Source organism: Vibrio sp. TRT 17S01 (assembly GCF_050113695.1).
Taxonomy (GTDB): domain Bacteria; phylum Pseudomonadota; class Gammaproteobacteria; order Enterobacterales; family Vibrionaceae; genus Vibrio.
In genome coordinates this window covers 57,672-115,342 of the sequence record NZ_JBNJOG010000009.1, presented here as the reverse complement: position 1 = coordinate 115,342, position 57,671 = coordinate 57,672, and the positions used below count along the sequence as shown (strand labels likewise).

The following is a 57,671-nucleotide window of genomic DNA, read 5'->3' as shown; positions in this document are numbered from 1 at the left end:
ACCGCAAGAAGCAATGCTGTCACTAAGGACAGCATTGCAAGAGAAGCACGTTTAAACACATTTAACATGACTTTCTCCACGATTAACTTTTCGTCGCATCGTAAGACAGGTCTTCACCATCAGTCCAACCTGCCCCTTTCGCACCACGCTCTACAACACGTTGACGGAAAATGTCGGAGACTTTTTCTGCATCACCGGCAAGCAATGCTTTGGTTGAACACAATGACGCACACATCGGTAGTTTGCCTTCAGCAATACGGTTTGCGCCGTACTTCTTACGCTCGTCTTCAGAGCCAGCTTCTGTCTCAGGACCGCCAGCACAAAAAGTACATTTGTCCATCTTGCCACGCTCGCCAAAAGCGGCTTGCTTAGGAAACTGAGGCGCCCCAAATGGACACGCAAATAAGCAATATCCGCAACCGATACAAAGATCTTTATTGTGCAGTACAATGCCATCTTCTGTGTGTTCAAAACAGTCCGCAGGACACACTGCCATACAAGGAGCATCAGTACAGTGCATACAAGCTACTGAGATTGAGTTTTCACCCGGCTCGCCATCGTTGAGTGTTACAACACGACGGCGCTGAATACCCCATTCAAGCGCATCGTCGTTTTCGTTTTTACATGCAGTGACACAACCATTACATTCGATGCAGCGTTTGGTGTCACAAAGGAATTTCATTCTAGCCATTTCGGGACTCCTTACGCTTTGCGAATGTTACATAGGGTGACTTTAGTTTCCTGCATTTGTGTCACAGGGTCGTAACCGTAAGTCGTTGCAATGTTGGCAGATTCACCAATCACGTATGGGTCCGTGCCTTCTGGGTATTTATCGCGCAACTCTTCACCTTGGAATTTGCCGCCAAAGTGGAAAGGAATAAATGCCAGACCCGGTTTCACGCGGCGAGTGACCATCGCTTTGACATGAATACGGCCTTTTTCAGCGCCTTCAACCCAAACCATATCACCATCTTTGAAACCAAGATCGTTGGCATCTTTCGGGTTCACTTCTACGAACATCTCTTGTTGTAGCTCAGCAAGCCATGGGTTTGAGCGAGTTTCCTCACCACCACCTTCGTATTCAACCAATCGACCGGATGTCAGGATAATTGGGTACTCACCTGACTTATCTTGATCCTGAATTGATTTGTACATGGTCGGTAGACGGTAAATAGATTCGCTATCGTCCCAAGTTGGGTAATCTGCAACGAGGTCACGACGCGGTGTGTATAGAGGTTCACGGTGCAGTGGAACGCGGTCTGGGAATGTCCAAACAACAGCACGCGCTTTCGCATTACCAAAAGGAATACAACCGTGTGCAATGGCAACACGCTGGATACCACCAGACACATCGGTCTTCCAGTTCTTACCTTCTGCTGCTTGTTTTTCTTCTGCTGTTAAGTCGTCCCACCAACCAAGGTGTTTCAACAGTTTATCGCTGAATTCTGGGTAACCGTCTTCCAGTTCACACCCTTCTGAATAACTGTCTTCAGCAAGAAGGTTCTTCCCTTCGTATTCCACACCAAAACGCGCACGGAAGTTACCGCCACCTTCAGCAACAGGTTTAGATGTGTCGTAAAGGATATGAGTACCAGGGTGTTTCATCTCTGGCGTGCCCCAACATGGCCACGGCAAACCGTAGGTCTCACCATGAGCTGGGCCACCTTCGGCTTCAAGTGACGTCTTGTGGAAGGTATGCCAGTTTTGTTGGTGATCTTTCAAACGTTCTGGGCTTTGGCCAGTGTAACCAATGGTCCACATTCCTTTATTGAACTCACGTGTGATGTCTTCAATATGTGGTTGGTTATTTTCAACTTTCACGTTCTTGAACAGTTGGTCTGCGAAACCGAGTTTCTTGGTCAGAAGATACATGATCTCGTGATCTGGTTTCGACTCGAATAATGGTTGAACAACTTGATCACGCCATTGAATGGAACGGTTAGAAGCTGTCACACTGCCGTATGTTTCAAACTGAGTGGTTGCAGGAAGCAGATAAACGCCATCGGTACGGTCATTCATCACTGCAGCCACGGTAGGATATGGATCGACGATCACCATCATATCCAGCTTTTGCATCGCTTTTTTCATTTCTACGCCACGAGTCTGCGAGTTAACCGCATGACCCCAGTAGAACATAGCGCGAATATTGTCGTTTTGTTCGATGTTGTCTTTGTTTTCAAGCACACCATCGACCCAACGCGATACTGGAATACCCATGTTGTTCATTGGCAATTTGCCACGATATTTGTTTTGGTCGAATCGGTTTTTCACCCAGTCATAATCTAGATCCCAAACACCAGACCAATGTTTCCACGCCCCTTCAGAAAGACCATAGTAGCCCGGAAGTGTGTGAGACAATACGCCAAGGTCCGTTGCACCTTGTACATTATCGTGACCACGGAAGATGTTTGCACCGCCGCCTGATTTACCCATGTTGCCAAGCGCAAGTTCAAGAACACAGTACGCACGTGTGTTGTTGTTACCCGTTGTATGTTGAGTACCACCCATACACCAAACAACGCAGCCCGGACGGTTCTCAGAAAGCAGTTTTGCCGTTTGATAAACGTCGGCTTCACTTACGCCAGTAACTCGTTCGACTTCTGCGGGTGTCCATTTAGCTACTTCAGCGCGAATTTCATCCATACCGAATACACGTTGGCGGATGAACTCTTTATCTTCCCAGTTATTTTTAAATACGTGCCATAGGATGCCCCAGATGAAAGCAACATCAGAGCCTGGACGCAGAGAAACATAATGATCTGATTTAGCCGCGGTACGAGTACGGCGTGGATCTGCAACAACGATTTTACAGCTATTTTTCTCTTTAGCGATCAAGATATGCTGCATGGCAACTGGGTGTGCTTCTGCTGGGTTAGAACCGATGAATAAGATCGATTTACAGTTATGCATATCATTGAATGAGTTTGTCATCGCACCATAGCCCCAAGTGTTTGCAACACCAGCTACCGTGGTTGAGTGACAAATACGAGCTTGGTGGTCAACGTTATTTGTTCCCCATAACGATGCCATTTTACGGAACATGTACGCTTGTTCGTTGTTGTGCTTTGCACTACCCAACCAGTAAACAGAATCTGGCCCAGATTCCTTACGAATATCTAGGACTTTGTTTCCGATCTCTTCAATGGCTTGATCCCAGCTCAGTTTCTTCCACTTACCGTTTTCAAGCTTCATTGGATATTTTAGACGGCGTTCACCATGACCATGTTCACGTAATGCCGCGCCTTTGGCACAGTGGCCACCAGCATTAAATGGGTGATCAAATGCAGGCTCTTGACCAGTCCAAACCCCGTTTTGGACCTCAGCATAGATACCACAACCTACTGAACAGTGAGAACAGATCGTTCTTTTTACTTCTGTCTTAGCTTGAGGATCAACAGATTTAGCTTCTGCCTTTTTGATCATTCCCGGCGTAAACAAGCATGCCCCAGCAAAGGCACCACCAGCAGCAAGCGAGCTGTTCTTCATAAATGCGCGACGCGAGACTCCTAACTGGTTCTGCTCTTTGCTCACCGTATCGGAGCGTTTCATTAGTTTCATGGTTCGCTCCTTATAGAGTGTCGTAGTAATCGCGAATGTGTTGAGTTTCGCGGTAACCTGTCTTCTTTACGTCTTTTTCAACAGAAACAGTTTCTGAAGCGGATGCCACTTTTGTTGTTCCAGCGACAACGGCACCAGCAACTGCGGCCGTAGCTAAGCCTTTCAGGATATCCCTGCGGCTGTTGTTTATATCTTTATTATCTTTCATCGTTGCTTCCTTACCTTTTAAGGTAGTGTTTGGAGGCTAAAGCCTCTCTTATCGACGTGTTCGCTATTCCGATTGCTCGTATTCGGTTACGTTTTTCACATCAATTTTCAAAGTTGATTTACTGCTTTTCGTATTTTCGCTAAAACGGACTTGCTCTTGAGCCATAAATGCCGTCAGAAGCTCAGCTACCGCTTTATAAAACACTGCATTTTCTGCTTGTTGGATTTGGTTACTTAATGATCCAAACCAAGGGGCAATGTGTTTGTTGAAGAAGCTTTGTTGATGTGATGCATCTTCGGTGCTTAACAGCGCCATCACTTCACACAAAGCCGAGATGTGATCTTCCGGCTCTTTGACATTCTCTTCACGTTCAAAACCAAGCATAGATAGGTCGGTACGAAGTTCTGCCAATGGCTTTTCCATTAATGAACCCGTGCGATGCCATGATGCAAAAGGTACAACCTCCCCACGGCCAACACCGATAAACAGTGCATGAAACTCATCGTCGAGCGCTTCTCCATCTGTCGAATCCGCCGCATGTTTCACCTTTTGCCACGCCAGTTGCATCTCACTCGCTGACGACTCAACTTCAATATTGGCAAGAAAACTCAACAATTCTGTTGATGGAACCTGACGGAATAACGACGACAGCATTAAATAGATTTGGGCGCGTAAGGTTTGATCTTGTTGTGTATCCACGCGTAGCTCCTAGTATTTCAACTGTTGAAGTGGGTTTTCGGCCATCGATTCAAACATGTCGACAACTCGGCAGTCTTCACACATCGCAATACGATTGATGGCGGCTTGATCAGTAAAATGAGAGTGACCGCGTAACTTGTTTTGGAGCATATCTATCATCGATTGCGGTGCAAATGGTTTATGACAGCGAATGCATTCTGCGGCTTTTTCTTCATGGATAGTGATTGCCGATTGACGAGTTGCGCTGTCCCAATTCATGCGAGGTGTCAGAGAAAGTGCTTGTTCTGGACAAGCCTTTTCACACAATCCACATTGAACGCAGTCTTGTTCAATAAACTTAAGTGAAGGTATCACTCCGTCGGTGTGAAGCGCGCGTGTTGGGCATACAGCAACACAGCTCATGCATAACGTACAATCTTTACTGCTGCAGTTAATGCTTCCAAAAGGGGCATTTACTGGCATTGAAACGATGTTATCGACAGGAATTCGAGATTTGGCTAATGCATCTAGCGCCGTGAACAGACGTTGACGTTTAGTGCCTTGCAACTCACCTAAAGCGAGATCGAACGACTCTGTGCACAAGGTCGGAGGACCTTCTCTTAAGGACTCCAAGTAAAGTACATCAATGCACTCTTTAGTGATGCCCAATTGTGACAATAGCTCTTGAGCGGTTGCCACTTCATTATTCAATATTCTTTGAATCGTCTCAGGCATGTAACGGCTGGCTGCAAAAAGCACTTGCGTAGCACCATTAACTAAAGCTGCAAACCAAGTGTCTGGCCCAACAGATGGTAGCTCTTCAACCACAACCGGAATGACGTTGTCTGGTAGTGCTTTCAGTGCCATAACATTGTAGGTTTCATGGCGAGCACTACAGATCAGAACAATAGGATCCTGACCTCCCGCTTTTTCATAATTCGCGAGTGTGCGCTCAATGAACTTTTGCGTTTCTTGTGGGTTGGGCAAAGCGTAATGTATTGCTTCTGTTGGACACGTAGTCGCACAGGTCCCCACCCCTTGGCATAAATACGGATTTATCTCGATTCGATGACCGGTTTTGTCACTACCTTCACTTGAAAGTGCACCAGCGGGACAGGCATCAACACAGCGTTCACAACCTTTAACTCCGCGAGAACTGTGTGCACAGAGTTCGGTGTTCAAACGAAAGAACTTTGGTTTATCAAAGGTTCCCATTAGGGTTGGAATTTCTTCAAGTGCTTCAGCAAGCTTTGGATAACCTCGCCCAACTGGGTAGTAGCCTGGGACAGGAACTTCTTCGGTCATACAACTGCTGAGGCAAAGATCGAGCACCACATCAAAACAGTCATGGTTGATGGCTACTTTTGCAAGATTAGTTGTCACGCCTTGGTTTTCAGTCAAAACTTCGAAGGTACCGAGAAAACCAGAAACCTGAACACGACTCGCGAAATAAAGCTCTTTATGTTGGCCTTTCTCACCATCAGTAGACAGTAAAGTGATGCTGTTCATTTGCTCAAGTTGCTGGGCTGCGCTTTCGATAATTGCAGTTGGACCAATAATGAGTGTATTTCCACCACTTTCGTAACTTACTGTCGGCGGGATCAAATTAGTCAGTTCAACCGTATTTTCAAACGCATATAACCGCGCTTTACCGTTACTAGACTCTGATTGTTGTAGTAATTGTTTTAGCATTGCTCTGTTCCATGTCGAACTCGAACGATAGAATTGGCTTTTACATAGCAAATGCCGTGCCTGATTTTTTTGATTATTAAATCAATAAGTTAAGATTAATTTGTCTAGTTCTGATACAGAAAAAAGCCGTATGCGACATTTTGTCGCATACGGCTTATTGATGATTCGGTCAAAATGTACCTATTCTTTGTGTGGTATATTTTGTCCCACATTAATTTCTGATTCTGCTGTATCAGAAAGATGGTTTTCTTCAATGCAGTCGTCCGGCTGAGCTTTCAGTTCAGGCGATTTGTCTTCCTCATTTACTTGCGGCTCCTGCTCAGACTGATCGTTTACCCATTCTCTGAGTTTTTCGGCGACATCACTTGATAGACTCTTGACGGCTTTATAGTCATGATCGTAGTCATTAAGCGCATCCACTTCGGAAAATTCACCACTTAAAAACAATTTACGTAAAGCTGCCTTCTTTACGGCCGTTTCTGCTCCAGCTGCTAATAAAGAACTTACGCTGACGACATCGTCTTCTGACTCTTGCTTAGCATCGGTTATGTCCGCATGCGCCTCTGCAACCGGTTCAACAACGGGCTCTTGTGAAGGCTCAATTTGCTCTTCTTCCGCTTGATCCGTTTGCTGAAGTTTTCTTTGAGACCAACGGCTTAAAAAATTAGTTGCCACTCGAACGCCCCGCCCCGCGACGCTTCTTACGTCGCTGTTCTAATAACTCCCCATGACGCCCGATAAACGCCTCCATCCATGCCTGTATTGGTAATGGCATGTCATTGGATAATACGAGATAGTCTCCATCCATATATTGAGCAGCAACGCTTTGCGAAGCGGTTAATGACACAATTTTAGGTACACTGTCTGTGTCCATATTATCTAGGATCAGGAATAGTTTGGGCTGTTGGGAACTTAAATTAAAGCGATAATCCGTACGCTCATCTTTATGAAGTTCAAGCGACGTAACAGATTCTGATACCATTTCTGGTTTGAGGTTAAACCCTTTTAGTTGCCACTGACTGGTTAACCAAATGCCGGTAGAAATTTCGTGCTCGACTAACTCACACTCAATATCCCAAACCGTTTCGTTCTTTTCTAATTGTTTTGTTATTGGCGCTTCACTTGACATAACTCACCTAACTCTTCATTTGTTGCTGACGTTTATAAGCAATTACTGTACCTTCTTGTGAAAAGTCTCAGTAAGCCATACCTTCCTCAGAATCGAAACCACGGCAAAAGTTCAATCGAATTTAAGTAGAGTGTTTAATTTAAGATACTGTGCGAATCAGGAATGGTAATTGCTTTGATCATGTTTCACCTCTAAGAAAATAATAAATAGGATTCCCCGTGGCGAAACCAAAAATTCTCAAAACCAGTGAAAATCCACTTCAAACCATCGAAGTGGAAGTCTTCGATGAATACGGAGAAAAGCTGACTAAACAAATCGCTTGCGAGCGCCCTCTTACAGTCATGCTTAATTGGAAGGAAGTGGTAACGCTAATGACGTTGGGGTCGCGACCAGAATCGTTAGTTTTAGGTTACTTAAAAAACCAGAGCTTTCTATCGGATCCTGAGGCTCTTGAATCTGTCATCATCGACTGGGAAACGCACACTGCCGCTGTTATCACTCAAGAAAATACGGAGCACCTAGAAGGTGCGCTGAAAAAGAAAACGGTCACTTCTGGCTGTGGTCAGGGCACCATGTACGGGAATGTGATGAAGCAACTCGAGAACTATCAGGTGCCTCAAGTTCCGCTCAAACAGTCAGAAATCTATGCCGCATTGGAAGCTCTGACCCATTATAACGACACGTACAAGAAAGCTGGAGCAGTTCATGGCTGCGCGGTGTGCCAAGGTGATCAAGTACTTTCATTTGTTGAAGATGTTGGTCGTCACAATGCCGTAGATACGTTAGCGGGAGAAATGTGGTTAAACGGTGAATCTGGTGAAGATAAGATCTTCTATACTACGGGTCGTTTAACGTCAGAAATGGTGATTAAAGTGGCTCAGATGGGAATTCCAGTGCTACTTTCTCGTTCTGGTGTAACTCAAATGGGATTAGATCTAGCTCAAAAATTTGGCATAACGACGATCGCTCGTGCAAAAGGTCTGCGTTTTCAGATCTTTACCGGAGCAGATAAAGTTGAATTTGATGTTAAAGGGCATTTAAAAGAAGAATAATCTCTCTGTATAACTTGAAAAGCCCCTCTCTAGTGCTATTAGTTTTATAACTGCTGTAATAAAAATGTAACAAAGTACTAAAAAGCAGTCATTACAACGTTCATTGCTAGGGAGGTGTTTAATGACACCATCACCAAAAGAGTCTCGGCTATCATTTGCGCTAACTATTCGCGCGAAACTCACGCTAATCACATTAATGCTGTTGGTAGGAATCGGATGCTATGCCGCATTTCAACAGGTTAGCTTTAACACACTCAATCGTCTCGATATCGCCGCAACAGAAAACCTGTTGAGTGAAGTCGATCTCCTTACACTGCGGCGCCATGAAAAAGACTTCTTAGCACGCAAAGACGCCAAATATGTTGAGCGGTTTGATAAAACCTCAGAGCAACTTCTGGTTCGAGTGTCACAGCTCAATACACTAGTAAGTGAATTTGATCCATCTATTGGGCAGCAAGTCGATCAAGTCATCCAAACCGTGAAAGATTATCAAATCCAATTTCATCAATTGGTCAGTTCTGTTAATCAAATTGGTCAGAGCGGCCAGTCGGGTTTAACACAAGATCTCGAGCTGACACGTGAGTCATTAAGAGAACAAGTCTCTTACCTCAATGATAGTGATTTAACCAAAGCCCTCTTCTCTCTTTACACATATGACAACCTCTATCTTGCTACCCCAAGTGAGAGCGCCTTTCTTGACGTACAAAATGCACTGAGAACCTTGCTGTTAATCTCTGAATCCTATCCACTCGTTGATTCTGCAGTACAAAATTATCAGCAGGCGATTACGAAACTGGCTGACGCCAAAACAACCTTTGGTTTAACACCACAACAAGGGCTGCGTGGTGCGCTTCGCAATAATGTTCATCAAACTGAAGAAATCATCCATATCTTACAGCAAGACATAGAAGCATTGATTAATTCCAAAACAACCAGTGTGAAGCAACAGCTCTATGCGTTTGGAGCGTGCATCGCACTCCTAGTTTCACTGCTGTTGATCTTAATTGGGCGAAATATCGCTAACCGCATCGGCGCAATCAATATGCTGATGGACAAAATTGCCAGAGGTGAAGGCGATCTAACGGTACGGATGAATGCTAAAGGCAACGATGAACTGGTACAACTCTCTAATTCGTTTGATCTCTTCATTAGTTCGCTACACGGCAATATTAAAGATCTGGCTAAGGTGATGAACGTACTCAGCGAAAACTCATGCAGTTCTGAAAAAGCGGCCATGCAAAGCATGAAGAATGCAGAACAGCAAAAAATGGAATCGGAATCTGTAGCAACAGCCGTGAACGAGTTGGTTATGACCAGTAACGAGATCACCGCCAATATTGAGCATGCTGCGGAAAATGCAAAACGGGTAAAACTAGAAGCAGAACGTGGGCGTACATTAACTCATGAAGCAGGGCAAAGTATTCAAACACTAACGAGCAATATTGAAAGTTCACAAGAGCTTGTCTCTGAATTAGAAACATGCAGTCGTGATATTCATTCAGTGATCACCTCCATCCAAGGCATTGCTGAACAGACTAACCTACTGGCATTGAACGCGGCGATCGAGGCAGCTCGAGCTGGCGATAATGGTCGAGGTTTTGCAGTTGTTGCTGATGAAGTACGTCAGTTGTCTTTGATGACGAATACATCAACTCATGAAATTGAGACCACTATTAACGGCCTTACGACAGGTGTTCAAAAAACGGTGTCACTGATGCAAAGCAGTCTTGAGCAGGCTCATCACTCTAACGAGCAAACAGAGAATGTAGTTGGAGCGATAGATAAGATTGTTGATCAAATATCTGAAATGTTTGATATGAATGCGCAAATAGCAACCGCGTCTGAAGAACAATCAATGGTGTCTGCAGAAATAGACAGAAATATTACTCAGATAGCGGAGTTAGCGGGCGATACGCATCAAATTGTAACTGGTTCGGTGAGGTGTAGTGAACAAGTATCTGACGTGAGCCACAAGCTTGAAGCAATTGTGGCTCAGTTTAAATATTAGAAGAGTGGGCTGATTAACCTTCTATACCGCGTGAACGTAGGAACTCTGAGTATGTGCCTTTGAAATCATGGATCTTACCATCTTTTATTTCGAGGATACGTGTAGCAAGTGAGTCTACAAATACACGGTCGTGTGATACGAAGAACAACGTACCTTTGTATTGCTCAAGTGCCGTGTTTAAAGATTCGATCGACTCCATGTCCATGTGGTTAGTTGGTTCATCCATTAGCAGCATGTTTGGCTTGTGCATCATTAGCTTACCAAGCAGCATACGACCTTGCTCACCACCAGACAGAACTTTCACGGATTTCTTAATGTCGTCTTGACCAAACAGCATACGACCTAAGAAGCTGCGAACCACTTGCTCATCATCACCTTCTTGACGCCATTGCCCCATCCAATCTGTTAGATTCATATCTTCTTCAAATTCATGAGCGTGGTCTTGCGCGTAGTAACCGATGTTTGCGTTCTCAGACCATTTGAATTCACCGGTACGTGGTTCTAGTACACCAGCAAGTGTGTTTAGTAGGGTTGTCTTACCCACCCCGTTCTCACCGATGATGGCGACGCGCTCACCCACTTCAAAAATTGCATTGAAGTTTGCAAACAGGTCTTCTTCAAAACCTTGACTTAGGTTTTCTACAGTTAGAGCGTTACGGAATAGCTCTTTAGATTGTTCAAAACGAATGAATGGGTTTTGGCGACTAGACGCTTTAACTTCGTCGAGTTTGATTTTGTCGATTTGCTTAGCACGAGATGTTGCTTGTTTTGCTTTCGAGGCGTTTGCAGAGAAACGCGCAACGAACGTTTGAAGTTCCGCGATCTGTGCTTTCTTCTTCGCGTTGTCATTCAGTAGACGCTCACGAGCTTGAGAAGCCGCTGTCATGTATTCATCGTAGTTACCTGGGTAAACACGCAGCTCACCGTAGTCCAAGTCAGCCATGTGGGTACATACTGAGTTCAGGAAGTGGCGGTCGTGCGAAATGATGATCATTGTGCAGTTACGTGCGTTTAGCGTGTCTTCCAACCAACGAATAGTGTCCATATCCAAGTTGTTGGTCGGTTCGTCAAGAAGCATAACGTCTGGGTCTGCGAATAGAACCTGCGCTAGAAGCACACGAAGTTTCCAACCCGGTGCAACCTCACTCATCAAGCCGAAGTGTTGCTCCATTGGAATACCCACAGCAAGAAGAAGCTCACCCGCTTTCGCTTCTGCCATGTAACCGTCCATTTCCGCGAACTGCACTTCTAGGTCAGCTACCTTCATACCATCTTCTTCGCTCATTTCAGCAAGTGAGTAGATGCGGTCACGCTCTTGCTTCACTTCCCATAGCTCTTTATGACCCATGATAACGGTATCGATGACAGTGAATTCTTCGTACGCAAACTGGTCCTGATTTAGCTTAGCAACGCGCTCGTTTGGATCGTAGCTTACGTTACCGCTTGTTTGTTCAAGTTCACCGCTCAGGATTTTCATAAAGGTTGATTTACCACAACCGTTAGCCCCGATTAAGCCATAGCGGTTACCTTCGCCAAACTTAACTGAGATGTTTTCAAATAGCGGCTTAGCGCCAAATTGTTGAGTAATATTCGCTGTGGAAATCAAAACCTTTACCTTAGCAATTCAAGTTTATTAGGAAAAACCGCGCAACGTTACTGGCTATGCACGTTAACTGCAAGTGTTGTTTTTATTTATTCGCATCTTCCGCCTTGTTCAAGTGGAAGATTTCGCAATTGAGCAACGGGAGTTAACCATACTTTTCTTGAATATTGTTATTGATAAGCAATACAATTTAATCATGACACTTCACTGACACTTGGATCAAAACTGAGATTAAAGTGTTTCGTCCTTAAAATGGTCATGCTGAACTCGATTTCAGATTCAAACCGACTAAACTCACTCTAACCTACTAAGTTAAAAGAGAATTTTATGCGTTTTGCATTGCGCTTATTGTTATTGACTGGTGTTTTATTGTCTGGCTTTGCTCAGGCAGAATGGAAGTATGAATTCACACCAACACCACAAGTCGATGCAGTGGCAGAAGAAATTGCCTCCGAAATAAATAAAATCCCAGAGCCACTGTTTATGACAGAGCGGGATCACCGAAAAATTCGACAGCTACTGACTGCGGTGATCAATGAGCAGAAAAAGCAGACGACGGTATTTAAGGCACACTTAGAAAAATACCGTGAATCAAATGTAGAAAATGACTGGTTTGAAACAGAGAGTAGCTACTTAACGCTAAATAGTTTGGGCCAGAGCAAACAGCATTTGCTTGAACTTGCCGAGCAACCCGTTCGAGATAAACTGACCGGTTTTGGCCCCTATGGGGTTACGCAGTTTAAGCAAGAATGGAATCAAACCAAACTCAATGCTCAATACCTATTGCACTTTCAGCTGCGTAGCTTCCGTGCATTAATTAATGACATCTTGATCTCGCCGATTCCTGTGGTTTGGGCTGCTCTTAAAGTGTTGTTTATCTACTTTGGCTTGGCTTGGTGGCTTGCAAACAGTAAACGCCTTATTGAAGTTTTTCGCCAAACGCAGTTAGAAAGTAAAACGAATCCACCTTTATGGGTTCGCTTAGTTTGGTATTTCAGCCGAGCACATCGCGCCATCGCATTCTTAATTGCAATTACGTTGTCGCTACGCGTGTTATCAAACATCCCTAGCTTGCAGCATCTTATTTACTTGGAGATCTTTACTTGGTGGGTATTGGGTGGCTCGATTGCAATCAGCTTCCTTCTTGAGTTTGCGCACCGAAACAGTAGAACCTCTTCAGAGGAAGTGATTGCGCTTCGCCTTGCGACCATTCGTCGATATGTATGGAGTGCTATCGTCGCTGGTGTGATTTTGCAAATATCAATGCGCACACTTGGTAAGACAACCATTTATTACTGGATCTACAATGCGTTGTATTTCTGGTTTGTTTTGGTCACGCTATCTGTGCTTAAGCTATGGCGTAAGAAAGTCTTTGATACGGCAATGAAGATCACCGATCGTCCAGTTTGGGTCAATTGGGCAATTGCCAAAAAAGACACTTTCCTCCTCAACTTACCAGCGACAGCACTAGCAATAGTTTGGCTCACTGTTCACAGTTTTAAGCACCAAATTGTTGCCCTACTGTCGAATTACGCGCTCTTTAGTCAGGCACTGGCGTACCTATTCCGAATTGAGGTTGCGAAACAAACCAGCATCAACAACGGCCAAAATCACCTAGTGCGTGTTCGGGGTGACGATGCTTTTCAGTACGTGTTACCGGGTACTAAAGAAAGCACGCTTGTTGATTATGCAAGTGATGAAATACAGCAATTGTCTAAGTATTTGATGACAGACAGCCCAGCTATTTGTGTGGTTTCAGGTGAACGTGGTGTGGGGACAACTACCCTACTGCACACACTACTTAGTAAGGTGCGAAACGCAAAACCTCTTTACCTTAATTGTCAACATGGCGGTTATGGCGAGCTGCTGGCTGAATTGGCATCTCAACTTGGCTTGAGCGAAGAATCGAGTGAGATTCAAATTCTGGCTCACCTAAGAAAAAGTGAGACCTCTTACTTAATGGCAGTCGACAATGCTCAGCGTTTAGTAAAACCGATGGTGGGTGGTTTGTCTGATTTGATTCGTTTGACCAATTTATTGCGTCGCTCTAAGAAAAATCATCGTGTGGTGATTGCAATCGAGAAAGCGAGTTGGCGTTTTATCGACCGTGCTCGTGGTGAAAGATTGCTATTCGATCTCGTGAGCTTTTTACCTCGTTGGAATGAAAAACTTATCCGTGAACTGCTTGATAGTCGTATTAACCAAAACGAAGAACATAGAATTTCATTTGATGGTTTAGTGGTTCCAAAGCAATGGGATCATGAAGACATCACAGAAGAAGAACGCGCTAAGCAAGGCTTCTACCGAATTCTTTGGCATTATTCTGATGGTAACCCAACCGTTGCACTGCGTTTTTTCCGCCTCTCGTTACGTCGAGATAAAGAAGCACAACAAGTTTATGTTCGCTTGTTTCATGCACCAGAATCTCAAGAGCTTGAAAAAATGCCAAAACCGATGCTTGCGGTCTTACGTTCAATCGTTCAACTCGAAATTGCGTCGCCAGAAGAACTGTCTGAATGCACACAGTTAAGTATTGCAGAAGTAATTGGTACCCTACGCTACTTCCAAAGCCGCGGTTACATCGAATGGAGTGAAGATAAGGCACGAGTCAGTGATCACTGGTTCCGCCACATTACAAATGTTCTAGATCGTCAGCATTTATTGGTGAAGTAAAGATGAAAAAACTGATTATATTACTCTTGTCTGTGATGGTCGCTTTGCCGGCGTTGGCTTCCGAAGATGTGGCTAATGTCGAAAACATCACGCAGATCGCCAGTCTTATCCGTTGGAGTGGCGTTTTCTTCTCCGCCATCATCATTGCGGCAACGTGGTTGTTATTGAAGTTCATTAACTCACTGGTTGAAAGCTTTGGTAGCCAATTTGCACAGTATCGAATGTTGCTGCAAAAGCTACAGTCTTTCTTGCAGTTCTTTATCTATATGACCGCCGGTATGCTGGTCTTTATGATGAGTTTTCGGGTCAACGACCAAATCCTAACCCTAATAGGTGGTACCCTTGCGGTCTCTGTTGGTTTTGCTCTGAAAGACCTTGCGGCATCGTTTATCGCAGGTATGACCGTAATGGTAGATCGTCCCTTTCAAGTAGGTGACCGTGTCACGTTTGAGGGTAATTATGGGGATATTATTGCTATTGGTTTGCGCTCTGTTCGCATGCGTACACTCACTGATGACATCATCACCATTCCAAACAACAAATTCCTTAATGAAGTTACCGTAAGCGGCAACTATGGTGCATTGGATATGCAGGTGGTGATTCCGTTTTATGTTGGGATGGATGAAGATATCACGCTTGCTCGTGATTTGATCCAAGAAGCTGCCTCTTCTAGCCGCTATATCCACCTACCGAAGCCTGTGACTGTTTTAGTAAAGCAGACCATCACGGATAACTACCTTGCTATTCAATTAACATGTAAGGCTTACGTGGTGGATACTGCGTACGAGAAGCTGTTTGAAACCGACATTACCCTTCGAGTAATGAAAGAGTTTAAGAAGCACGGTATTAACCCACCTAAGATTGCGGTGCATGCTGGATAATCAAAAGGCCTCCCAAATGGAGGCCTTTTTTACAACGTTATGTTACTTAGCTGCTTGTTTAGTTGCGCAATTATTTAGTTGAAACCAACACATCTAATTCCGCTTTCTTAGGTAAATAAATACTAAAGCGACTGCCTTTTCCGAGCTCAGACTCCGCGACCAACTCGCCGCCAGTTTGGCTAAGCAAACTTTGAGAAACAGAAAGCCCTAGTCCAGTTCCTTCACGCTTTGTCGTATAAAATGGAGAGAAGATACGGCTTAAGTTCTCTGGCTTGATACCGCAACCTTCATCTTCTACGTGGATTACAGTACCTTTTTCTAGGCCATCTTCTACCCAGTCTTCACTGCGAATTGTAAGTCTGCCAGCCCCTTGCATTGCATGGATTCCATTCATTTGTAGGTTAACTAAAATTTGCAGAAGATGGTGGCGATTAAATTCAACGGGCGTATGGGCGTTAAGCTCAGAAACAAACTCGATGTTGCGTCTCTTTGCTCCTGTTTTGACCAAGGTAATACTTTCTTCGATGATTGGGTTAACGTGTTGCCAGGTGACTTCATCTTGCACGCCACCTTGGCGGCTATATTGTAAAAGGCTTCGGGTAATATTCCGGATACGGTCAATCTGGGCCAAAATTGCGTGGATTTCATCTTTCACTCGAGAAGAATCGTCCCCTAATTCGAATTCCATTAACTCCACGTTACCTAGGATCACTGCAGTTGGGTTATTGATTTCATGAGCGATACCTGCTGTTAACTCACCTAGCGCCGCGAGTTTTTCGTTCACAACCAACTTATCTCGAGTTTGGTTGAGTAGCTGAATATGCAGCTCCAGTTCTGCAGTTTTTTCTTCTAAACTCGCAGTACGATGCTTCACTTTTTGTTCTAGCTCTTCAGCCGCATACTTCAGCTCGTTTTTTCGTTGCCGCAATAAATCCAACATGTTGTCGAACTGTCTCGCTAGTTGGGCCAACTCGTGTTTTTCGTCTAGGCCAAGTGGACCAATACGCGTTTCTTTACCTAACTGGATCATTTTGACGACGCGGTAGATGTGCTCAATTGGATTAAACAAGTCACGTGAGCCACGATAAACCATCACACCTGAAACCAATAAGAGAACCAAGGTGGTGATACTGATCTCAACGATGTTTGTCAAATACGCTTTAAGGAATGGCCACATTAAATAACCGGTATACAGCATGCCAATGACATTATCGTATTGATCACGAATTGGTTGATATGCCGTGATATACCAAGCGTCATAAACATAGGCTCGGTTGACCCACTCTTTGCCCTCACCTAAAACCGCACGATTGACTTCGCTCGACACACGGGTACCGATCGCTCGGCCAAGTCGCCCTTCACTGTCTAGCGGTACGTTCGTACTGACGCGAAGATCATCAAGAAAAAGTGTCAATGTACCGATTGGACGCAAGCTATCTTGCGTTGATGGATAGATGAGGTCTCGGATCTGATCTACAAGCACAGTGCTGTTATTTAGCAACAATCCGCCATCGAGAAAGCCGATGAGCTCATGCTCATCATTTCGAACCGGAATGACAGTGCGACTAATCAATCCACGACCTTCCACACGATTACTATTCAAAATTGGAATTTGGGCTTTTTTTGCCAGTTCAGCATCCAACCTATTGAGGTCATTTGGATCAAGTACATCAAAAAATGATTCTTTATGGGTTAGATCCATAAACCTGAATTTTTCTTCAATGGTATCGACACGATGAAACTTTAGAAAATCAAGTTTGTAATGATGCTTCTGTTCAGAAACCCAAGCGATAAATTCTGGATTGATCTTATCCGACTTCACTCTTACCCGAAAATCATAAGACTGAGAGAATGCCTGCACATGATTAGCTTGTTTTTGCTGCAAAAGTTCAATGCTGTTATTTGCTACGCCAAGACGTTCAGACACATCGATCAATGCACTTTGCCAAGTGTAATGAACAGACCAATATATCGTGATACCAATCAGCGCAAGTAAAGTCAGAAAGATGGGAGCGGATGTCAAAAACAACAACCGATAACGCACCATGGTTTTAAATCGGTAACGCCATTTACGTATCAATCCCTTTTCAGTCGGCATGATCCGACTCCTCTGAATCCCACTCTTTGTATTTACGTTCTAACGTTTTTCGTGCGACACCAAGATCACGAGCTGCCGCTGACTTATTACCATCATGGTGTTCGACAAGTTGTTGAATGTGCGATTTTTCAACTTCTTTTAACGTCCAGCTGTTTGGATAACCATCACCAAAGTCTTTTCTATTTCCTTCCGGTAAATCCGGCAGTTGGGCTCCGCTTGAAACCGTCATTGAAATGTGTGCTGGTGGAATATCGCCTTGTAGTTCACGCCAATAATGAGCCGGCGGTTTACCCAATAAAATACAGCGCTCAATTAAGTTCTTTAACTCTCGAATATTACCCGGCCAATCGTAATCATTCATTGCCACAATATCTTCATGTGCCCATTTTAAATCGGGCATTCCCAACTCTTTGGTGAGCATTCGGGTGAAAAATGGCACCAGTTCAATTAAGTCATTTTTACGTTCTCGAAGTGGTGAAACATCTATCTTCAATACGTTGAGACGATAGAACAGATCCTCACGGAAGTTTCCTTTTTCCACCTCTTCTTTCAAGTTACGGTTGGTCGCTGCTACTACACGTACATCAATACTGATCTCTTTTTCACTACCTACAGGTCGGATCGTGCGTTGCTCCAACACTCTTAGTAATGATGATTGCATTGCTAGAGGCATCTCACCGATTTCATCTAAAAATAAGGTGCCACCATTTGCGACTCGAAAAAGGCCTTCGCGATTTTTCTTGGCGCCAGTAAACGCCCCTGAGGTATGACCAAATAATTCACTTTCCAATAGCTCTGGAGCAATGGCGCCACAGTTAAGTGGTACGAATGGCCCACTTCTCTGGCTCGCTTCATGCACACCACGAGCCACCAATTCCTTGCCTGTTCCAGATTCACCTTCAATAAGAACGGACGCTCTTGAAGGCGCAAATTGGTTGATCATTAATTTGAGCTGTTTTGTTTTCTCTGAGCCACCGACAATTTCGGTGGTGATATGGCGTTCGAAGTCATGTTTTAACGCATATTGATGGCGCTCATTCAAACGCTTATCCATGCATCGTTGAACGGCTTGCAACATCTGCTCGAGATTGAAAGGCTTTAAGATGAAGTCTGTAGCGCCCAGCTTCAATGCTGAGATCGCAGTTTCTAAGTCTGCGTATCCGGTCATAAAAATAACGTCAGCACGCTTGTCTTCGTCATTAAACGCTTCTTCCCACTCGATACCTGAGCGTCCCGGCAAATTGATATCGAGAATAATCAAGTCATAGTGATTTTTGATGCGTAGGATTTCAGCGTCTTCGATACTTCCAGCGCTATCGACTTTCGAGAACCATTTGCTGAGCGCTTTTTTTAAAATAGCTTGCATGCCAGCTTCATCGTCAACAATTAGGACAGAAAAAGCCTGAAATTGATTTTGTTTCGCGGAGTCAAAGGTTGGAGACATACTGTTCAATCATTATTTGTTATATATGGGACAGAGTGTACCAAGAATCTAGGGATTACTCTGGATTAAGTTGAGACATTTTGTCCCCCGTCAAGTGTTGAGTTCGTAACTTATTGATTTAACAGTTTAAAGATAACTGAAAAACTTGGCACTTTGCTTGCTATGTATTCATCCGGATTTATAAAGCTCGGATTATTACGAGCTAACATGATAAAAATGGAACCATCGCATTATGAAATCAATGACTTTAACGTTGGCCACTGCGTCACTGGCTTTAATCAGTTACTCCGCAAGTTCTGCAGAAGGTAATGAACACATTCGTTTAGCCACCACAACCAGCACTTATCATTCCGGATTACTTGACTACCTACTGCCTAAGTTTGAGCAAGACACGGGATATAAAGTGGATGTCATTGCAGCTGGTACCGGTAAGTCATTAAAAATGGGTGAAAACGGTGACGTTGATCTAGTGATGACACACGCTCCTAAAGCTGAAGCAACCTTTGTTCATAATGGCTACGGCGTATTGCCTCGTAAACTGATGTACAATGACTTTGTTATTGTAGGCCCTGATTCTGATCCGGCTAAAATTGCGAACCAAAAAGATGTTGCGACAGTATTCAAGAATATCGCGAACAGTAACGTGACGTTTGTGTCGCGTGGGGATGATTCTGGAACGCACAAGAAAGAAAAAGGCATTTGGGAACAAAGCAAAATTGAAGCGAATTTCGGTGGCTACCGTAGCGTCGGTCAAGGTATGGGCCCAACATTGAATATGGCGTCAGAAATGCAAGGCTACACCATGACGGACCGAGGCACTTGGTTAGCGTACAATAATAAATTAGATTTAAAGATCCTATTCCAAGGCGACAAACAGCTATTCAACCCTTATCAAGTAATTCTTGTTAACCCTGAACGCTACCCAACAATTAATTATCAAGGCGCTAAAGTCTTTAGCGACTGGCTAGTTAATCCGAAGGGGCAAAAATTGATCAATGAGTTCAAGTTGAATGGCAAACAATTGTTTGTTGCCAATGCAAATGAGAAATAACACTCTATGAGCCTTTGGCAAACAACACTTGAAGCACTCACGCTATTGGTGAGTTTTGATAATGAGCTATGGGAGATCGTTGCGGTCTCCTTTAGCGTCTCTTTGTCTGCCATTTCAGTAGTGCTGCTTCCGGCTGTTTTATTTTCCTTCACCCTTGCCTACACCGAATTTAAAGGGAAATGGTTATTGCTGTCACTGGTAAATACCCTTCAAGCAATTCCCACGGTAGTGATTGGCCTGTTGCTCTACATGTTATTGTCCCGTTCTGGCCCATTAGGTGATTGGCAAATGCTGTTTACCCAAAAGGCGATGATCTTAGGCCAAATGCTTGTTGCTTTTCCGGTTTTGGTGTCGATGATGCACGGTGCACTACAATCAAGCGATCGCCGTGCGGTGGAAACCGCAATCACATTGGGCGTTTCAATGCCACGCGTTGCGTTAACCATGATTTGGGAAACCCGGTTCCCCTTACTTGCCGCAACGATCGCTGCTTTTTCGCGCATAGTGACCGAAGTGGGTTGTTCAATGATGGTTGGCGGTAACATTATGGGAGTCACCCGAAACATTCCGACCGCAATCGCAATGGAGAGCCACAAAGGCGCTTTCGCCCAAGGTGTTGCTCTTGGCATTGTGTTGCTCACGTTGGCACTTCTATTGAATTTTTTCCTTACCAGCATGCGTGGTAAAGGTTACTTGAGAGCGTAAGGCGTGTTTTATGACAATTAAAATTTCAGCACAACAACTGTCGATGCGTTTTAAAGAACGAGTATTGTTCCATATTCCGGAGCTTTCTATTGGCCCAAATGACGCTATCTATCTAAAAGGTGACAATGGCGTTGGCAAAACTACGTTGCTCAAGATTCTTTCTGGCTTATTAAAGCCATCAACAGGCAAAGTCGTCGCACCTTCAGACACTCTGATCCAACGCCTTTTTTCTAAAGGTGGACGTAAAGATGTCGTGTATCTACACCAGTCCCCTTACCTCTTTGATGGTAGCGTTTATCAAAATGTGGTTTACGGCATTCGTTATCAAACTGATTCTGCAAAAGACAAGCGAGCTCAAGTTATTACCGCGTTGCGAATGGTAGGGTTAGAAACACTGGCAGATGAACATATCTCAGTGCTTTCTGGTGGTGAGAAACAACGTGTAGCGATGGCTCGAGCTTGGATACTTAAACCTTCTATCTTATTGATGGATGAACCAAGCGCTTCATTGGATCAAGAATCGATTCAACGACTGGTTATCATGGCTAAAGATTTACTCGCTAGAGGCTCAAGTATCGTAATCACGAGTCATCAGAAAAATGCGCTTACCGATTTATGCCACAAACAATGGTGGATAAAAGATATGACTTTGGTAGAGTCTCCGCTGTTACAAATCATAAGCGATAAAAAAGAGAACACGTATGCTACTTCCAACGCAAACTAGTTGGGTTATTTTGGCTGGCGGGCAAGCCAGCAGAATGGGCGGTAAAGATAAAGGTTTGATTGAACTAAACAACACCCCGCTTATTGAACATGTCTTAGCAAAACTGTCTCCTCAAACAGAGAATATTCTGATCAATGCCAATCGAAATCAGGAATTGTACCAACAATATGCTCCGGTCTTTTCTGACGAGTTTCGTGACTACCCGGGGCCATTAGGTGGCATCCATGCTGGATTGCTCAACGCTTCGACCGACTGGGTTGGCTTTGTTCCTTGCGATAGCCCGCAGATAAGTAACAACCTAGTCTCTCGATTTTGTGAACAGGTAAAGCCTAATAGTGATATCTTGGTTGCTCATGATGGTGAATATCAACAGCCGGTCTTCACCTTATATCACAAACGTGTGCTCCCAAAACTCGAAGCATTTCTTAAGCGTGGTGATAGAAAGATCATTTTGCTCTATAAAGAATGTGTAACGAGTTACGTTGACTTCAGTGACACCCCTGAGTGTTTTGTTAATTTAAACACGCCAGAAGAACTCGCCCAATTTGGAACATTAGAAGTATGAAACACATCATCAACCTCCCAATTCTCGGCTTCGCCGCTTATTCTGGTACCGGAAAAACCACCCTGTTGGAAGCCTTGTTACCGAAGCTAACAGCTGCTGGCCTACGCATTGGTATGTTAAAGCATGCTCACCATAATTTTGATGTTGATAAACCGGGCAAAGATAGTCACCGTCTTAGAAAAGCTGGTGCATCTCAAATGCTGATTTCTTCACGAAATCGCTACGCTTTAATGACTGAAACACCTGAATCAGAATCTGAGTTCGAATATTTGTTGAGCCGATTTGATGCTTCTAAGCTGGACGTTATCCTTGTCGAAGGCTGTAAAAACATCGCCTTCCCTAAAATTGAATTACACCGCGATGCTGTTGGGAAACCATGGCTTTACCCGAATGATGAGAATATCATCGCGATCGCAGCCGATTCACATGTCGCAGATTCTTCATTGCCTCAACTGCACATTAACGATCTGGATGAAATCTCAACTTTCGTTCAGCAATACGTGAAGAACTTTGCTCAACCAGAAGCTAGTGTTAAGCCTGAAAGCGCTTGTTGCGACACCTTATCCCCTGCATTTTTATCTGTATCTCAAGGCCAACAGAAAATTCTTTCTCTCGTGGATTCAGTGGTTGAACTTGAATCGGTGAGTACAGAGCACCTGTACAATCGTGTATTGGCAACGGATATTCACTCTCCTGTTAATGTGCCTCAATATACCAATTCAGCGATGGATGGGTATGCAATACGAGGTGATGACGTAGAACGAAATGAATATCAGGTAGTTGCTGAAGTGCTCGCCGGACATGCATACGATCAACCTTTACAGAAAGGCCAAGCCGTTAAAATTATGACGGGCGCGCCAACGCCTGAATTTGCAGACACGGTTATTATGAGAGAGCAATCCTCGCAAAATGGTGACATTGTCACCTTTGGCGAGGCATCGATTAAAGTAGGTCAAAATGTTCGCCAAGCTGGCGAAGATCTCGCTTTGGGTCAATCGGTATTTTCTTCTGGGTGCCGCCTTTCTTCACCAGAGATGGGGATGCTGGCTTCTCTTGGCTTTGGTGATGTTGAAGTTTATCGTCAACTGAAAGTAGCGGTATTCTCGACAGGAGATGAAGTTCAAGCACCTGGTTGTGAACAAAAACCGAACTCGATTTATGACTCCAACCGATTCACCATTATTGGATTACTTGAAAAGCTAGGATGCGAGATCCTTGATTTTGGTATCTTAGAAGATAATGAAGAATTGATGGTGAAAGCGCTTGAGGATGCGTCTACTCAAGCTGATGTCGTGATCACTTCCGGCGGCGTTTCTGTGGGTGACGCTGACTACATTAAGCTTGCGTTGGATCGCTTAGGACAAATTGATTTCTGGCGTATCAATATGCGCCCAGGAAGGCCCCTAGCCTTTGGTCAGATCAATGGTAAACCTTTCTTTGGGCTACCGGGCAATCCGGTTGCAGTTATGGTTTCCTTTATTAACTTTGTCGAACCAGCACTTCGAAAAATGCAAGGTGAAACAAACTGGAAGCCGTTAAAGGTCAATGCCGTTGCCGAAGAAAATCTACGCTCAAGACAGGGGCGTACCGAATTTAGCCGGGGTATCTATCAGCTCGATAATATGGGTCGATTAACAGTAAAAACGACGGGTAAACAAGGTTCAGGCATCTTGCGTTCGATGAGTGAAGCGAACTGCTTGATTGAAATATCTCCTGAAGTCGACACAGTAAAAGTGGGCGAAAGCGTGACAATTATCCCACTTCAAGGCAGAATCTAACCCGATTGAGGATTACTATGGCCAGCACCTCAATGCTGGCCTTTTTTATTACAGTGAGAATTATGGCTCGTACGATTATTTATACCTACAAAGGTGTTGAGAAGACCCTAACTTTTTCTTACCAACAGTTTCGTAATATCCACGAAGCCGTTGCGGATGCAGAAGGCATCGATATTAGTGATTTTCTAAAGATGGAACAGCAGATCGAAGCCATTTCGGATACAAAAGCGGTTCGAAATTATCGTGACAACCATTTCAACAAACTGGGTTTCGGTAAGATCACGTTACAACAAAAAGAAAACCGTGGCGTTGGTAAAAAATAGACGCTAAGAAACGCAAAAAGGGCTTGCTGAATGCAAGCCCTTTTTATTGTCGGTACGATGCAATCTTAGTCTTTAATATTTAAGAATGCAGCGCCACGAACACCACCAGAATCACCGTGTTTTGCTTTAACGATCTTTGGCGCTTTCGCGACAGAAAGCAGATGTTTTGGAATGCGTTTTGGCATTTCTTCGTAGATAAGTTCGAAGTTAGATAAACCACCACCAAGCACAACAACGTGTGGATCATTCGCAGTGAAGATGTTCGCAAAGCAAATGGCTAACAACTCCATGAAACGTTCGACATGCTCAACCGCTTTAGCTTCCCCTTCTGCATTAGCTTTGATGATATCAATCGCTTTCTTCTTTTCGCCGTAGTAATGCTCGTACAGCAACTCAAAACCACGACCTGAGAGGTAATTATCAATACAGCCTTTGTTGCTACAACCACAATCCAGTAATGGCGCGTTTTCGCCCAAATGGAACCACGCATCGATAGGTAGGCGCATGTGACCAAGCTCACCAGCAACGTTGTTACGACCTGAGAAAACTTTACCTTCATAAACCAAGCCGCCACCAAAGCCAGTACCCAAAATCAGGCCCATGACAGATTGTTCGTCTTTTAGCTCATCATCCCACGCTTCAGAAAGTGCAAAGCAGTTGGCATCATTTTCAATTTTAACGCGACGGCCAATTTTTGCTTCTAGGTCTGCACGTAGTGGCTTTCCTTTTGCTGCAGGTACGTTTACGGTCAGTACTGTCGCATCATCCGCATCTTCCATACCTGGTAGACCAAGGCCAATTGTGCCTTCACACCCAAACTCTTGATCGTACTTAGCAACCAGTCCTGCGATTGTTTCTAACAGCTGTGGATAGTCTTCTGTTGGTGTTGGTACACGCTCTGTTGCTACACGCTCCAGTTTTTCGTTAAACGCACCAAATTCAATTTTGGTACCACCAACATCAAAGCCGTAATACATGCCTACTCTCCCGGAAAATTATTCAATAAATTTCAAATCCTAATCTAGTAGGCATTATCCATATTGAACTGTCTACAATCCGTGACATAACACAGATTTATCTCGTATTTAGTGCTAAGTGGTTAAGTCGCCAGCAATCTTTGCTTGATTGTTAGAAGGAGTTCGCGTTTTCTCTCGCTGCGAGATAGCGATTTAGGGCTGGTTTGGTCAAATCAGGTTTTATGCGAGTTTTACTCAATAAATAGCTTTCCCGAAAAGTTTCAAACCACAGTTCTAATGTTGAAGCTGCATGAGCCTCTCCTAATTGTTTAAGTACCAAAGAAGCCACTTCTGCGGTAGATAAGTGATTTTCGTTTTCTGACTTACGCATCATGTATTGTGATATTGATTGTGGCGTGATCGAAATCACCGGTAGAGATGCCAAATAGGCTGACTTTCTGTAAATACGTCTTGCTTCTCGCCAACTGCCATCCAATAAAATCAATAGAGGTTTTCGCCCTTGCTCAACCGTGATGGGGTTGTGAGTCAGCAATCTTTGCTTGTCATCTATGTAGTCTTCAGGAAAAACCAGCATCGGTGCGTAATTCTCATTAGTCAATAAGCTCAGCATATCCGCATTTGGTTCAGTACGGCTCCACTGATAAACGTAACTCTCTTTCACCACATCGGCGATTAGTCTACCGGTATTACTTGGTTTGAAGACCTCGTTCTCGGAAACAATCAACATAACAGCCACACTGGTTTCAATATCTGGCTGGATGGAGCATAAACAGTGTTCTAATGAAACCTGACAGTAACCACACCTTTCAACTTTGCAGCCTCGTGCATTAAATGGTTTGGTTGAAAGTGATAAACGGTGTTGGTAAAGATGGTGGAAAGCGTGGATTCTCATAACACTACTTAATGGCTGGAAAACGAACGCGATTGTACTTACAGTGGCTAGAGTTGCAACAGCGAACGGTATTAAAAGATGCAAAACCCTGAACTCATAAGGTTAAGCTTTTTTCTCGCGCTATTTTTTCTTTGTGCTATTTGGGAATGGTGCTGCCCAAGAAAGCAACTTACACAAAGTAAAATGAATCGCTGGCTAAATAACATGGGACTTGTCGGCTTAAACTCTCTATGTTTGACGCTGCTGATGCCACTGTTAGCGTTCGAGGCGGCAAGTAATGCCAGCCAAAACCAACTTGGGTTATTTAACTATGTAGTGCTTCCACTATGGCTTGAAGTTGTGTTGGCGGTTGTCTTACTGGACTTTGCCATTTATCTACAGCACCTTGTTTTTCATCGGGTTCCAATATTATGGCGTCTCCACCGCATGCACCATGCAGACCAGGATATCGATGTGACAACGGGAACTCGTTTTCATCCGATAGAAATCCTTATCTCGATGTGGATCAAAATTGGTTTGGTGGTTGCGCTTGGGATTTCCCCTCTTGCTGTGGTGATATTTGAAATTGTGCTTAACGGTAGTGCGATGTTTAATCACAGTAATGCGAAGCTTTCAGTTAAAGTAGATAGAGTATTGAGAACGGTAGTCGTAACACCTGACATGCATCGAGTCCACCACTCTGTCATTACGCGTGAGACACATTCGAACTTTGGCTTTTTCTTATCAGTTTGGGACCGATGGCTTGGCACTTATATTGCTCAACCAAAAGAAGGCCATAAGAAAGTGAAAATCGGCATTCCTCTTTTTCAAACAGCACGCGAGCAATGGCTCGACAAAATGCTAACTCAACCGTTTCGTAATCAATAATCATGAAGATCATTAATAGATTTGAAATTTTATGTATTTGATCTTTATGGTCTTTGTCGCATCTATCAGAAACTATGTATCAAAACGGAAACGAAGTTAAAAGCGTGAGCTCGGCACATGACACTATACGAATATCACATTATGGTTAACGACTACTTGAGTAATTATTATTTGTCATAAAAGCTTGGGTTCGAAAATAAAAATTAAATAGCTTGATAAGCACAGACTGCCAGTTAGATGAAGAAAAATAGATTGAGAATTACCTGCCTTTTTTTATTAGGCACGCTTGCCGGTTGTAGCAGTATTAGCTCAGATGAGCAGGCAAATACGAAAAGTCCTGAGGAAATGCTCGCTCATTTCCAGCAGGCAAGATCACCTTTACCCCAAGATCAAAGCATAACCAGTAGCTTTCTTCACTTTTTTAAAGGTTGGGAAGGTGTTCCTTACCGCTTCGGGGGAGAAAACAAACGCGGCATTGACTGCTCTGCGTTCGTTCAGCAAGCCTATCGTGAAACGATGAACATGTCTTTACCAAGGACGACCTACTCTCAAGTGAAAGTCGGTAAACAACTAAATTACGATAATGTGAGAAGTGGCGATTTGGTTTTTTTCAGAACATCACGCACAGATCGCCATGTCGGAGTTTATCTCGGCGATAAGCAGTTTATGCACGTGTCTACATCGAAAGGAGTGATAATTTCTAGGTTGGACAACCCATACTGGGCTTCAAAATTCTGGCAGTTTAGGCGGGTAATGATGCACCCGCCTCTCGCTGATTAATCGTATTTCGCGACTGCAGTATCAAATAGATTTTTAACTAAAGCGATATATTCATCTAAGAAAACGATTTGTTCATTCGTAGCGGGCTTACCCCATACGCCCGCTAGCACTTCCCCCAAATCCTCAACAACAGAATCCGCTTCTTTCAGCAATTGAAAACGCACGCTGGAGTGCAGTTCCGGATTTTGTTCAAAAATTGCCATGATGTTACTGGCTACCATATCCGTAACTACGTCTTCGACACTTTCTTTACCTGTGTCGCTATCGTCCGCTGCAAACACATCAAGATTGAAAGCTAAATGCTCAATAAGTGCAAGATAGCCATCTGTTTCTACAACCACAGTACCTCTCCATCGAAATTCTGGTTCTTTATTATTACGTCTTCATTAATACTAAGACATATAAAGAAGTTTTCACAAGCAAAGCGAAACGAGTTGTTGTGAATTTCGCCTGTTCGCCACAAATTTGAGTATTTAATGTCCAATATATCAGTTAAACAAATCGTTTGAGGTAAGCAAGATCAACCTTCATGCTTTTTTCTTAGAAAATTGGCGCCGGACCTATTCAATCACGAGCAACTTTTCGTCAATTACTTGAAATCTTTGCACTATACTCCAGAAATCTCTAAATACTTGTCCTACACTAAACACTGTGTCGATTACGGTGACAGGGTGAACTATGTGGCAAGCTATCTCTAAGCAGCTTTCAGAAACACTAATGTTTTCATTCGATATTACTGAGAAGGTCAAGGTACATGGCGGTGATATAAGCAACTGCTATATGATCAGTGATGGCGAGCAACGTTATTTTATCAAGATTAATGAGCGCGACTTTATTTCACGATTTGAAGCTGAAGCCGAGTGCATTAAAGCGTTAAGAAAAAGCTCAACCGTATCCCTTCCCGAACTTGTTCATGTGGGCAAGTCTAAAGAACATTCATTTCTTATTCTCAACTACCTTCCAACAAAGCCAATGGATGATCCAAAACAAAGCTATTTATTTGGTCAACAGTTGGCAAACCTGCATGCTTGGGGTGAGCAGAAAGAGTATGGTTTCGACTTTGATAACTATCTCGGTTCCACACTTCAACCTAATAAGTGGGACAAGAAATGGTCACGCTTTTTTGCAGAGCAGCGTATTGGCTGGCAACTGCAACTGATGCGAGAGAAAGGTATTGAGCTGGTTGATATCAGCGACTTCACGCGCTTAGTTCAAGATCGCTTACAATCGCACACTCCCCGCCCTTCACTGCTTCATGGCGATCTATGGAATGGCAATGTCGCTTGTTCTGCTTTTGGCCCCATTTGTTATGATCCAGCCAGTTATTGGGGAGATAGAGAGTGTGATATTGCGATGACTGAACTATTTCAAGGTTTTCTTCCTGAATTCTACCAAGGCTACCAAAGTATCTTGCCACTAGATTCGAGCTATGAAGAAAGAAAGGACATTTATAATCTTTACCATGTCTTAAACCACTACAATTTGTTTGGTGGGCATTATCTTGATATGGCAGAACGTGCAGTGAATAAGATTTTGACGATTTGAAACGTCTTAAAAGTTAGAGTGTGTTTGTTTTTTATTCATCTTATTTATACTTTGTTTCATATTAAAAACGGGCTTAATAAGAAGCCCGTTTTTTTATGTTTACAGTCAAACTTTATACTTAATTCACAACCATTAGTAACTTCGCAATTTATGATTGAAGTATCTCATCAAGGACGTAAGGAGAGAGATATGCGAAATTACACAGAGAAAATGGTGACTTGCCCACATTGTGGACATTCTATTGGGATCACTCTCGACGCCTCAAACGGTAGCCAAGAGTTTTATGATGATTGCCCTGCTTGCTGTAACGCTATTCATCTTAATATGACGGTCAATGAGCAGATGGATTCCATTGAACTTTATATCGATGCAGATGATGAACAAATCTTCTAACGTCCATGTTTGCAGTTATTAAAGCGCGTCCTAGTGACGCGCTTTTTTTCATTCTGGTTGCCTTGCGGCCAATACACGCTCAACAGTATCTACAATCGCTTGAGTTTGAGGATCAAATTCAACGTTAATCAAATCACCAATAGCACGTTTACCAAATAAGGTTCGTTGCAATGTTTCTGGAATCAAGTGAACGTTGAAGCGGTTACCTTTTACTTCTCCAATCGTTAGTGAGCAACCATCTAAGCCGATATACCCTTTGGCAAGCACGTACTTGATGGCTTCCTGAGGAACTTCAAACCAAATCGTACGGTTATTCGGAGAATCAATCATATCGACAATAGTCGAGACTAAACTAATATGGCCAGACATGCTGTGCCCGCCAATTTCGTCACCAAACTTGGCCGCACGCTCGATGTTAATATGCTCTCCAACCTGTAAAGCACCAAGGTTAGTCAGCTTGAGCGTTTCTTGCATTAAGTCAAAGTTTACCAAGTCTCCGTCAATGTGCGTTACGGTTAAGCAGCAACCATTGTGAGCGACTGAAGCCCCAATTTCTAATCCACTTCGCATGGTGTTGTTGAGCCTGATAGTATGCGTTTGAAAGCGCTCTTTCTTATTGATTGCGACCAATTCTGCTGTGCCTTGTACTATTCCCGTAAACATTCTGTTTTTTCCATCATTAAGTCATGGCACTTAGTGTGACATTTCTTTATCATGCGCGACAACATCAGTTAGTTAAAACTTCGTTTTCACCCTGTGTTTTCTATCCTTTTACGCTTCACTTTCTGGAGTACAACGTGCATCGTTATAAAAAAGAAGCTTCTCAGCTGATAAAACTCGCCACCCCGGTACTTATCGCATCGGTGGCGCAAACTGGTATGGGGTTTGTAGATACTGTCATGGCCGGTGGTGTTAGTGCGACTGACATGGCTGCGGTTTCTATTGCCGCGAGCATTTGGCTACCTTCCATCTTATTTGGTGTTGGACTATTAATGGCATTAGTTCCTGTTGTTGCGCAGCTGAATGGCGCTGGTCGACAACATAAAATTCCATTTCAAATTCAGCAAGGTGCCGCACTAGCACTGGTGATTTCTTTACCAACCATTGCCGTATTATTCCAAACGAAAACAATCCTTGGCTTAATGGATGTAGAAGTTCTGATGGCCGAAAAAACCATTGGTTATATGCACGCAGTGATGTTTGCGGTACCTGCATTTTTGTTGTTTCAAACCTTACGTAGTTTCACCGACGGTATGTCACTAACCCAACCAGCAATGGTGATTGGGTTCATCGGTTTAATGATCAATATTCCACTTAACTGGATCTTTGTTTACGGCAAGTTTGGCGCACCTGCTTTGGGTGGTGTGGGTTGTGGCGTTGCTACGGCAATTGTTTACTGGCTAATGTTTTTTATGCTGCTCTTTTATGTGCTCACCTCAAAGCGCTTGGCACATATCAAAGTCTTTGGACAATTCCATCGCCCCGAATTAAAAGCACAAATCAAACTGTTTAAGCTTGGCTTCCCAGTAGCTGCTGCTCTGTTCTTCGAAGTCACCTTATTTGCAGTCGTCGCTCTTCTCGTTGCACCACTTGGTTCATTGGTCGTTGCAGCACACCAAGTTGCTATCAACTTCTCATCTTTGGTGTTTATGTTACCGATGAGTGTGGGTGCGGCTGCAAGTATCCGCGTTGGCCATCGTCTTGGAGAAAACAATGTTGATGGTGCAAGAGTGGCTTCTCGAGTCGCTCTTATGGTTGCATTAGCAATGTCACTATGTACCGCCCTGCTTACTGTTCTCTTCCGTGAACAAGTTTCTTATTTGTATACAGACAACCGAGCCGTGATTGAATTAGCGATGCAATTATTATTGCTAGCGGCAGTCTATCAATGTACAGATGCGATTCAGGTGGTTGCCGCTGGTGCGCTTCGTGGCTACAAGGATATGTCCGCGATTTTTAATCGTACTTTCATTGCATATTGGATTTTAGGTTTACCTTGCGGCTACATTCTCGGTATGACGGATTGGATTGTAGAACCGATGGGTGCTCATGGTTTCTGGTATGGCTTTATCATTGGTTTATCATCTGCCGCGATCATGCTTGGCTTACGTTTAAGATGGATGCATCGTCAACCCGATGAAGCTCAACTTGCTCTAGCGAGTTTAAAATAACCAAGATGAAAGGCCAGCAAACTGCTGGCCTTTCATCTTCTTTCATTATGTAAGATAAATTTTTCACTTCAGTTAGAAATATCTCTTCGTTGGTGTTATTCCGGCCGTTCTCGTAGATAACGAGCAAATTTTGGTATGCCATTTTGAGTGTATCCATTGTATCGAAAGGTGATGGTACTACCCAATGGTGGTGGGTTTTGCCGTTGGATGTCAGTAAAACCACTGCCAATGTAAAACTCAAGGCCTGAGTCCAACCTTACTAACAATGCCCCCATCATTCCTTTGTATTTACCCATACCGACTTTATGCCCAATCACCGTCGCTTCCGCATCCTGATGTTTCTTTAGTTTTAATAGATCACTACTTCTCCCCGCTTGATATCGGCTCGTGATCTTTCTTAACATCAACCCTTCTCCTTTTGCACCATCAACACTATCTAAATGGGAAAAGAGTTCTTTTTCTGAAACGATCGGCGTGTGTTCAATGTACTTGATATGGTCAGAATCCGCTTTACTCACAAAGTGGATCAAGTTGTAGTAGCGTTTTTGATAGTCTCCCGCAGCGCCGGGCATATCAAACAGCATGAAATCAATTTTCTTCCAAGAAGCATCCACCGGTTTTTGATCTAGTACGGTTTGTTGCACTAAGTGAAAGTTACCGCGGCCAGCCCATAGCTCCCCTTCTAGGGGATGCTGTGGTAAGGGTTCGACAAACCATTTTGGTGCCATGATGGGTTTACCGCCGCGCGTGACGAGTTGAGATCCCGTCCATATTGCACGAATACCGTCCAGTTTTTCACTTTTCCAATATTCGGTGACGGCCACTCCCTCTTGATACGTTTTTGCTTTAGCAATAAACGGAGGGAGTAAATCATCGTGAGGTGAATGTGCTTGAGTAACACTTGCAGCCATCATACTGGCTGCGATAAGAGAAAGACGTAACTGCATATAAAATCCATTTCATAGGCTTGCAATTACATTACGTTCACAAATAAGACAGATTCAATAGTTAGACATAACCAATTCGACCTAAATCTTAAAGTACACAGATTTCTTTAACATGGTATTAGTGCTGAAATATCACGCTGTCATTAGCGACTCGATGACGCTCACTGTAAATACCGTCTTGAGCGCGAACACCGCAGCTAATGATCATGCAAATCTGATCACTGCGCTTTAACCCGAGTAACTTCTTAGCTCGTTTCGAATCAAACCCTTCCATCGGGCATGTGTCGTAGCCTTTTTCGCGCATTGCGTACATAAATGTCATCGCTGCTAGGGAAACGCTCTTGTGCAGGCATACACGTAGATCTTGTCTACGCACTTCACGAAACATGGGTTTCTTGCGCCCAGCCCATGCGGAAAACAGTTGTCGCATACGACCAAATATGCCCAGTGCATCATTTCTATATACGAAAGGAATTAACTTTTCATAGTATTTCAGCGCACGTTTCGCTGTTGCATCTTCTCGTCCCGTAAAAGCATTACGAATAATGGATGCATTGTAATTTGCGCGCTGCTTCCAATTATGTGGCGTCGCGACAAATACAACGAGCTCATTTGCCGTTTTCGCTGCATTTTGTCCCATGCATATGTCGGCCAACGCTGTTCTTTTCTCTTCACTGATCACTCGATGGAACTCCCACATCTGCATATTACTGCTATTCGGGCTCAGCGTTGCTAGCTCAAGTGCTTGTGCGACGTGCTCATGGTTAAACTCTGCATTGGAATCGTATTTACGTACAGAACGTCTTTCGTGAACCAGCTGTTCAAAAGAAAAAAATGATGTCATTGAGTTTCCGTTATTTGACTAACTTAAGTGGATTGTTATCGGGGAAATACCGAAGGGAGAACAGTATACTACTGTGACAGCTTCGCTGGGTAACAAGTTTAAGAAACGCCTGCTTATTCATCTTCTTGGCTACAAACTGACTTGATTGGTGCTCTTGCACAAAAACTTCCCTAACCAACCCAGTTTCGCATGACAGTGAATTTAAGTAATTGCGTCGCTGCTCACCACTCAAGCTTTGCGTTCCGGCACCATCTTGAACGTATAGAGTAATTCCTGCTTGCCTTATTTCTTTAGTCCACTTGCGAATGACATCAGGGTCGTTATTGGCGGCAAGATAAAGCGTGACCATCAAAGGCATCGGGTATTTTTCTACTTGCTGCGCTAATACATTGGTAATTAAGTCACGTTGCTGCTGCGTGACAAAGTCATAGTCGCTCAGTTCAAGTGGTAGGTATAAGCCGTTAATTTTAGGCTGATGCTGCTCTATCCACGGCTTCCAACGTTGGTAACTCTTTTCTAATTCTTCAAAATAACGTGTTAAGTATTGCTGTTGCTGCTCAACATTAGCGTGGATCCGCTTAAAATAATTTGGGTCGGAATATAGCCCAAGCCATAACTGGATATCATTGTCGACCAATGTTTCTAGATTTTGAGCTAACCAACCGGATGGACCGCCGAAAGTTTCATCGCCATATTGGGTCCATTGGACCACAACCTGACTGAGTTCGTAGCGCTCCATTGTTTTTGCGATAGAGACCCAGTCTTGTTGTTTCAGCGTTTTATCTTGATTTAAAGGTTGGTAGAAAGCCCCGGAAGGGCTTTCTGAGTGCTGATTACACCCACTTAAAATGAAGATGAGAAACGAACAAGATAGGAGTCGCCATGTCCTTCTAACGTATTGCTTTCGTTGATATGTTGCCACTCTAACCCCACTTCCGATACGACCGAGTACCCATCGTACGCACTATTAAACCATTCCCAAGTCCAAGAGACCCCTAATCCCAACCGTTTGTCTTTATCCGGTGAGTCGGAACTCTTAATCGAGCTCCACTGAGCAAAGCCATATGGGGTGACGCGTTGGCGGTGATTTTCAGATATTTTAAAAGTCTCACCGAGATTGTAACGGGCAAAGAGAAAGTAGTCTTTCTCTTCATCGATATATTGGGTCGCATCAACATATAAAGAATTGTACAGCCACATGTCTCGATCAGGTTGCCATGCTTTGCTCCAGTCATCTTTAGAAAAAACGTCGGCGCTAAAGCGAACATAAGCACTTGTATCGAAATCACCGTCGTCATTCCATACATCTTGTATAACACCAGCCTTAAGGTAGTAACTCCAATTCTTGATTGGTTGAAGCTGCATACCAATATCTATCTCGCTGTTAAACCATGACTGGTCTTGCTCCAACAAACCGCTATGCAGCGCCGTTGCAGAAAAAGCTAATCCTGGAACCCATGGTTGATCAAAATAATATTTTGCTTCTTCCATGACAAAGTAGTTACCTGTTTGACCAGTGTAGCCAAGAGCGACTCTGCCTGAGCTGTCACCAGCCCAACCTGAGATAGCAAACCGCCACCCCTGTTCCACATCTCGATGAGCACGTTGTAAGTAGTCTTTTTGCGCGATATCTTTCTCGGTTTCGGGTCTTGCGTTAAGTTCATCAATACCGGCTTCATATAATGTTAACGCTTTAACTCGCTGACCATTATCTGCTGATAAACGCGCGTATTCACTCATAAGATTCACGTCATCACGATAAGCTGGAAACTCATGGGCTTTTTCTAAAAGTTGTACCGCCAGCGTTGGATGAGAATGTGATAATAGGTAACCCAATTGAGCACTGATATGGCCGCTGTTATCACTCTTGATAACATCATTGACGTAAGTTGGCAGCTGAGTTGGTTCAGTTTCTAGGTAATAGTTTGCAACTTCTGTCGCGATCTCACCGGATTGTGACTGCGCCAAAGCACGTTGATACCGGTTACTTAGAAGTTCCGAATTATCTAACTGTTCAGCAATTTTAACACCCAACAGCCACCATTGCGCGTTATCAGAATTAATTCCTGCGTCTTGCCATACTTGATTGGCTTTTTGATACTGACCCGATTGATAAAGAGAATCAGTATATAAGTAGTAATCGTAACTGCTTAAATTATCAGCTAATTGCCAATGAGATTGTGCTTTAATGTGTTGCTGTCCTTGCGCATACCATGTTGCAAGTTGCAAGTTGCAAGTGCTCGGCATTTGATATGGTTTCCTGATCTGCTACAGCCTGTTCGTACATTGACGCCGCAACTAATGGACTACTCTCTCCATAGCAATGTGCTTCAGCTTTTCGGCTGAATGCGTGAGTCGCAAGTTGTGGCTCCAGTACGCTGCATGCATCCGCTTGTTGCCAAATGGCAGCGTTGATTTGTGCTTTCTTAGCCAAATGCATATTGAGTCGAGCAATGTCGTTCGGTTGAAATAGCTCTGGCCTTTGCAATACAGCTTCTGCTGTACGGTTGAGCAGCTGTTTATTAGCAAAAAAACGTTGCGGCGTATTGTGCATACCGACATTCAATTGCTCTGCCAATTCTGATGCTTGCTTCTCTTCATCAACTATTGCTTGTTGCAGCAGATACGTAGAACGATCTAAGTATTTGATTTTCTTTGTATGATGATAAACATCAAAATAAGCCTTAGATGCATTAAAATCATCCCCTAGATGACGATAAGCATTCGCAAGCTCAAGCCTTTGAGTAGTGTTCGTAGGCTCGGCAAACAGTTCACTCACACCTTGCCAATTACCCTTTTCTTTATAGTGATTGGCTAGAATTTGTCTACGCTGACTCTCAAGGCGCGGTGTTTTAAATCGAGCCGCTTGCAAATTTCGATATGCGCCTAACGATTCAGCCATGATTAACCATGACGATGAGTTTAAATTAGGATTGCATGAGGAAAATTGTTTGACTGCCACCTCGCGCTTACCTGAATCAGCCAACGTGATGACCTCTTTCAAGCAGTCGTTCATGACCACTCGCTCTTTTTCTAATCTGCTTAGCTGAAGCTCATTAAAACTATTGAGGTAATCGAATGTATGTTGTTGCTCTGAATTAAGTTCTGAACGCTTGGCCAGTTCTTCAAGAGCTGACTTTGCAGCAACTAACTTATTTTCATAGATTAAATGACTAATGTAAGCCGTTTGAACGTCCTCATAGAGTGCTTTACCTTGCTTATCTTTGGTTAACGCAAGTGCCTTGTCATATTGGCCTAAGTCCAAGTACATATAAGATAAGAAGCGCAAATCTTGCTCTGTCTCTAACTGCTTCGCTCTAAAACCTTTCAGTATGGAAATCGCTTGTGGGAACTGCTTACTCTCGTATGACGCGTAAGCTTCGAAGCGTAAAGCGTCGATTGATTTATAACGTATCGGCTGAGAGATACTCCATTGCAATGCATCCCCTTTCCCTTTGACACGTTCAATCGTATAAACGTGATTCATAAACCAACGTTTAATTTGTTCTTCAGTCATTCCTTTGGTCAGGATACTCACTTCATGAGGACTATACAGTTCCGCAGCTTGAGATTCTTTTTGACGAAGTTCGAGTAAAAGATCGCCTCGTTCAGCCGCAGGGATCTGTTTTAACAGTGCTTCAAGTTCACTAGTGGGCTTGTTCGCTAGCAAACTCAGCGTGTAAGCGTATTTAATAAAAGGAACATGATCAGGCACAATGGCCATCGCCTGCTCAATTTCATCTAATGCTTGGAGATATTGTTTATTTTGCTCACGCTCAAACGCTTTATCGACATAGGGGTAGACACGAAAGTGTTGAAAGTTGGATAAATCAGCATAAATATCATTCGGTGTCGCTGCATGAACGTCCATCACCGGATGGATCATAAGCAGAGCAAGCAAATATTTGACTCGTGTGTTCATGTTAATTCAATTCCGGTTGTTTGATGCATGTTTCTACAAGTTGTTCCAATGGCATTTGTTGCTCTTTTTGTAACATCAATGCTTGTTCTAAGGCGTCACTAGTTACATACCCTCTTTCAACCAGAAATTGCCCTAAACTTACGTCATCCTCTGTTTCAAATGCCAAAATAGCCTGATTTAATACAGCGGGTTCAATTAAGCGTGCTGACAATAAACAAGAACCAAGTTGTGATTGGCTAGCAAAATACTGGTCGTATAATCTGGCCCACTGCTCAGGAGAAAAAACATTACGCTCAAACTCCGCTTTCAATGCTATTTTGGGATTGAGCAGCTTTCTATCCAAATACCAATAGCGTAGACCTAATGTCACCGAACCGTTGGTTGTGATCACCCACTTTACAGGGCATTTGATGCGTCTTTTGATTGCTGCATGAGCCACCGGGCTAAGCGCGGATTCTTTGCCTAACACAAGTGTTTCACTTTCCATTGCAATAGGAAGCACTGAATATTTCAAAGCCAGTTTCTTTGGCAAAAGACTAACGGTATGACCATCCAATGAAAACGGATCACTTGCTAAAAATTCCGCATCACATTGGTTGGCTATCGCACGGCTTAATTGCTCGTTAGTAATAAGTCCAGATGTGACTAAATGCATGCCAAGGAGCCGATATTTAGGACAGTTAACCACAGCATCATTCAATGTTTTTTCATCTATCCATCCCTTCTCCACTAAAATTTGCCCTAATGGTTTCTTTCGTACCTCTGTGGATACTGAAGGAAAGTCGTGAGTAGTTTTATCCCATGCAACACGACGAGGATCACCTTGTTGAATGACTTGACGAAGAGCACGCAGGTTAGCGGAAAAGTTAATAATGTTGCCCCAGAAGAGACGAAGAATCGATAACGCTCCTTCTAAGTAACCATAATATTGGCTGACAAAATAAAATCGTTGCGTCAGTCGATTCATTAGCAAGAAAAAATTAAGCGTTAACAGAGCCTTTGTGGTTGGGTCTTCTGAGATTATTGACATAAAACGATAGCTGTCTTCCACAAACAAGCTATATAAAGACAATGCAACCAGTTGGATCAGCAACAGCATTGCAATAAAACCAACCGTGTTATTAATAAGTCCACGACGGTCTCGCCACAAGAAATAGTTCACTTTCCAGTCTTTGGTCCACTTGTGGTTCTTCATTCCCTGAAACACGATACCAATGATCCAGCGGCTTTTCTGTCTTACTGCTGTTGAGTATGTTGTAGGGAAATATTCTCTTACACAAACCACGCTACCTTCACGCAAAGAGACACCTAGCGCTTCCTCTTTCAGCGTTATTTGTTCTTTATCGATAACAGGAAAACGAACGAAAATTTCGTTCATTCCCCATTGTTTCAAGCGAAAACCAATATCGTAATCTTCTGTCAAGGATTGCACATCAAATGGAAGGCCATCACCTTCAACCAGAAGGCGCAAAACGGCACGGCGGCTGAAACAGGTACCCACGCCGGCGCTGGGAACTTGACCTGCTATCGCTTCACGTACAACAACATCTTTACCATGCAACTCGGCAAACTCGTCAGCATAGTGTGCTGGCGTCATTTGATACCATTTTCGGGTATATGGATAAACTGGAAGTTGGATCAGATCTTTGGCAGGAAGTAAGTAGTTGAATAAACGTAGCTCCATTGACGAAAGAACATCTTCGGAGTCATGGAGAATAAAGCCGGAAAATTCGACCTTCGCTTTTTTTTCAAACTCGATAATAGAAGCAATGATGTTATTTAAACAATCCGCTTTGCTCGTTGGCCCTGGACGTGCGCAAACCACTTTATGGACGTTGGGATACCTTGCACAAACTTTTTCTACATCGGCTTGGGTTTCAGGATCATTTGGATAGGTACCGACGAAGACTTGATAGTTTTCGTAATCAAGACGAGAAGCAGCCAGCTCAGCCATTTTGCCGATAACACCATGCTCTTGCCAAGCAGGAACCATGATCGCTAACGGTTGCTCTGTTTTACCATATAGGTCTGCCGCTTGTTTACGGTCGTATTTTTTATAAACCGTATTTCTTCGCCAAAACCGTCTACACCAATAGTAAATATCGATAATGAGGTCATCAAGGCCGCAAATAGCTAATGCAACCATGATGACAAACAGCACATACTTTAAGCCAAATAAGTAAACAACAAATATATCGAAAACGCTCATTGATTGCCCGCTAGTCTAGTTTAATCACCCAACAACAGCACTAAAACCAAGCATCCATTGCTTATAAGCATGAGTGATTACACATTGACAACGCTTTCAACACATCTTGTTGAATCTTTTTGACCCAACGGTATGTCAACTTACTTCACTCAATCATATTTCCATGTAAACTTAGGTTGAATCACCTTATCGTTGATCTAATTACATGAAACGTAAGTTTAGCCACTTCTAAAGAAGCGTCACATTCTGTGATATACACCCAAAGATTACAAGTAATTTTGTGTTTATGTCACAAATTAGAATTAAATTATAATTTGAATCCATATATCAGCATTATTCATAACCACCAACACTGCATCATCAAGCATGATAAAAACCAATTTCATTAGAACATTAGTTTAGCAGTAGCTTTATTTGCTCTACGATTCTGCTTGAAGATTGACCATCGCCATATGGGTTTATGGCTTGAGGATCATTCCCTTCATCCAAGAGCGCTAATGCTGAATTTAAAATTCGATTTACATCCGTCGCACCCGCAAGTTGAGATAGCCCCATATTCACAGCTTCTGGCCGTTCAGTCGTTTCACGTAAAACAACCACTTTAGTTCCAAAGGTTGGAGCTTCCTCCTGAATACCGCCAGAGTCGGTCAATACTAACCTCGCTTGAGCCAGTGTTTGTTGAAGCTCCATATAATCCAATGGCTCTACTACTTTGATCGCTAGGCAATCTTTGACATTTGATAGTACGGCCTCTTTAACCACTGGATTCGGGTGTGTGGCTAGTACAAATTCCAATTCCGGTTTCTGTGCACTTAACGCTTTAATTGCTGAGCAAATCGTAGGGATCGACGCCCAGTTCTCGCGACGATGAGCGGTCACAAGTACTGTGTTAGTCTCTTGTTTGATGATCTTTCCGCTATCAAGTAAATACTGCTGCGCATCAACCGCGGTATTTCCAGTAACCAAAATATGTTCGTGTGGTATCCCTTCACGCAACAGTGCATCTCGTGCCGCTTTTGTAGGCGCGAAGTGCAAGTTCGCTATTTGAGCGACCAAGGTACGATTAGATTCTTCAGGGAAAGGATGTTGCATATTGCCCGAACGCAGTCCTGCTTCTACATGCCCAATAAAAGGCACTTGATTGTAAAAAGCGGTCAACGCACCTGCTAATGTAGAACTTGTATCTCCATGGACCAACACACAATCAAACTTCTTGGCTTGTATGACAGATTCAATATTTTTCATCAAACCAGCCAGCAAATTCGTTAAACCATTCCCTTCAGGTCGAGAAAAAACGTAGTCAGGAGCGATTCCAAATACATCAAATGTTTGTTCTGCCAACGTGTCATGTTGACCTGTGTGACACCATTCAATGGAATACCCTTGAGCTTTAAACTCTTTATAAACTGGCGCCATCTTAATAATTTCTGGACGAGTGCCAGTAACAATCAGTACATCTTTAGCCATTAGCTTTCCTTTTAAAGAATATTATTCTATAAAGACAATTCTTGTGTGCTGGTCTAGGACATAAATACTGTGACAGTGAAAGTTATAATACAAGACCCTGTTTATAAGTTTATTGATTAAACACTCACCATCTCATTAACAATAGCAATAAAATTCAATCAATTAAGATTAAGACTCGCCTTCATTTTTGCGTCTAATTTATGAGTCAATCTTATTAACGTTCACAGATTCATTCTCAATTTGAGAATAACCATCTTTCAAATTGAGAAATCTGCCAACTGAGCATATAAGCACCTGTTATTTGGTCACTTTTCATTTGGCATAGCTCCTGCACTACTTGAGAAAACAAAAAGGAGAAGCGCTATGGAACTTAAACAGATCGAAGCAAGCACCACCATCCTGACTTTAATGATTAATGGAAATTTGGATGCTGATGGTAGCCGTGATGCCCAACCTCATATCGACGATGTCATTGCCAATGATTGCCATCAAGAAATTGAAATCGACTTTAGTAACGTTGAGTTTTTAGATTCTTCAGGTGTCGGCGCACTTGTTTATCTCTACAAGCGCTTGATCGAACGCGAAAGAAATATGCGACTAGAAAATGTGACTGGTCAGCCTTTAGAAATCATCAACTTATTGCGGATCGGACAAGCGATTCCAGTGAACTCCAGAACACACTAATAATAACAATCACTAACAAGGACAGTTGGCATGCGAACTCTATACTACATAGCCCTACTTGCGGCCTCATTTTACCTAACAGGTTGTGCGAGCCACGCACCACAAGGGCGTGGTGGCTTAGCGGAGCACTATGCGGACGCTAGTTTCTCTCCTGTGATGCCTGATGAACCATTAGGTCCGGAACACGGTCTGCGGTTTGACTGGAAGTTAGCAAAATTACATCTGGATTCATTAATTCGTGAGGGGGCAAAATGGTGTTTCCCCGCTGCGGTTGTACAGGCGATAGAAAAACAAAATCGCATTGCACGCGAACTTGAAGGTGGATTGTTGCTAGATGCGGCAAACGATCTGGTTATTCAAAGAAAACGCCTCAATCAACTTGAGTTACAGTTGGACTATGTAACATCTCAAGCAAATTGCACTCCGCCAACAAACCAATTTCAGTTAACGCAGCAGTTAGCCGTTATCGACCAGTTGTTTAATCTGCTTAATGTCGATAATCAATTTGCATTTAATTCCACTGAAATTAATCCCAAATATATGGGACACCTTGCCCAATCAGCCCACATTCTTCGCGAGCATCCCACATTGAATTTGAGTGTCACTGGACATGCCGACGCGATTGGTGGTGAAGAGTATAACCAGCAATTAGCGATGGAAAGAGCTAAGCAAGTTAAACGCTACCTTACGATCTTTGGCTTATCACCTAGCCGAATCACGACTCAGTCACTTGGTGCTTCACTACCGCTATTCGAAGGGGATTCTGATGCTACCCGCTTAACCAATCGTCGAGTCAGCATTGAAATCATATCTACTCAAGACAATTCAACGAGCCATTCGCAAGGAGGCTTTTATGAAATGGATTAACCTCATTCTGGTCATCCTTTTTGTTGGCTATGTTAATACAGTAAAAGCCCAAGAAACCAAAGTACAAGTCGGTGATTTGGTGCAAGTCAATTTGCCCGGAGAAGAAGCACTAAATAAAGGGTTTCAAGTGGACAAGCGTGGCCGTATTACTCTGCCGGAAGTTGGGCAAATATACGTTGCAGGTTATGACGAGAACCAGCTCGAAACCAGTGTAAAAGAAGCATTAAGTAAAGTGTTTCGTGACATCACCAATGCCGATGTGTTTATCGCGCAACAACAAATTTTGATTTCCGTACAGGGTTATGTCAATGCGCCGGGTGAATACACATTACCAATATCGACTGATATCCAAACCGCGTTGCACGCAGCTGGCGGACTGCGCTCAGGTGCGCAGTTAGACAATATGTTCTTAAAACGTGGCGGACAAAAACAGCGGTTCAATTACAAAGCATTTTTAGATTCCGGTGACGACTCTATGCTGCCAACGCTGCAATCACTCGATACTCTGTTTGTTCCTGCCTCCCCTTTGGTTGGCAATATTGAGCAGCAATTTGATGCTGCGAAGCTTGCCAATTCGGGCGACAGCGCCGACAACCGTCGAGCGATTAAAGTGTTTGGTGAAGTGAATGCACCTGGCTCATTTAGTTATAAGGACAATACTGACCTTGTTGATATTTTGATGCGCTCTGGAGGTGTCACCCGCTATGCCAGTGTTGAACAAATCCGTGTGATAAGTGATAACACACCACAGCTATTTAATCTAAAACAGTACCTCGATAGTGGTGATGAGTCTTTACTGCCCACACTCACTCCGGGCACCACGGTATTTGTCCCCAAACAAGAAGAAGAGATTAAATCTGGGGCAAATACCGTCTACATCATGGGGGAAGTTGCACATCCAGGAGCTTACGAAGGTAACAAAGGTGCAACGTTTATGGACATACTCGCGAATGCCGGCGGACCGACACGATTTGCAGAGTCACGCCAGATCCGAGTGCTAAAAGCCAATGGCAAAGTGATTCGATTTGATCTCACAGCTTACACTGAAGGATTGAACGGCACCAAGCCTCCTCAAATAAAGTCGGGTGATGCGATTTTTGTTCCTGAAAAAACAGACATGAATGAAAAGTCGTGGTTAAAAATATCGCCTGATCGCGCCGTCAGTGTGATGGGTGAAGTGGTTCGCCCCGGGCGAATTGAATGGTCGGATGAAATGGATCTGATCGATCTTCTCGCACACGTTGGTGGGCCAACACTCAGGGCTGACACCTCAAAAATTGAAGTTGTAACCCACACTGGAAAAATGGTCGTATTTAATTTGGACGACTTTATTATCAAAGGTGCCCCGTCATCAGAACTTCCTCAAATCAGTGCGGGTTCTATCGTTCGCATTCATGATTTACCACAAGATCCCAGTGACAATAAATCTCAATGGGTACGCCAAAGCTCAGATGCATCAATTTATGTCTTTGGTCAGGTCAATGCCCCAGGCCGTTATCGGTTTACCAAAGATATGCACTTCCTCGATATTTTATCCGCAGCTGATGGGCCAACAAAAGATGCAGATATACACAATATTCGCATTACTCACCGTGATAAAACGTACTCACAAGTAAGCAAGCTCAACCTGTCGCTGTATTTTGAAACCGGAGATGAAAACTTACTTCCGAATGTCACTATGGGCGACACCATTTACATTCCAGAAAAAAATAAAAATTGGCTTGATCGCTCTAAAGAATCCACGGTTCGTGTTTTAGGTGCCGTCAATAACCCTGGCCGCTACGTTTTTAACGACAACATGACCATTCTCGATATTTTGGCAGAAGCCGGAGGACCAAGCGATAGAGCCTATCTTGAAAAGATCTCGATCGTAAATATGTCTTGTTGCCAAGGACAGGCACGCACTTTTGACCTGATTGAATTCAGTAAGACCGCCAATATTTACCATCTGCCAGTGCTTCGTGCTGGCGACACAATCTACATCCCTGATCAAAATGACAGCTTTATGGAGAAAGCACGTGTCGGATTACAAGACATCCTTCGCCTAGCGACAACCATCGTCCTTATAGGAGCGTTATGATGCCGATTCCTGCAACTCACACCGAGATAGAACAAATTTATTTGGCCGCTGAAATGAACCACTGTCGTTCAGTATGCATCACTGGATGCTCAGCCAGTGACGGTGTCACGTCAATCGCAACCGCATTGACTGAACGTTACTTACTAGCTGGTCATCAAACTTTGCTGGTCGACCTCAATATGCTGCACCCAGCTTTTGAAGAATTAGACATGGTGATTGGGGATACAGAAGAGCATTGGGTCGAACACAAAGAAACACATCAGCTTTTTACCGGCTTAACCATACCGACGGATCGCTCGACACAACTGGCGTATAAAGACCCCAACAATCTGCAAAAAGCGGTTCAATTATGGTTAACACGATTTGATCGCGTCATTATCGATACCTCTCCCATACTCAAAATCAACCGTGGCAATATTCCAGCGCAAAGCGTTGCGAGTGCATGTGACAAAACCATTTTGGTTGTTCGTGGTGGCACAACGACCTCCTCGCAATTAACTAAAGCGGTCGAACTTCTTCAATCGGAACGAATTTCATTACTTGGCACCATATTAAATGTCAAAGACCAACCGACACTTGCGCAAGAAATCATTCGTGAATTACGTCGTTTACGGTTAATTCCTCAGAAACTTAGACTTTCGATAGAAAGGCGTTTAACGGCAATCGAAATGCTCTCTCAATCCGCTTAGGAGAACACACAATGAAATGGCTTCTCTTATTACTTATTGCTTTTACTTCCCATGTTATGGGGAAAACATTTACCTTTGGTGTTGTTCCGCAACAATCCGCTACCCGCCTTGCACAGCAATGGACGCCAATCACGGATTATCTTTCAAATGCAACGGGACATCAGTTTGTCTTTTCGACAGCAAAAGACATCCCCACGTTTGAAGAGCAGCTTCGCTTAGGCAGTTACGACATTGCCTATATGAACCCTTATCACTACACCACATTCAGTAGTAGCCCGGGCTACAAAGCAATTGCGAAAGCGAAAGATAAACAGATTCACGGCATCATCGTGGTACGAAAAGACAGCGGAATAACATCGTTAGAACAGCTGAAAGATTCTACGCTTGCTTTTCCGTCTCCGGCCGCCTTTGCCGCATCCATCTTAACGCGTGACCACCTCATCAAAGCTGGTGTCGACTTTACGCCCAATTATGTTAGTTCGCATGATTCTGTTTATTTATCGGTTGCGCGCGGTTTTTTCCCTGCCGGAGGTGGCGTGATCCGCACATTCAAATCTCTAGATGAAGAAACACGTTCACAGCTTAAGCCTATTTTTCAGACTGAAGGGTATACACCGCATGCCATTGCGGTTCATCCACGAATGGACGTCGATGTTTTGATGCTCGTTCAGCAGGCACTGACTGAACTCGCTGACACCAAACAGAACCAAGCTATCCTTGATACGTTAAAAATCAAAGGGTTTGAGTCTGCTACAGATAGCGATTGGCAAGACGTGCGGTCATTGAATATCAACTTACTCAATTAATACGTAGGCACTTGTTTGTCTAGGAGGTCGTTATGTCATTCAGAGCAAAAACCATCATAGGTATTGCGTCAATTGAGATTGTGTTGTTGATGTTATTGGTCTTCAGTGCCATGTCTTTTCTATCTGACGCAAGTGAAAAGCACTTGATTCAACGTGCAAATACCACAGCAAACATGTTTGCTCATGCCACCAAAGATGCGGTGCTCTCTACTGACCTCGCAACGCTGGATGACATGGTCAATGAAATTATGAGTTTGGAAGACTTATTGTATGTTCGGATCACTCGCCAAGGGAAAGACATGGCGTGCGCTGGAGATAAAGACCTACTCGCCAGACAAATGGAAGAAGACCATAACCTTAACGCTGTTTCTGATGGAATATTTGATAAGCGCGTCGACATTGTCAGTGATGGAACCGTCTATGGTCACATCGACATGGGCTTTGGTACGTCGGCCATCAATCAAATGCTCAGTCAAGCGAAGCAATCTATTGTTAGTATCGCGTTCGTTGAAGTTTTTTTGGTCGCCATCTTTTCGCTTTTCCTCGGTTCATACTTAACTAAAAGCTTGATTCGTTTAACTAAAGCGGCGAAAACTGTCAGTGAACGCGGCCCCGGATATCAGTTAAAAGACGACTCAAAAGATGAGCTCGGCGACGTTGCGCGTGCGTTTGATGAAATGTCCGGCAAATTATCAAAAAGCTATCAAGAACTAAAGCAAGCTCGGCAAGAGGCTGAAGATGCCTGTTTAGCTAAAAGTCGTTTCTTAGCGTCGATGTCTCATGAAATACGAACACCTATGAATGGCGTTCTAGGCATTATGAATTTACTCGAAGAAACACCATTAAACCGAGAACAAAAACAGCTCATCAAAACAGGAACCGAGTCTGGAAACTTTTTATTGTCGGTGATTAACGACATCCTCGACTTTACTCGCATGGAATCCAGCACCCTACTTTTAGAGTCTAAACCCTTCGATTTTCGCCATTGTGTCGAAAGCGTGGTAGACAGCTTTGGCCCAATAGCAAAACAGCGAGATCTTATCCTCCATTGTTATGTTGATGGTAGTACGCCAAGTGGTGTTATCGGTGACGAAAACCGAGTGAAACAAGTACTGAACAATTTGATTGGAAACGCATTCAAGTTCACCCAACAAGGCGGTATTACGGTCAAAGTCTCAGCTGAAAGCCACGGAAATAACTGCCTTATCTCTTGCAGTATTTCTGACACCGGTATTGGCATTAACAGAAATGCGATGGATTATCTTTTTGATGAATTCACCATGGTGGATCAAAGCTACTCACGAACACAAGAAGGTTCTGGGCTTGGGCTCGCGATTTGTAAACGGTTGTGTGAGCTGATGGATGGTGGTGTAGAAGTAACCAGTGAACCTGATATGGGGAGTACATTCACGTTCACAGTTTGTCTTGAAATTGCTGATCAAAGTCTAACGTTATCTGTCCCTAAAATAGCGCATGGTGACTTTATTGGGGCTCGCATTCTAGTAGCAGAAGATAATAAAGCCAATCAATTGGTGATCAAAAACATGTTCAAAAATGCTGGCGTTGATATTGATCTCGTTGGCAATGGTGTTGAAGCTGTGGAGCAAGTTCAGAAATACCAATATGATCTAATTTTCATGGATATCTCTATGCCTTTGATGGATGGCATGGAAGCGTGCCAAACCATCCGCAAGCTTGACGACCTCTCAATTGCAAATACTCCTATCATTGCACTAACAGCACATGCCCTGACAGGTGATAAAGAACAATTCCTCGCATCTGGTATGAACGATTATTTATCAAAACCGGTTCGATTATCACAACTTCTTGAAAAAATGGATCTATTCTTAAATAAACAAGAAGAACTCATCAACATGCATATAGAAACAGAGTCACCAAAGATTGAGTTCTTGGATAATACTAATGATGTAGCTAGTGAGAATAATTCGAATATGGATAGAGATGACCTCGTTGACGAGACTATTTTAGTTCAAATGATCGAAGACACCTGTGCTGAAGTCATTCCTGAATTGATTGAACACTACATTGTAGAGTCTGAAAGCCGGCTAGCTGCGATTAATGTCGCCGTCGACCAACACGATAAAGACAAATTGGAATTTGAAGTACATACATTAGGAAGCTCAGCTCTCGCACTTGGAAACAGAAAGCTGTCGGAGGTCGCAAGAGAAATGGAAGCATTGTGTCTTCAGGGGAAAGAAGAACTCGCTTACCAATTAAAAGATAAACTGCTAACCGTTGCAAACGCGTCGCTCAAAGCCATTGATGCAAGAAAACAACAAGGTTTTGTCGAGGCACCAGATTCAAACCGTTAGTCAACGTCAAGATGACAAGGAAACACGTATGAGAGCCAAAGTATTATTAGTAGAAGACTCCACTTCATTAGCCATCTTGTACAAACAATATGTAAAAGATGAACCTTTTGACCTGTTTCATGTTGAGACGGGTCAAGAGGCCATTGCCTTTATAAAACGCAACCTGCCTCAATTGGTTATTTTGGACTTGAAACTACCCGATATGACTGGTGAAGAGATCCTCGAATGGATTGTTGAAAATAATGTACCAACCGCTGTCATCATTGCGACAGCACACGGCTCAGTCGATGTTGCAGTTAATTTATTACAAAATGGTGCGAAGGATTTCCTTGAAAAACCTATCCAAGCCGATCGTTTAAAAACATCCATTAATGTTCACCTTAAACAAGCGCAGCTAGAACACTTGGTTGAAGACATTGAAAACAAGTTTGACCGTAGCCGCTTCCACGGATTTATTGGTGCGAGCCTTCCGATGCAAGGGGTGTATAAAATCATTGATTCTGTCGCCCCAACCAATGCAAGTGTGTTTATCGTTGGTGAAAGTGGCACAGGTAAAGAGGTTTGTGCAGAAGCTATTCATCAAGAAAGCCCTAGAAAAGACAAACCATTCATCGCCATCAACTGTGGCGCTATCCCGAAAGATCTCATGGAAAGCGAGATTTTTGGTCATGTTAAAGGGGCATTTACTGGAGCAACAACTGACCGCAAAGGCGCAGCTTCGCTTGCAAATGGAGGAACATTGTTTCTTGATGAGCTTTGTGAAATGGAACTGGAAATGCAGAAAAAGCTGCTCCGTTTTTTGCAAACTGGAACCTTTATGCCACTAGGCGGAACGAAAGAGCTTAAAGTAGATGTTCGCATTATTTGCGCCACCAACCGAGAGCCACTTGTCGAAGTCGAAGAAGGACGCTTTAGGGAAGATCTCTATTACCGCGTACATGTTGTGCCCATCAATATGCCGCCACTTCGCGAGCGTGGTAATGACATCACTACCCTAGCAACGCATTTCTTAAAGCTATACGCCAAAGAAGATAACAAGAAATTCAGCAGCATCAGCAAAGATGCCGACATGATTTTAAAACGCTACCATTGGCCCGGTAACGTTCGTCAATTGCAAAATATTATACGCAGTATTGTAGTTTTAAATGATGAAGCCAAGCTCTCAGTAGCCCATCTACCTGAGGAAATACTTAACCGCCAAGGGCGCAGTACAACGAAAACACAATCGAGCAATACTGCCGCAACATTTGTTGTTCAAGCCCCTATTCAACCGATGGAGCAACCAGCCGTCAGTTCTGCAGAAAAGAGCAATGCACCGATCCGTCCAATGTGGCAAATTGAACGAGAGACGATCCAACGCGCGATCGATTATTGTGATGGCAATGTGTTGAATGCCGCCGTTTTACTCGAACTCAGCCCTTCAACGGTTTATCGTAAAAAACAGGCTTGGGAAGCAGAAGATGAAAGCAATCCAGCCTAATGAAATTTGGTTATTGATAGATAGCTTGACCATGGGAGGCATTGAATCCCATGTTTGTGAAATATCTCTGGGGCTTAAACAGTTTAACCATCCAGTCAGAGTCATTTTTATTGCGCGCTATGAAACGCCCGCGCCATTAGAAGAAAAGCTAGACCGTGGTGGAATCCCATACTTGTATCTTAATCAGGAGTTTACAGGGCTTCCACCTTTGCTGAGTTTATTAAAGGCAGTAGAAAAGTATCAACCTAGCCTTATCCACTCCCACGGTTATAAAGCGAGTTTATTAAGCAAGCTGATCCACCTAAAAACACATACCCCGCAAATCTCAACTTTTCACGCAGGTGAAACTCCTAAAGGCAGAGTATGGCTTTATGACCTAATTGACCGTAGCACCGCTTTTATTTCCAACGAAGTTATCGCTGTCAGCTCGCAAATACAAAGCAAGCTTCCTTGCCATTCACTTCGACTTAATAACTTTGTTTCCAACCCAAACCCAACGCTGACCCATGGACTGCAAATCGCATTTGTTGGTCGCTTGAGCCACGAAAAAGCGCCAGATCGATTTATTGATATCGCAAAAGCATCACCCACTCACAAATTTCATTGTTACGGTGAAGGCCCCATGGAAGCCTCACTACACGTAAGAAAACCCAGCAATTTAGAGTTTCATGGCCATCAATCTGATATGGCTCAAGTATGGCCAAATATCAGTGTTCTCATTATCTGTTCCCGTTTCGAAGGTCTCCCTATGGCTGCACTTGAAGCCATGTCTCGCGGCATTATCGTCATGGCAACCTCAGTGGGTGATTTACCTGCCCTTCTTGAAAACCGCATTAATGGCTACCTAGTCGACCATTGGCGTGAATTAGGAAATGCCATTGAACATTGGTTTATGCTATCGGATTCGAGCAAGAAGATGATGAGAATTCGCGCACTGCATACCTGGCAAAAAAACTACACTGTCGACGCCGTAATTCCACAACTTACTCATATCTATCGTAAACATGCATCAGCCGGTTTCCTCGCTAACACGCTTTCTGATTCTCAAAATGAGAATTAACCTACCTGAGTTCTATTCATAAAAACAAAGCAAATAAAAACAACAAGTTAAAACAATCGATTTATGGCATTCACTTTGCAATCTCTTAGATCAGGCGAACAATAAGGGATGCTCTAATGAACGTAAAACACATCTTATTTGTACATTATGGTGATGACTGGATTCGCGGTAGTGAGCGTTGCCTCATCGATCTCGTATCCACTTTGGATAAACGTCAGTATCAACCTTACGTTTGGACTAACAGTCCTGCATTACATGCTGAAATCAAAAAACTAGGTGTTCACAGTGAGTTATCGCAGTTCCCCATTCTCTTTGGTTGGAAAGCACCTCGTTACGATTTTTCGGGATGGCGTTCATTAGTCCGTGACGCGAAAGATTACATTGAACGCGCTGACATCGATCTTGTTCATGTTAACAGTGCAGCGCCTTGTCAATGGATGTGTAGAGCAGCAAAAAGTATGTCCATCCCCCTTGTGACCCAGTTACATTCCGATTATCCAACCAGAGATCGAATCACACTAGGAATACACTCATCTCCTCATATTATTGCAGTAAGTGACGCCGTCACTGACCATTTGATTGAAGATGGTTATCCATTAGAACGATTATCTGTGATTCGAAATGGCTTGGATATCCAGCGTTTAGCACATCAAGATTCCGTGCCAGCCAAACGGACATTGGATATCTGCAATAACAGTTACTTATTTGCTACCGTCGGTTCACTAATCCATAGAAAAGGGATTGATCGCCTACTCTCCGCACTTCGTCACGTCACGTTAGAATACCCTCATGCACATCTATTAATTATCGGTGATGGCCCGCTGAGGAAAAAGCTGGAACAACAAGCCGAAGCGTTACACCTTGGTCAACACGTTCATTTTGTTGGTGAACAAGAGCATGTGTTGGGTTGGCTTAAAAACTGCGACTGTTTCATTAGTGGTGCGCGGGAAGAAGCATTTGGATTGGTAGTAACGGAAGCCGCTCTAGCTGGCTTACCTATTATCGCCCCCAACCAAGGTGGAATTCCGGAGATTATCGAACACATGCGCACGGGTATTCTATACAAAAATACAGGTATCAAACCTATGGTTGAAGCCATGCGTGCCGTGGTCAAAAACCGCAGTGCTGCTCGAGCTATGGGGGTAAGAGCAAAAGCGCATATTCAGAACCATTACACCATTGAGATGAACGCTCGCAACATTGAAAGCGTTTACTGCAAGTTACTCGCAGGACATGGGGCGCGTAGTTTATCTGTGTGGCGAAGCCTAAGACCTCTCAAAACCTATTTGGCACGACAAATTCACTCCTCGCTACCGAATTCAGCGTTGTCAAAAGAGTCAATCTAAATGGGAGGTGATGTATGATTAATTCGAAGACTATACACGGCTTAATCTATGACCCCATCAGTTTTACTGGCGGGTCGAAAATTGCCACTTCAGATGCACTGGCACTTTGCGATAGCCAACGCTGTCAGTTCACTGTCATTACCAGTGATCCAACCTTTTGGCAAAACAGTTCTCTTGCGGTAACACACTCTCTTAAGGTAGTACGTTTACCCGAAATAAAGTCCCTTAAAAAGAAACAGCATGGACTTGGTTATTGGTTAAAGCAGGGTTTTCAAGCCTTAACTCTGCTGATTCAATTGGGCTTAATTCAAAAAACTGATTTTGCCATTGGCGCTTCTGGTCCAGGTGTCGACATGCCACTTTACTTGCTAAAGCGAGTGTTCAATTTAAAGGTTATTCAGTTCATTCATGGTCCTGTTGGAGCATCACGATCTATCGGGCATAGCCTTTTGGTTGCTGATCAGGTTTTCTATCTTAAATCAGCGCGTGCAACCATGGAAAATGCGCTGCAACGGTATTACCGCCATCATGAGACTTCTACCAACGCAGTACAAAGTCAGATCCAGCAATTTTTTCACCGTACAACCACAAGCTCTTTTGACAATGGCATCTCTGATCAACGCTGGCCTTCACCTTCTGTCACTGAAGAGCCAGTCTTATTTTGGTGCGCTTCACTACTCAAATGGAAAGGTCTTGATACCTTCCTTGATGCGGTAAAACAAACGCGCAAGTTAAAATATCTGGAAGCGAATGTTTGCTTTATTCGTCCAAAAGATATTTCCTTACCCGTTAGTACTGCCCCGATTAATCTTAAAGGCGTCAATTGGTACGAGCAGCCTAACGATCTCGACAAGATCCGAGCCCAAAGCAGTATTTTTGTCTCCACCAGCACTAATGAACCTTTTGGGTTGTCTATCCTTGAAGCCCTTGCCGCTGGCCATGTTGTATTAATCCCTGATGACGGTGCTTATTGGGACCAAGTTCTGACACATAACAAGAATTGCATTAAATACAAAGCTGGTGATATGCACGCACTGTGTGACGCTATTTTACTTGCCGCATGTGACGCAAACTTACGATTAACGTTACGCAAAAATGCTATTGAGTTTTCTCAAAAATATCGCTCAGAGCAGTGCTACTCACAAATCGCACACAATATCGATTCTCTCGTCACTAAAGAGACCGTCACATTGATGGCAAGTTCTCACAATAAAGGTGATGCATGAAACTGCCCAAACGCTTTCAGCCGTTAACGAATATGTCGGTGTATGCCGTAAGCTTGTTCATTACAAAAGGCATTTCACTGCTTATGCTGCCATTAATGGCGAATTATCTGACACCCGCTCAACTAGGTGAGTTAGAACTGTTGGCCAGCACCAGTGTTTTTGCATGCTTACTGGTTGGAATGGCAATGCATGAAAACCTGTATCGTTTTGCAGGGGCAGAAAAAGAATACAACAAGCAGTTTTCCATTGTCAGCGAGATTTACAGTGTCAGCCTCATCGTTTCGCTGATATTCGTGACAATACTGACGTTGATTGCTGTCTACGCATATCAATACATTCCTTTTTTATCACCCACCCAGCTTATTCTTTTACTGACCGTCGTTGCCATTGAAAGTGCATTAGCAATCAGCCTTGGTTGGCTCAGATTAAAAGACAAAGCAACACTGTTTTTTCAGATCAGTGTATCAACTGTGGTATTGCAAATTGCATTGGTTATACCTGTGTTGTTCTGGTTTGCTGATGTCACTCTTATCTTTGCCACTGGCGTATTCAGTGCTCTGGTTCGCTTTGTGATCTTACATAAGATCAATGGCTTTACGTTGATCTGGCCGAGCAACATTCAATGGAAAAAATATCTCGCTTATTCGACGCCCATTATGCTATCTGGCATCGTTGCCTTTAGTCTTAATGGTGCCGAACGTTGGTTTATTGCACTTTCATCAGACATCGAAACTTTGGGGCTCTATGCCATTGCAGCCAAATTCTCATTAGCGATGTGCATTCTAATGCAACCATTTGGAATGTGGTGGATGCCAAAGCGTTTCCACTACCTAGACAATGTTGGATTAGCCGAAACCACACGCATCAACCAGTATGGTTTCGTCTACCTCTGCATTTTGGCAGTCAGTGTGGCTTGGATCAGTAAGCTGTTCATCCTAATGGTGTTACCTGAGATTTACGTGCGCGCAGCTGAGTTAGTGGCAGCCACCATCACAATCGCATTATGTAAAGAGCTGGCAGAACTGACCAATATTGGCATCTTATACTCACGTAAAACGCGATTATTATTGGTCATCAATATCATCAGCATGGCGATAGGATTGGTTCTAATCTATCTGCTTCACTCATTCCATATCTGGGGAGTATTGTTTGGTATAGGCATGGCACAGCTGGTTAGACTGTATTTGTGCTGGCATGTGTCTCAGCAACTTATCACGCTACCTTATGATTACATTCACACGTTAAGTTTACTTATCACTACATTCGCTGCGGTTTGGGCAATACACTTGATTGTAAGCCCCATACATACATTGATTGGCGTTGTAATCGCACCCACTATCATCGGATTAACCGCCTATTGGTTAAGGCTAACGCCAACCATTTTATTAAACCAATACGCTTTTAGCGCGGTTAAGCGTCTATTTGGCTAACACTATGGATAGCCAAGATAGAGCCCCTGCAATCTACTTCTCTATCGCAACTTGCTTGCTCATTTCTGCTGTGTGGTACTTTGTTCCTCATCCAGCCGTTTCTGTTGTGCTGTGTATGGCACCACTTGGCATATTATTCGTACTGAGCCAAACCTTCTGGCTTGTTACGCTGTTTGTCCTTTTCTCATTTTTCCGAATTCACGAAGCTATTCCTGTACTCTTTCCTCTAAAAATACCTTTGCTACTCTCTTTAGGCGCTCTCTCTGCATTAATGTGGCACGCTCTTATTAGCCGGAAACTGCAAATCTATTGGCACCACTCTCTCAGTTGGCTTGCCGCTTTCTGGGTATTGGTGATGATTGGTGTGGTTTTGTCATCCAACCCCGCCCTTGCAATTCAGTCTTTTAAAAACACATATTGGAAGATCATGTTGATGACGCTTGCCATTGTTTGGCTGGTTAATAGTGAAAAAAACTTAAGTAAAGCGTCAGTATCGATTGTATTGACCGGAGTCTTAATCGCAGGCGTTGCCTTGTTTAATTCTGCGAATGGCATTGGGTTGGTAGAAGGTTCACGCGTCACGATTGGCAGGCAGCTCGGTTCCATTCTTGGTGATCCCAATGACTTGTCGCTGGTGCTAATGTTTCCACTGGCGTTTTCGCTCAGCCTTGCTTTTTCAAAAGATTTAGGCTTTTTCATGCGATTACTTGGTGTTATTGCTTCATTGATGTTGGTTGCTGCGGTGATCGCTACACAAAGTCGAGGTGGGTTGCTCGGTTGCCTCTCTGTCTTCGGCATTTTCACCATGACACGGATTAAATCAAAAGCCCTCTTAATCTCATTAGGTGTGATCGCAGGCTTAGCATTATTTGCCATGGCTGGCGTATCTGATCGAGCTTCCGGTGGGGCTGCTGAAGACGGTATCGATCAATCCGCGATGGGACGTCTTTATGCGTGGGGAGCCGCCTATCGAATGGCATTAGACAACCCATTAACTGGGGTTGGGTTAAATAACTTCTATTCCAACTATTTCTATTACAGTACCCATTGGGATGGGTTAAACCATGCGGTACACAGCACTTGGTTCGGTGTATTGGCTGAAACCGGATTCTTGGGGCTATTTGTATTCGTTGCGATGATCATTTCATTGATCAAAACGTCTCGCAATACGATTTCAACATTGCAAAATTCATCGCTTAAGCTTTCTCCTTTTGTTGCAGCAACCGCTTACGCCGTTTATGCCGGATTAATTGGCACCATTGTTTCAGGCACTTTCTTAACCCAAGGCTTTACTTGGCCAATTTATATCCTCGCCGCACTGACTGTCGCCGTCGCACGCATCGTTCAAATTGAATCTCAGAATGAGAATCATCGACATCAAAAAGAAAAAAACTAGTAACCAGTTGATTTTAATTGATTTATCTCTTGGCACAATATGTGAAACCCATTATTCACCAATAAGAAAATTTTCAGGTGATCGTATGTTGGCAACAAGACTAAATCACGTAAAAATCTGGCTCAAAGACAATCCAAACCCAACCTATCGCAGGCTCTTTTTGATGTTAAAACGCATCAGAGCGTGCGATATCCCAACGCCAAAGTTCTATAACCAGTTTGCGTATGCCGTAGTTAAGACGATTAACAATTTAATCGGTGGATTGACTAGAGTTCTTATCTACACACCCGCGTTTAAAGGCAGACTCAACACCTGTGGACATTCTCTCTATTTGTATGGCGGCCTACCTTTTATTTCCGGCCCTCTTGCAATTCATATGGGTAGCCAGTGTCGTATTTCAGGCCATACCACTTTTAGTGGCCGTACTAGCGCCACGCAACCTGAGCTGATTATTGGTGACAACGTCGGGATCGGTTGGCAAACCACAATTGCAGTGGCAGGCAAAGTCATCTTAGGCGACAACGTTCGTATCGGAGGCCGTGCTTTCTTATTTGGCTATTCGGGCCATTCTTTAGATCCCAAGCTTCGTGCTGAAGGTATTGGAGATGACGATGGACATATCGGAGACATCATTTTAGAGCGTGATGTCTGGCTGGGTACCAATGTGACCGTTCGTCAAGGTGTCACCATCGGCCATGGCACAGTGGTAGCAGCAGGCAGCGTTGTCACTAAAAGCTTACCTCCTATGGTGATCGCGGCTGGTAATCCCGCCCGTGTATTAAAAGAACTCAATAGCAACACTTACGACATACGTCATATGGAGGGCTAAGCCATGCGTGATTTAATTGTTTTTGGAGAAGATTTTGGCGGACTGCCATCGAGTACTCAACATATCGTTAAGTACTTAGCAAAAGAGCGAAAAGTATTGTGGGTAAACTCAATAGGATTAAGACAGCCTCGTCTATGTTGGAAAGATGCTGCCCGCGCCATGAGTAAACTATGCGGCCTTGGAAAAGGTGGCTATCAACTCAGTACTGCAGCTGAAAAGAGCGATATCCATGTGGTTAATTTAAAAACCATCCCTGCGCCC

51 protein-coding genes (2 of these 51 cut by a window edge) are annotated in these 57,671 nt (G+C 43.6%); 29 read left to right on the top strand and 22 right to left on the bottom strand.

Translation table 11 applies throughout. The features are described from left to right. From ACQEXS_RS14915 to ACQEXS_RS14880, 8 genes are all read right to left on the bottom strand, one after another. On the bottom strand, positions 1-68 hold the start of the coding sequence (locus ACQEXS_RS14915) for a formate dehydrogenase subunit gamma (RefSeq protein WP_427014368.1). 973 nt of this gene lie to the left of the window's left edge; the window shows 68 of its 1,041 coding nt (coding positions 1-68); its start codon is at positions 66-68; its stop codon lies off the left edge, out of view. 14 nt (positions 69-82) lie between these two features. After that, positions 83-691, bottom strand: a complete 609-nt coding sequence (gene fdh3B / locus ACQEXS_RS14910; protein WP_367986406.1) for a formate dehydrogenase FDH3 subunit beta — start codon at positions 689-691, stop codon at positions 83-85. Between the two features lie 11 nt (positions 692-702). Next, the gene (locus ACQEXS_RS14905; protein WP_427014367.1) at positions 703-3,558 is read right to left on the bottom strand and encodes a formate dehydrogenase subunit alpha; all 2,856 of its coding nucleotides are present in this window, start codon (positions 3,556-3,558) and stop codon (positions 703-705) included. Between the two features lie 10 nt (positions 3,559-3,568). After that, entirely contained in the window at positions 3,569-3,766 is a 198-nt protein-coding gene (locus tag ACQEXS_RS14900; RefSeq protein WP_367989121.1) for a twin-arginine translocation signal domain-containing protein, read from the bottom strand. Between the two features lie 63 nt (positions 3,767-3,829). Beyond that, on the bottom strand, positions 3,830-4,465 hold the full coding sequence (locus tag ACQEXS_RS14895; protein WP_427014366.1) for a TorD/DmsD family molecular chaperone: 636 nt from the start codon (positions 4,463-4,465) through the stop codon (positions 3,830-3,832). Positions 4,466-4,474: 9 nt separating this feature from the next. After that, positions 4,475-6,136 (bottom strand): 4Fe-4S dicluster domain-containing protein, encoded by a 1,662-nt coding sequence (locus ACQEXS_RS14890; RefSeq protein WP_427014365.1) that lies wholly within the window; start codon positions 6,134-6,136, stop codon positions 4,475-4,477. Between the two features lie 180 nt (positions 6,137-6,316). Next, positions 6,317-6,811: a DUF3306 domain-containing protein gene (locus tag ACQEXS_RS14885; protein WP_427014364.1), complete on the bottom strand. Its 495-nt coding sequence runs from the start codon at positions 6,809-6,811 to the stop codon at positions 6,317-6,319. Further along, the gene (locus tag ACQEXS_RS14880) at positions 6,801-7,265 is read right to left on the bottom strand and encodes a DUF3305 domain-containing protein (protein ID WP_427014363.1); all 465 of its coding nucleotides are present in this window, start codon (positions 7,263-7,265) and stop codon (positions 6,801-6,803) included. The genes ACQEXS_RS14885 and ACQEXS_RS14880 overlap by 11 nt, the downstream gene beginning before the upstream one ends. 218 nt (positions 7,266-7,483) lie before the next feature. On the opposite strand from ACQEXS_RS14880, the gene fdhD reads away from it, so the two are divergent. Both fdhD and ACQEXS_RS14870 read left to right on the top strand, forming a co-directional pair. Beyond that, on the top strand, positions 7,484-8,317 hold the full coding sequence (fdhD, locus tag ACQEXS_RS14875; protein WP_367989116.1) for a formate dehydrogenase accessory sulfurtransferase FdhD: 834 nt from the start codon (positions 7,484-7,486) through the stop codon (positions 8,315-8,317). 121 nt (positions 8,318-8,438) lie between these two features. Beyond that, the gene (locus ACQEXS_RS14870) at positions 8,439-10,325 is read left to right on the top strand and encodes a methyl-accepting chemotaxis protein (protein ID WP_427014362.1); all 1,887 of its coding nucleotides are present in this window, start codon (positions 8,439-8,441) and stop codon (positions 10,323-10,325) included. 13 nt (positions 10,326-10,338) lie between these two features. On the opposite strand, the gene ACQEXS_RS14865 is transcribed toward ACQEXS_RS14870, so the two are convergent. Further along, positions 10,339-11,931, bottom strand: a complete 1,593-nt coding sequence (locus tag ACQEXS_RS14865; RefSeq protein WP_367989114.1) for an ABC-F family ATPase — start codon at positions 11,929-11,931, stop codon at positions 10,339-10,341. A 324-nt stretch (positions 11,932-12,255) separates the two neighbouring features. On the opposite strand from ACQEXS_RS14865, the gene ACQEXS_RS14860 reads away from it, so the two are divergent. Next, positions 12,256-14,601, top strand: coding sequence for an AAA family ATPase (locus ACQEXS_RS14860; protein WP_427014361.1), 2,346 nt, complete (start codon positions 12,256-12,258; stop codon positions 14,599-14,601). Positions 14,602-14,603: 2 nt separating this feature from the next. Beyond that, on the top strand, positions 14,604-15,482 hold the full coding sequence (locus ACQEXS_RS14855) for a mechanosensitive ion channel family protein (RefSeq protein WP_427014360.1): 879 nt from the start codon (positions 14,604-14,606) through the stop codon (positions 15,480-15,482). A gap of 70 nt (positions 15,483-15,552) precedes the next feature. On the opposite strand, the gene ACQEXS_RS14850 is transcribed toward ACQEXS_RS14855, so the two are convergent. After that, complete coding sequence (locus ACQEXS_RS14850; RefSeq protein ID WP_427014359.1) at positions 15,553-17,580, bottom strand: sensor histidine kinase; 2,028 nt, start codon at positions 17,578-17,580, stop codon at positions 15,553-15,555. Beyond that, positions 17,570-19,024: a sigma-54-dependent transcriptional regulator gene (locus tag ACQEXS_RS14845; protein WP_427014358.1), complete on the bottom strand. Its 1,455-nt coding sequence runs from the start codon at positions 19,022-19,024 to the stop codon at positions 17,570-17,572. Before ACQEXS_RS14845 ends, ACQEXS_RS14850 begins: the two co-directional genes overlap by 11 nt. Positions 19,025-19,256: 232 nt before the next feature. On the opposite strand from ACQEXS_RS14845, the gene ACQEXS_RS14840 reads away from it, so the two are divergent. The 6 genes from ACQEXS_RS14840 (at position 19,257) to ACQEXS_RS14815 (ending at position 24,170) form a co-directional block, all read left to right on the top strand. Further along, positions 19,257-20,075 (top strand): substrate-binding domain-containing protein, encoded by an 819-nt coding sequence (locus ACQEXS_RS14840; protein ID WP_427014357.1) that lies wholly within the window; start codon positions 19,257-19,259, stop codon positions 20,073-20,075. A gap of 6 nt (positions 20,076-20,081) precedes the next feature. Next, positions 20,082-20,780, top strand: a complete 699-nt coding sequence (locus tag ACQEXS_RS14835; protein ID WP_367989108.1) for an ABC transporter permease — start codon at positions 20,082-20,084, stop codon at positions 20,778-20,780. A gap of 10 nt (positions 20,781-20,790) precedes the next feature. Beyond that, a complete protein-coding gene (locus ACQEXS_RS14830) occupies positions 20,791-21,504 on the top strand; it encodes an energy-coupling factor ABC transporter ATP-binding protein (protein WP_427011206.1) in 714 nt (237 codons plus the stop codon). Then, positions 21,482-22,069: a molybdenum cofactor guanylyltransferase MobA gene (gene mobA / locus ACQEXS_RS14825; protein ID WP_427014356.1), complete on the top strand. Its 588-nt coding sequence runs from the start codon at positions 21,482-21,484 to the stop codon at positions 22,067-22,069. The genes ACQEXS_RS14830 and mobA overlap by 23 nt, the downstream gene beginning before the upstream one ends. Beyond that, positions 22,066-23,847, top strand: coding sequence for a bifunctional molybdopterin-guanine dinucleotide biosynthesis adaptor protein MobB/molybdopterin molybdotransferase MoeA (locus ACQEXS_RS14820; protein ID WP_427014355.1), 1,782 nt, complete (start codon positions 22,066-22,068; stop codon positions 23,845-23,847). The genes mobA and ACQEXS_RS14820 overlap by 4 nt, the downstream gene beginning before the upstream one ends. Before the next feature lie 62 nt (positions 23,848-23,909). After that, complete coding sequence (locus ACQEXS_RS14815) at positions 23,910-24,170, top strand: DUF2960 family protein (RefSeq protein ID WP_367989104.1); 261 nt, start codon at positions 23,910-23,912, stop codon at positions 24,168-24,170. Between the two features lie 65 nt (positions 24,171-24,235). Here ACQEXS_RS14815 and nagK read toward each other — a convergent pair whose 3' ends face one another. Together nagK and ACQEXS_RS14805 are read right to left on the bottom strand one after the other, a co-directional pair. Then, positions 24,236-25,147, bottom strand: a complete 912-nt coding sequence (nagK, locus tag ACQEXS_RS14810; protein WP_367989103.1) for an N-acetylglucosamine kinase — start codon at positions 25,145-25,147, stop codon at positions 24,236-24,238. A gap of 151 nt (positions 25,148-25,298) precedes the next feature. Then, a complete protein-coding gene (locus ACQEXS_RS14805) occupies positions 25,299-26,039 on the bottom strand; it encodes a tRNA-uridine aminocarboxypropyltransferase (protein WP_427014354.1) in 741 nt (246 codons plus the stop codon). A 78-nt stretch (positions 26,040-26,117) separates the two neighbouring features. Here ACQEXS_RS14805 and ACQEXS_RS14800 point away from each other — a divergent pair, with 78 nt between their 5' ends. After that, on the top strand, positions 26,118-26,906 hold the full coding sequence (locus ACQEXS_RS14800) for a sterol desaturase family protein (protein WP_427014353.1): 789 nt from the start codon (positions 26,118-26,120) through the stop codon (positions 26,904-26,906). 237 nt (positions 26,907-27,143) lie between these two features. Beyond that, a complete protein-coding gene (locus ACQEXS_RS14795) occupies positions 27,144-27,686 on the top strand; it encodes an NlpC/P60 family protein (protein WP_367989100.1) in 543 nt (180 codons plus the stop codon). Here ACQEXS_RS14795 and ACQEXS_RS14790 read toward each other — a convergent pair. Next, entirely contained in the window at positions 27,683-28,027 is a 345-nt protein-coding gene (locus ACQEXS_RS14790; RefSeq protein ID WP_367989099.1) for a DUF3802 family protein, read from the bottom strand. The genes ACQEXS_RS14795 and ACQEXS_RS14790 overlap by 4 nt on opposite strands. A 337-nt stretch (positions 28,028-28,364) precedes the next feature. Between ACQEXS_RS14790 and ACQEXS_RS14785 the strand changes: the two genes are divergently transcribed. Both ACQEXS_RS14785 and ACQEXS_RS14780 read left to right on the top strand, forming a co-directional pair. Continuing rightward, positions 28,365-29,231: a fructosamine kinase family protein gene (locus ACQEXS_RS14785; protein WP_367989098.1), complete on the top strand. Its 867-nt coding sequence runs from the start codon at positions 28,365-28,367 to the stop codon at positions 29,229-29,231. Between the two features lie 189 nt (positions 29,232-29,420). After that, complete coding sequence (locus tag ACQEXS_RS14780; protein ID WP_367989097.1) at positions 29,421-29,624, top strand: CPXCG motif-containing cysteine-rich protein; 204 nt, start codon at positions 29,421-29,423, stop codon at positions 29,622-29,624. A gap of 48 nt (positions 29,625-29,672) precedes the next feature. On the opposite strand, the gene ACQEXS_RS14775 is transcribed toward ACQEXS_RS14780, so the two are convergent. Beyond that, entirely contained in the window at positions 29,673-30,287 is a 615-nt protein-coding gene (locus tag ACQEXS_RS14775; protein ID WP_427014352.1) for a riboflavin synthase subunit alpha, read from the bottom strand. 134 nt (positions 30,288-30,421) lie between these two features. Here ACQEXS_RS14775 and ACQEXS_RS14770 point away from each other — a divergent pair, with 134 nt between their 5' ends. After that, positions 30,422-31,795 (top strand): MATE family efflux transporter, encoded by a 1,374-nt coding sequence (locus ACQEXS_RS14770; protein WP_367989095.1) that lies wholly within the window; start codon positions 30,422-30,424, stop codon positions 31,793-31,795. 95 nt (positions 31,796-31,890) lie between these two features. On the opposite strand, the gene ACQEXS_RS14765 is transcribed toward ACQEXS_RS14770, so the two are convergent. The 7 genes from ACQEXS_RS14765 to wecB all read right to left on the bottom strand — a co-directional run bounded on the left by ACQEXS_RS14765 (position 31,891) and on the right by wecB (position 41,184). Next, entirely contained in the window at positions 31,891-32,742 is an 852-nt protein-coding gene (locus tag ACQEXS_RS14765) for a DNA ligase (protein WP_427014351.1), read from the bottom strand. 118 nt (positions 32,743-32,860) lie between these two features. Continuing rightward, positions 32,861-33,586, bottom strand: coding sequence for a nitroreductase family protein (locus tag ACQEXS_RS14760; protein ID WP_427014350.1), 726 nt, complete (start codon positions 33,584-33,586; stop codon positions 32,861-32,863). A gap of 10 nt (positions 33,587-33,596) precedes the next feature. After that, complete coding sequence (locus ACQEXS_RS14755; RefSeq protein WP_427014349.1) at positions 33,597-34,508, bottom strand: DUF4434 domain-containing protein; 912 nt, start codon at positions 34,506-34,508, stop codon at positions 33,597-33,599. Continuing rightward, positions 34,430-35,833: an NfrA family protein gene (locus ACQEXS_RS14750; protein ID WP_427014348.1), complete on the bottom strand. Its 1,404-nt coding sequence runs from the start codon at positions 35,831-35,833 to the stop codon at positions 34,430-34,432. Before ACQEXS_RS14750 ends, ACQEXS_RS14755 begins: the two co-directional genes overlap by 79 nt. Continuing rightward, positions 35,772-37,508, bottom strand: coding sequence for a hypothetical protein (locus ACQEXS_RS14745; RefSeq protein WP_427014347.1), 1,737 nt, complete (start codon positions 37,506-37,508; stop codon positions 35,772-35,774). The genes ACQEXS_RS14750 and ACQEXS_RS14745 overlap by 62 nt, the downstream gene beginning before the upstream one ends. A gap of 1 nt (position 37,509) precedes the next feature. Further along, positions 37,510-39,717 (bottom strand): glycosyl transferase family protein, encoded by a 2,208-nt coding sequence (locus ACQEXS_RS14740; protein ID WP_427014346.1) that lies wholly within the window; start codon positions 39,715-39,717, stop codon positions 37,510-37,512. Positions 39,718-40,110: 393 nt separating this feature from the next. Continuing rightward, entirely contained in the window at positions 40,111-41,184 is a 1,074-nt protein-coding gene (gene wecB / locus ACQEXS_RS14735) for a non-hydrolyzing UDP-N-acetylglucosamine 2-epimerase (RefSeq protein WP_427014345.1), read from the bottom strand. A gap of 363 nt (positions 41,185-41,547) precedes the next feature. On the opposite strand from wecB, the gene ACQEXS_RS14730 reads away from it, so the two are divergent. From ACQEXS_RS14730 to ACQEXS_RS14665, 14 genes are all read left to right on the top strand, one after another. Further along, entirely contained in the window at positions 41,548-41,868 is a 321-nt protein-coding gene (locus ACQEXS_RS14730; protein WP_367989087.1) for an STAS domain-containing protein, read from the top strand. Between the two features lie 30 nt (positions 41,869-41,898). After that, entirely contained in the window at positions 41,899-42,735 is an 837-nt protein-coding gene (locus ACQEXS_RS14725; RefSeq protein WP_427014344.1) for an OmpA family protein, read from the top strand. Next, positions 42,722-44,815, top strand: a complete 2,094-nt coding sequence (locus ACQEXS_RS14720) for an SLBB domain-containing protein (protein ID WP_427014343.1) — start codon at positions 42,722-42,724, stop codon at positions 44,813-44,815. The genes ACQEXS_RS14725 and ACQEXS_RS14720 overlap by 14 nt, the downstream gene beginning before the upstream one ends. Then, positions 44,815-45,504 (top strand): chromosome partitioning protein ParA, encoded by a 690-nt coding sequence (locus ACQEXS_RS14715; RefSeq protein ID WP_367989173.1) that lies wholly within the window; start codon positions 44,815-44,817, stop codon positions 45,502-45,504. Before ACQEXS_RS14720 ends, ACQEXS_RS14715 begins: the two co-directional genes overlap by 1 nt. 11 nt (positions 45,505-45,515) lie before the next feature. Continuing rightward, positions 45,516-46,310, top strand: coding sequence for a phosphate/phosphite/phosphonate ABC transporter substrate-binding protein (locus ACQEXS_RS14710; RefSeq protein ID WP_427014342.1), 795 nt, complete (start codon positions 45,516-45,518; stop codon positions 46,308-46,310). 32 nt (positions 46,311-46,342) lie between these two features. Further along, positions 46,343-48,643, top strand: a complete 2,301-nt coding sequence (locus ACQEXS_RS14705; RefSeq protein ID WP_427014341.1) for an ATP-binding protein — start codon at positions 46,343-46,345, stop codon at positions 48,641-48,643. Positions 48,644-48,671: 28 nt separating this feature from the next. Beyond that, positions 48,672-50,123 carry a sigma-54-dependent transcriptional regulator gene (locus tag ACQEXS_RS14700; protein ID WP_427014340.1) on the top strand — a complete coding sequence of 484 codons (1,452 nt, stop codon included), beginning with the start codon at positions 48,672-48,674 and terminating at the stop codon, positions 50,121-50,123. Further along, a complete protein-coding gene (locus ACQEXS_RS14695; RefSeq protein ID WP_427014339.1) occupies positions 50,104-51,183 on the top strand; it encodes a glycosyltransferase family 4 protein in 1,080 nt (359 codons plus the stop codon). The genes ACQEXS_RS14700 and ACQEXS_RS14695 overlap by 20 nt, the downstream gene beginning before the upstream one ends. 116 nt (positions 51,184-51,299) lie before the next feature. Beyond that, complete coding sequence (locus ACQEXS_RS14690; protein WP_427014338.1) at positions 51,300-52,529, top strand: glycosyltransferase family 4 protein; 1,230 nt, start codon at positions 51,300-51,302, stop codon at positions 52,527-52,529. A gap of 14 nt (positions 52,530-52,543) precedes the next feature. Next, a complete protein-coding gene (locus tag ACQEXS_RS14685) occupies positions 52,544-53,755 on the top strand; it encodes a glycosyltransferase family 4 protein (protein ID WP_427014337.1) in 1,212 nt (403 codons plus the stop codon). Further along, positions 53,752-55,185: a lipopolysaccharide biosynthesis protein gene (locus tag ACQEXS_RS14680; protein ID WP_427014336.1), complete on the top strand. Its 1,434-nt coding sequence runs from the start codon at positions 53,752-53,754 to the stop codon at positions 55,183-55,185. Before ACQEXS_RS14685 ends, ACQEXS_RS14680 begins: the two co-directional genes overlap by 4 nt. A gap of 4 nt (positions 55,186-55,189) precedes the next feature. Further along, entirely contained in the window at positions 55,190-56,581 is a 1,392-nt protein-coding gene (locus ACQEXS_RS14675) for an O-antigen ligase family protein (RefSeq protein WP_427014335.1), read from the top strand. A gap of 85 nt (positions 56,582-56,666) precedes the next feature. Continuing rightward, a complete protein-coding gene (locus ACQEXS_RS14670; RefSeq protein WP_427014334.1) occupies positions 56,667-57,410 on the top strand; it encodes an acyltransferase in 744 nt (247 codons plus the stop codon). Positions 57,411-57,413: 3 nt separating this feature from the next. Next, positions 57,414-57,671: the beginning of a glycosyltransferase gene (locus tag ACQEXS_RS14665; RefSeq protein WP_427014333.1), read on the top strand. The gene runs 858 nt beyond the window's last position; only the first 258 of its 1,116 coding nucleotides appear in the window; the start codon lies at positions 57,414-57,416; its stop codon lies beyond the right edge, outside the window.

Coding starts and splice junctions, on each gene's coding strand:
- fdh3B (WP_367986406.1), bottom strand. CDS start 691: ATGGCTAGAATGAAATTCCTTTGTGACACCAAACGCTGCATCGAATGT.
- ACQEXS_RS14905 (WP_427014367.1), bottom strand. CDS start 3,558: ATGAAACTAATGAAACGCTCCGATACGGTGAGCAAAGAGCAGAACCAG.
- ACQEXS_RS14900 (WP_367989121.1), bottom strand. CDS start 3,766: ATGAAAGATAATAAAGATATAAACAACAGCCGCAGGGATATCCTGAAA.
- ACQEXS_RS14890 (WP_427014365.1), bottom strand. CDS start 6,136: ATGCTAAAACAATTACTACAACAATCAGAGTCTAGTAACGGTAAAGCG.
- ACQEXS_RS14880 (WP_427014363.1), bottom strand. CDS start 7,265: ATGTCAAGTGAAGCGCCAATAACAAAACAATTAGAAAAGAACGAAACG.
- ACQEXS_RS14870 (WP_427014362.1), top strand. CDS start 8,439: ATGACACCATCACCAAAAGAGTCTCGGCTATCATTTGCGCTAACTATT.
- ACQEXS_RS14860 (WP_427014361.1), top strand. CDS start 12,256: ATGCGTTTTGCATTGCGCTTATTGTTATTGACTGGTGTTTTATTGTCT.
- ACQEXS_RS14855 (WP_427014360.1), top strand. CDS start 14,604: ATGAAAAAACTGATTATATTACTCTTGTCTGTGATGGTCGCTTTGCCG.
- ACQEXS_RS14850 (WP_427014359.1), bottom strand. CDS start 17,580: ATGCCGACTGAAAAGGGATTGATACGTAAATGGCGTTACCGATTTAAA.
- ACQEXS_RS14845 (WP_427014358.1), bottom strand. CDS start 19,024: ATGTCTCCAACCTTTGACTCCGCGAAACAAAATCAATTTCAGGCTTTT.
- ACQEXS_RS14840 (WP_427014357.1), top strand. CDS start 19,257: ATGAAATCAATGACTTTAACGTTGGCCACTGCGTCACTGGCTTTAATC.
- ACQEXS_RS14835 (WP_367989108.1), top strand. CDS start 20,082: ATGAGCCTTTGGCAAACAACACTTGAAGCACTCACGCTATTGGTGAGT.
- ACQEXS_RS14830 (WP_427011206.1), top strand. CDS start 20,791: ATGACAATTAAAATTTCAGCACAACAACTGTCGATGCGTTTTAAAGAA.
- mobA (WP_427014356.1), top strand. CDS start 21,482: ATGCTACTTCCAACGCAAACTAGTTGGGTTATTTTGGCTGGCGGGCAA.
- ACQEXS_RS14820 (WP_427014355.1), top strand. CDS start 22,066: ATGAAACACATCATCAACCTCCCAATTCTCGGCTTCGCCGCTTATTCT.
- ACQEXS_RS14815 (WP_367989104.1), top strand. CDS start 23,910: ATGGCTCGTACGATTATTTATACCTACAAAGGTGTTGAGAAGACCCTA.
- nagK (WP_367989103.1), bottom strand. CDS start 25,147: ATGTATTACGGCTTTGATGTTGGTGGTACCAAAATTGAATTTGGTGCG.
- ACQEXS_RS14805 (WP_427014354.1), bottom strand. CDS start 26,039: ATGAGAATCCACGCTTTCCACCATCTTTACCAACACCGTTTATCACTT.
- ACQEXS_RS14800 (WP_427014353.1), top strand. CDS start 26,118: ATGCAAAACCCTGAACTCATAAGGTTAAGCTTTTTTCTCGCGCTATTT.
- ACQEXS_RS14795 (WP_367989100.1), top strand. CDS start 27,144: ATGAAGAAAAATAGATTGAGAATTACCTGCCTTTTTTTATTAGGCACG.
- ACQEXS_RS14785 (WP_367989098.1), top strand. CDS start 28,365: ATGTGGCAAGCTATCTCTAAGCAGCTTTCAGAAACACTAATGTTTTCA.
- ACQEXS_RS14780 (WP_367989097.1), top strand. CDS start 29,421: ATGCGAAATTACACAGAGAAAATGGTGACTTGCCCACATTGTGGACAT.
- ACQEXS_RS14775 (WP_427014352.1), bottom strand. CDS start 30,287: ATGTTTACGGGAATAGTACAAGGCACAGCAGAATTGGTCGCAATCAAT.
- ACQEXS_RS14765 (WP_427014351.1), bottom strand. CDS start 32,742: ATGCAGTTACGTCTTTCTCTTATCGCAGCCAGTATGATGGCTGCAAGT.
- ACQEXS_RS14760 (WP_427014350.1), bottom strand. CDS start 33,586: ATGACATCATTTTTTTCTTTTGAACAGCTGGTTCACGAAAGACGTTCT.
- ACQEXS_RS14750 (WP_427014348.1), bottom strand. CDS start 35,833: ATGCCGAGCACTTGCAACTTGCAACTTGCAACATGGTATGCGCAAGGA.
- ACQEXS_RS14745 (WP_427014347.1), bottom strand. CDS start 37,508: ATGAACACACGAGTCAAATATTTGCTTGCTCTGCTTATGATCCATCCG.
- ACQEXS_RS14740 (WP_427014346.1), bottom strand. CDS start 39,717: ATGAGCGTTTTCGATATATTTGTTGTTTACTTATTTGGCTTAAAGTAT.
- wecB (WP_427014345.1), bottom strand. CDS start 41,184: ATGGCTAAAGATGTACTGATTGTTACTGGCACTCGTCCAGAAATTATT.
- ACQEXS_RS14730 (WP_367989087.1), top strand. CDS start 41,548: ATGGAACTTAAACAGATCGAAGCAAGCACCACCATCCTGACTTTAATG.
- ACQEXS_RS14725 (WP_427014344.1), top strand. CDS start 41,899: ATGCGAACTCTATACTACATAGCCCTACTTGCGGCCTCATTTTACCTA.
- ACQEXS_RS14720 (WP_427014343.1), top strand. CDS start 42,722: ATGAAATGGATTAACCTCATTCTGGTCATCCTTTTTGTTGGCTATGTT.
- ACQEXS_RS14715 (WP_367989173.1), top strand. CDS start 44,815: ATGCCGATTCCTGCAACTCACACCGAGATAGAACAAATTTATTTGGCC.
- ACQEXS_RS14710 (WP_427014342.1), top strand. CDS start 45,516: ATGAAATGGCTTCTCTTATTACTTATTGCTTTTACTTCCCATGTTATG.
- ACQEXS_RS14705 (WP_427014341.1), top strand. CDS start 46,343: ATGTCATTCAGAGCAAAAACCATCATAGGTATTGCGTCAATTGAGATT.
- ACQEXS_RS14700 (WP_427014340.1), top strand. CDS start 48,672: ATGAGAGCCAAAGTATTATTAGTAGAAGACTCCACTTCATTAGCCATC.
- ACQEXS_RS14695 (WP_427014339.1), top strand. CDS start 50,104: ATGAAAGCAATCCAGCCTAATGAAATTTGGTTATTGATAGATAGCTTG.
- ACQEXS_RS14690 (WP_427014338.1), top strand. CDS start 51,300: ATGAACGTAAAACACATCTTATTTGTACATTATGGTGATGACTGGATT.
- ACQEXS_RS14685 (WP_427014337.1), top strand. CDS start 52,544: ATGATTAATTCGAAGACTATACACGGCTTAATCTATGACCCCATCAGT.
- ACQEXS_RS14680 (WP_427014336.1), top strand. CDS start 53,752: ATGAAACTGCCCAAACGCTTTCAGCCGTTAACGAATATGTCGGTGTAT.
- ACQEXS_RS14675 (WP_427014335.1), top strand. CDS start 55,190: ATGGATAGCCAAGATAGAGCCCCTGCAATCTACTTCTCTATCGCAACT.
- ACQEXS_RS14670 (WP_427014334.1), top strand. CDS start 56,667: ATGTTGGCAACAAGACTAAATCACGTAAAAATCTGGCTCAAAGACAAT.